Raw genomic sequence first — 57,671 nt, 5'->3', positions numbered from 1 at the left:
CTTATAGATTTAATCACGGCGCAAATAATTACAAACTGCTTCCTTACGCAGCTGGTTATTTACCATTTTTAAGTACCGATAAGTATTCTGCAGAAGATATAAGCAAAGCATTTTACAATATTGCTTGTACGTACAGCCTAAACGTTGGAACAGAAGTAACAACCATTAATATTAGTGGCTTGCAAGAAAATTTTGATAAGGCAGTAAGCTTGGTTGAACATATTTTTGCTAATGTTAAACCTAACGAAAAAGCATTAGCAGATTTAAAAACAACAATTTTAAAAAGCCGGGAAAACAATAAATTAAACAAAGGCCAAATCATGGTTGGTTTAACATCTTACGCACAATACGGAAGTGTTAATCCTTACAACAACGTGCTTACCAACGAAGAAGTTAAAAACATGAAGGCTGAGGATTTAATTTATCTTTTGAAAAACCTTAACAATTACGAACATGTAGTTACCTATTATGGTCCGAAGGATGTAAATGCCTTTACAACAGAATTGAAAAAAGAGCATTTGCTTCCTACCGAATTTACACCAGCAGCACCTGCAAAAGTATATGCTTACACCGTTCAAGATACTAACAAAGTGTATTTTGCTAATTACGATATGGTTCAATCAGAAATTCGCTGGTTGAGAAATACAGGTTTATACAATAAAGCTGACAGGGCTAATATTGAAGTTTTTAACAACTATTTTGGCGGCGGAATGGGCTCTATCGTTTTCCAAACCATCAGAGAATCGAAAGCTTTGGCTTATTCAACTTATGCCACATACCAAATGCCAGATAAGGCAGATAGACAATACAGCATGATTGCTTATGTTGGTAGCCAAGCTGATAAAATGACTGACGCAGTTAACGGTATGAATGAATTGCTAAATGTTCTGCCACAAAGTGATAAATCTTTTGATGGTGCAAAAGCTAATGTTTTAACTTATTTGGAATCGAATAGGGTTACTAAAGACGGTATCTTTCAATATTACTTTGCAGATAAAAAATTGGGTTATGACTATGATTCAAGGATTGATTTATACAGTGCATTAAAGCCAATCACTTTTGCCGATATCAAAAATTTCCACGACCAAAAAGTAGCCAATAAACCATATACCTATTTAATTGTAGCATCTGATAAGAAAGTTAAATTAGAGGATATGCAAAAATTTGGAAATGTAACTACTTTAACATTAGAGCAAATTTTTGGGTATTAAAAAATACAACGTAGAAGGTAAGAAAACCTAAAATATTTAACTTATAGAGCAGCTTTCTTTAATAGAAAGCTGCTTTTTTCTTAGTCGAAACTTAATAACGTGAGTTCGATTCTTAAACTTACTGGATTTACTGTTTTATCGTCGTATTGCTTATACGACACGTCTTGCTGAATTTATTTCAGCATCTTTCCTGCAAACAAGACTGAAATAAATTCAGGGTGACGGTAACTAAGAAAGCAGCTTTAATAATGCTGGTTTTTTCTTGCACATTGCTATTTGCACCATGTATCCCCCTCTTGAGGGGGCAAGGGGGAGGATTTTATATTAATATTATTCTCTTAATAATATCTTAAAGATTTTAGAATTTAAGCTAACAGTTTTTGGAAATGAACGTTCAGTATTTTATCGGGGTCTGCAGTCCTGCCATTCGCTGTAGCCCTCGTAGAAAAACTCGGGGCTGTCGCTCCTGTCAGGTTTAAAAACAAAGGTTGGTTAAAAGCCTAAACAATAACTATACATTGCAATGCTGATCTTTTCTTGCCCATTGCTGTCTGCACCATGTATCCCCCTCTGGAGGGGGCAAGGGGGAGGATTTACTAATATTATTCTCTTAATAACATCTCAAAGATTTTAGAATTTAAGCTTACAATATTTGGAAATGAACATTCAGTATTTTATCGGGGTCTGCAGTCCTGCCATTCGCTTTAGCCCTCGTAGAAAAAACTAGTGCTGTCGCTCCTGTCAGGTTTAAAAACAAAGGTTGGTTAAAAGCCTAAACAATAACTATACATTGCAATGCTGATCTTTTCTTGCACATTGCAATCTCACCATGTATCCCCTCTGGAGGGGGCAAAGGGGAGGATTTACTAATATTATTCTCTTAATAACATCTCAAAGATTTTAGAATTTAAGCTTACAATATTTGGAAATGAACATTCAGTATTTTATCGGGGTCTGCAGTCCTGCCATTCGCTTTAGCCCTCGTAGAAAAAACTAGTGCTGTCGCTCCTGTCAGGTTTAAAAACAAAGGTTGGTTAAAAGCCTAAACAATAACTATACATTGCAATGCTGATCTTTTCTTGCCCATTGCTTTCTGCACCATGTATCCCCCTCTGGAGGGGGCAAGGGGGAGGATCTTAAAATAACCAGATTCCATTCCTAAACTTAATATTTGCTATCTATCGCCCTATTGTTCATACAACACGTCTCGCCGAATTTATTTCAACATCTTTCCTCCAAAAAGACCCTGAAATAAATTCAGGGTGACGTTAACTAACCTGAAACTTAGTATTTATTTCCTTTGATAATCAACTACTATTCCGTTTGCCAACATATTTCTACCGACAATGGTTATTTTACTGCTTGATGGTGTTTCAACAATCAGCACAGAATTTCTGTTTCCAACCAATATTTTGGTTGTGGTAGAAACGTTTTTAACAATAAATTTTTGTGCAATCGCGTCGTATAAATCTACTTTTTTATTGCCTTTAATTTTATAGATGACGCTTTTGTTCTCCAGATATGGATTGTAAATTAAGTATGTTGGATAAGCTTTGCTTCGATAGAAATCAGTTGCAAGAACATCTAATTTTAAGATCCCATCTACATTAGTTTTTGCAACGATTGAGCCGAAAACACCTACATGTCCGCTTCCATAAACACTAAACTGTGATACTTCAGGGTTTTTCCCGGGCACCCATTTTGGCCCATCGCCCTGTGCAACTGGCCCAACCTTCGTTTGATAAAGCGTATCAAAAGTTGATGTTTTTGCAAAACCTTCGTAAGCTATTACACCTTTCGTAACCGCAGCAAATTGAGGAATTGTTTGTCTGTTCGCTGGCATGTACTGAGGATAAAAAAAACGAGAAGCATTTACAGCATTCAGCATCCATTTACCAATTGCATTGGCATAAGCAGGTTTGTAACGCACTATTGGTACCAAAGGCCATGCTGCATCAAAAGTATTCATTAAAAAACCATAACCTCCATGATCTACCGTACTGCCAACCACACCAGAAATATCATATCCATTCCATTTGCCGGTTAAAACGCCCCAACCCTCACGGCAAACCGCTGTGCCATCGAAAGTCCAGCCCAACAGTTTTTCTACATCAAAATTAGTTCCTTGTTCAACATTCATTCTTGCAGCCAGATAAGCTCCAAAAGGCATTAATAATTCGTAAGTTGGGTTTATTTTATTTGCCTCCAAAGCAGTCATAGCGCTAATTGCACCTTTAAGGTAACGCTTATCGCCGAATTTTTTATAAGCAGCATATAAAACCCAGGCATGCCCTGCAGCAGCATCTTGTTGAGCACAAATCTGATTGTTCATCGGTTTCATTTGTGCATAATCAAAGTACGAATAATTGTAATTGCCATTCAAAATAGAATCTGCTTTGTAGAACTTTTCGGCAATGCTTTTAGCAATCCAGTCGAAATCTTTTTCGTTAGGATATTTGTCGCAAATGGCATAAAACAAAACATTAGGATAAACATCATACCACCAATCTCTGCCATAACCTCCACCCAAAAGTGCAACTTCGGGTGCAGTATTATTCATCATAATATTCCATTTGGTATCGCTATTGAAATAATTTTTAAGCATGGCAACATAGTTCATATTGCCTTGTTTGCTTTTATCGATTCCGATTAAAGTTGCACCTAATACAGAACCCATATTAGCTAAAGCTTCATGAAACATGCCTTTGTTATTTTGTGGTCCTTGCCGAACATCACCAATTGCGGTGTAAATTCCCATTACTGGCTGACTAAAATTTTTGGTGGTGCTATCCATCCAAACCAGCGGCCAATAATTCCCTTTAGCATTAAAATCATAAACAGTTTTATCAAAATTCTGCGCCATTAATCTCCAATCACTAATTTGAAGTGGTTGCGGTACATCAGCCATTTCCTCCACCCTATTAAGCTTTAATTGCTTAACCTGAGCTTGAATAAAACTAGAAATAAACAGAAACAATACCGCAAGGATTAACTTTAAACCTTCTCTCATAATTATTGATATTTATTGGTTAGCAATTGGCAAAACAGATTAAGTAACTGGTATCAATCTAGATAATATTTCTTTAATGGAAAATTTTGCGCCACAAATAAACTCATCTGCAGCACCGTAATAAATGGTTAATTCATCACCATTTACTAGGTGCCCATTTGTAAAAACCACCTGTCCGAAAAAACCATGTAACTCATATTCTTCAAGCGGCAGCATTATTGGTTCATCAGTTTGCGCCAATATAATCGATGGATTGTTCAATTCCATTAAAAATGCGCCTAAACCATATTGATTTTCTTTGTTAGCACCATGGTAAATTTCAAGCCAACCTTTGTCGGTTTTAATTGGTGCTGCACCAGCCCCAACACGTTCACTATCCCATTTATTTTTTCGTGTTTTTATAATACATTTATGCTTTCCCCAGTAAATACCATCTAAAGATTCGGCTATCCAAATGTAGTTACCACCTAAGCTTACACTACTTGGTCGATGCAGGGCATAAAATTTACCATTAATTTTTTCATCAAAAATTGCACAATCTTTATTGTGTGGGGGTAATATCATTCCATGTTTCTGAAAGCTTTTCCAATTAGATGTGGTTCTCAATCCAACGCCAACCCCATGTTCTGATACAGCAGTATAAGTTAAATAAAAAATACCGTCAATTAAGGAAACCCTACAATCTTCAATTCCAAAAACTTCATCCAAACCTTCGCCTTGCAACAAAGGATAATTTTCTGGTTGATAAAAATTGAAATCATCATCACTACAAACCAACCGAAGATGTGAAAGCGTGGTTAAATAATCTGCACCTTTGTAATTAATTACCCTTGGATCTGTAGCATCTAAATCAGCATCATTTTCTTCAATCTTAAGAATCTCTATTCCATCTGTTGTTAAAATCGGGAATGAAATTATACCATTCTTTTGTTTAGGTCGTTCTGCTACACGGATAAGCAACCAGATTTTATTCTCAAATCTAAAAACTCCCGGATTCAAAAGACAGGCAATTTCCAAACCTTCGCGACTAGGAATTAAATCTTTTGGTGATAGAATTGGGTTTTGTGTAAATCGTTGGGCGATATCAGCCATAAAAAATTATTATTAAACAAAAACAGGCAACCGTATTTGATTGCCTGTTTTTATTACACTTTATAAATTCATTTATAATGAATTAATCCATTTCACTAATTCATCTCTTCCTTTACCCGTTTTTTGTTGCAATTTCCCTAATAACTCATCGTCCTGACCTTCCTCATGTTTCAAATCATCGTCAGTTAATTCAGCATAGGCTTGTTTTACCTTGCCTTTTATCTCATTCCATTTGCCTTTTAATTCTAACTTATCCATGTTGCTATCGTTTTATATTTTTTACTATTTGTTTTTGTTATTAATCAACAAATAATAATTACACATTGTTTCAAATACCATAAAATTCTTTCGAACGTCAAAAAACAATATCCATCATTATTTTTTAGCTATTATTTGTGTTACATTTAAGTTTCATTCCTATTTAAAGTAAACATCCATGAAAAAACTATTACTAAGTTTCTTTTTATCTTTCTGTGTAATTTCATTTGCTTTTGCACAAGAGAAAGTGATTACCGGGAAGGTAACCACCCCAAATGCTGAGCCAATTCCTGGCGCCAGTATATCCGTAAAAGGTTCGCCATCAATCGGCACACAAACAGATGCAGCAGGTATGTACCGATTATCGGTTCCTGCCAATACCAAAACATTAATTGTTAGCTTCATTGGCTATACTGGTAAAGAAGTTGCTGTTACAGGCGCTACGGTTAACGTTAGTTTAGCTGAAGAAAATACTACACTGACTGATGTTGTTGTGGTAGCTTATGGAACGCAATCAAAGCGTGATTTAACTGGCTCTCAAGCACGAGTTACATCTGCTGATATGAAAGATAGACCATTAGCTACTGTAGAAAGTGCTTTACAAGGAAAAGCACCAGGCGTTTTTATTAATTCTAGTAGTGGAAAACTCGGACAAGCATTACAAATCCGTGTAAGGGGTATTTCTTCCATATCAGCAAATAACCAACCCTTATTTGTTATCGATGGTACGCCTGTAATTACTGATGCTTTAGGAACCTATACAGAGCCTGACAATCCGTTGGCTGCAATTAACCCTGAAGATATTGAATCAATGGAAGTACTAAAAGATGCTGCAGCTGCAGCTATTTATGGAGCTAGGGCGTCTAATGGTGTCGTATTAATTACAACAAAAAAAGGTAAAGAAGGAAAGACTAATGTTGATTTTGGTTACTATGCTGGCTTTAGTGATCCGACTAAGAAAAATCAGTTTTTAAATGCGGCTCAATACAAACAATTGATGGAAGAGTCATTTAAGAATTCTGATTATGATGGTGGTAGTTATAGTAACTCTTCAGAACTTTGGGAAGATTATACAGGAACCACAGATTGGGATGGAAATGTAGATGCCGACTGGGCAAATGCTGCTTTTAGAAGAGGTCATACTCAACAATATAACCTCAATATCAACGGTGGTGATGCAAAGACTAAATTTATGCTATCAGGAAATTATAATGACAATAAAGGCATTATAATTGGTAACCGCTATGTCAGAACAGGAGGCAGATTAAGTTTAGATCACACGGTTTCAAATCTTCTAACTGTAGGCGGAAACATCAACATTTCAAAGGTAGATAATTATCGCGTCTCCAACGACAACGCTTTCTCTAACCCACTTCAATTGAATGCGTTACCTCCAATACAATCAATTTATGACGCTTCAGGAGAATTAAATAGTAATACTGTTTATTATAACGGTCTGATAGATTTAGCAAATGGAAGTAATCTTTCTACTACTTATAGAACCTTCGCAACTGCTTTCGCAAGCCTAAAGATAACGCCGAACTTAGTTTTCAGAAGTGAGTACGGTTTTGATTTTAATAGTCTTGAAGAAGAACTTTACTTAGGTTCAAAAACTCAAGATGGTGGGGGAACTTCAGGTTATGGTTCAGATTACAATGCTAAATCCATTAATTTTAACACCAATAATACCTTAACCTATACTAAGGTTTTCAATGAAAAGCATAGCTTAAATGTATTGGGTGGTTTTACTTTTCAAGAAGCAGAATTAAGATATGGAACAGTGACGGGTACGGGTTTTCCATCAGATAAATTCACAAAAATTGCTAGTGCTGCTACAATATCTGCAGGTAGTTCCTTTGAATCACGATATTCATTCGTATCTTATCTTGCCAGGGTAAATTATAAATATGCAGATAAGTACTTATTAAGTGCTTCAATTAGAACAGATGGTTCATCAAGATTTGGTTCAAACGAAAGATATGGAACATTTCCAGCCGCTTCAATTGGTTGGATTGCATCTGAAGAGGATTTCTTAAAATCAAGCACATGGTTGAGTAATTTGAAACTAAGAGCAAGTTATGGTTTAACAGGTAATGCGGAGATTGGAAACTTTGCCTCAAGAACCCTATATGGCGGCGTGAATTATGCAGGAACCGCGGGCACTCTACCAAATCAATTAGGAGATCCAAATTTAACTTGGGAAAACACATCTAATTTTAATATTGGCTTAGATTTTGGAATATTGGCAGATCGTATCAATGGAACTGTAGAGGTATATAAAAAGAAAACCAGAGATTTATTATTAAGTGTTCCCATTCCAGCAACAAATGGTTTTAGCTCTATTGTACAGAACATCGGAGATTTAGAAAACAAAGGCTTAGAACTTTCATTAAATACTAAAAACTTTGTAGGTGAGTTTAAATGGAGTACATCTTTTAATATTTCGTTTAATAGAAATAAAATTCTACGTTTAGCCGGTCAGCCAATTTATCCGGGTGGAAGATATATCGGGAGAATTGCGGAAGGTGAGCCTTATGGTTACTTTTATGGAAAGGCTTATGCTGGCGTGGATGCAAATAATGGTGATGCATTATATTACCTGGATGAAAGTCATACTGTAACAACGAATGTATATAGCAGTGCAAAAGATCAAAAAATTGGCGATCCTAACCCTAATTTTTATGGTGGTTTTGGCAATAGGTTCTCTTATAAAAATTTCGATTTAGACATTCAAACACAGTTCGTTTCCGGAAATGATATCTACAATGCAGCTGGTGGTTTCCAATCTGCAAATGGAGATTATTTCGACAATCAAACGATCGATCAAATGAACTATTGGACAACCTCTAACAGAATTACTTCTATACCTCAGCCTAGATTTGGTGCTTCAAATGGAACGCGACCTTCCTCAAGATATATTCAGGATGGTTCTTATTTGAGAGTAAAAAATGTAATCTTTGGCTACAACGTACCTAAATCATTTATCACAAAATACAAGTTGCAGAATTTACGCGTTTATGCATCTGCTCAGAATTTATTCACAATAACAGGCTATAATGGCTACGATCCTGAGGTAAATACTACATTCGCAGGAAGCGTTCAGTTGGGTCACGACTTTTACACACCTCCTCAAGCAAGAACAATCATTTTTGGTGTTAATGTTGGATTTTAATTGTTATTAAATACTAGAATTATGAAAAATTACTTAAAAAATATAATTGCTGGAGGCCTAATCATACTAAGCATATCTTCTTGTAAAAAACAATTAGAAATTGAGCCAAAACAATCTATCTCATCTGATGTAGCGCTATCAAGTCCATCTGATGTTCAAAATGCGCTAACCGGTGCTTTTACCGTTTTAGCTAGTGGTGATTTATACGGAACCAATTTGATTTTTTTGCCCGATATATACGCTAGCAATAGTTACTTAAACTGGACAGGTACGTTCAGTACTTATCGAGATATATCTAATAAATCTATAATATCTACAAATGCCGATGTGCTTAGAACATGGACATCTGCATACAAGGCAATCAATGTTGCTAATACGGTTATTTCGGCACTAAATGTAGTAACGGACCCTACTGCTAGAAGTACAATTGAAGGAAAAGCTTTATTTATTCGAGGAATAATGCATTTTGAATTAGTTAGACTTTATGCTCTTCCTTTCGATGCTACTGGTACAAATAATAATTTGGGTGTTCCCATTATAACAAAGGCAGTCCAAACTACTGATGATATTGTATATTCAACGCCTAGGAATACTGTGTCTGAAGTTTACACAGCAGTTGAAAATGACTTGAAAGCATCAATAACAAAATTGGCATCCGTAGATGACAAATATGCTTCTATGGCATTTTTGGCAAGAGTATATTTGCAAGAAGGTAAATATGCATTAGCTAGAGATATGGCCAATGATATCATAACTAATAGCCCATATAGCTTGATTACTTCTTCTCTTGAAGCACCATTTAGAACAAAAAAATCTTCAGAGGGAATTTTTGAAATTGCACAAAATGAGCAAAGTAATGCAGGTACATCTAACGATGGTTTAGCAACATTTTACGCTAGCTACCAAAATGCTACTGGCGGAGATGTTGGTAGGGGTGACGCAAGTGTAAACATTAATTTTTATAATTCTTTTGAGAACGGAGACAAAAGACAAACAGAATTAATATATGACGGTGATGGCGCAAAAGCAGGAAAATTCACTAAGAAATGGTATGACTATTTTGGAAACATTCCTGTTGCTCGTATTACTGAACAGTATTTGATTAGAGCCGAATGTAATTTTAGATTAGGCACAACTATTGGAGCAACACCGGCAAGTGATATTAACACATTAAGAACCCGAGCAGGTTTAGGTAATGTTGTACCAACTTTGGCAATTATTTTAAATGAGCGAGAAAAAGAATTGGATTATGAAGGATTTAGACTTCATGATTATAAAAGAACTAAACGTTCGATTGGAAGTTTTGCATACAATGATCCAAAATTGGTGTTTCCAATCCCAGATCGTGAACTAAGTGCAAATAAAGGCTTAGTACAAAACGCAGGTTACTAAAATTTAATTAGGAATAAAAAATGCCTTCCAGATTTTGGAAGGCATTTTTTGTTTAATCGGATTTAAAGATTATTGCTTTTTTACTGCCTCGATGATTTCATCAACAACTGCAGGATCTAACAAGGTTGATGTATCTCCTAAATTAGCCGTTTCACCTTCGGCAATTTTCCTTAAAATACGCCTCATAATTTTTCCTGACCGCGTTTTTGGCAAACCAGAAACGAATAAAATTTTATCAGGCTTGGCAATTGCACCAATTACCCTGGTAACGGTTTGTAAAATATCTTTCTTGGTTAATTCAGCTTCACCATGCATCTCCGGGTTGATAACAAAGGCATAAATCCCTTGTCCTTTTACGTCGTGCGGGTAACCTACAACAGCACTTTCTATAACACCGGCATGCATATTTATTGCGTTTTCAACTTCGGCAGTGCCAATTCTATGCCCCGAAACGTTTAACACATCATCTACCCTACCTGTAATTCTGTAGTAGCCATCTTCATCACGCAGGCAGCCGTCGCCTGTAAAATATAAGTTTTCGTATGTTGCAAAATAGGTTTGCCTGCATCGCTCATGGTCGCCATAGGTGGTGCGCAACATACCAGGCCAAGGGAATTTTAAACATAAATTTCCACTTACGCTATTTCCTTCAATTTCGTTCCCATTTTCATCAACTAAAATCGGTTGAATACCAGGAAGTGGTAAGGTTGCAAAGCTTGGTTTTGTTGGGGTAACAGTCGCAATTGGAGAAATCATTATTCCCCCGGTTTCAGTTTGCCACCAGGTATCAACTATGGGCGCTTTACCATGACCAATTTTTTCATCAAACCAATGCCATGCTTCTTCGTTAATTGGCTCTCCTACCGAGCCTAAAACACGAATAGAGCTTAAATCTTTTCCATTTAATGGTTCTTCACCAAAACTCATCAGCGAACGGATTGCCGTCGGAGCAGTGTATAATGTATTTACTTTGTGTTTTTCTATAATATCCCAGAAACGTGATGGATTTGGATAAGTTGGAATTCCTTCAAATAAAACTGAAGTTGCTCCTTGCGAGAGTGGACCGTAAACGATGTATGAATGGCCTGTAATCCAGCCAATATCAGCTGTACAAAAATATACCTCGCCTGGCTTGTAATTGAATACGTTGGTAAAAGTATAACCTGCATACACCATATAACCGCCACAAGTGTGCACAACTCCTTTTGGTTTTCCGGTAGAACCTGATGTATAAAGGATAAATAGCATATCTTCCGCATCCATTTCTTCGGCTTCGCAGATATGGTTAACATGCTTTACTTCATCTTCCCACCAAACATCTCTACCTTTAAGCATAGAAACAGGTGTACGAACATGAGTTAAAACGATACATTTCTCAACCGTTGGGCAACCTATTAATGCATCATCAATTACATCTTTCAAAGGTATTTGCTTGTTTCCGCGATAAGCGCCATCAGCAGTAATTACCAATTTACATTGTGAATCGTTAATTCTATCGGCAATTGATTTTGCTGAAAAGCCACCAAAAATAACCGAGTGAACGGCACCAATTCTTGCACATGCCAATACAGCGATAGCCAGTTCAGGTACCATTGGCATATAGATACAAATGCGATCTCCCTTTTTTGCACCATTGCGTTTTAAAACATTTGCAAAGCGGCAAACGCTTTCATGAAGCATTTTATAAGTTAGGGTAACGCTTTCTTCTTCAGGATTATTTGGTTCCCAAATGATTGCAGGTTTATCTCCGTCGGTAGCTAAATGCCTGTCTAAACAGTTCTCTGTTATATTTAGTTTTGCTCCTTCAAACCATTTAATGTTAGGTTCTTTAAAATCCCAAGAAAGTACTTTATACCAAGGTTTACGCCATTGAAAATTTTGTGCAACTTCGCCCCAAAACTGTTCAGGGTTTTCTACGCTTTTTTTATAATCTTCTTCGTACTGCTTAAAAGATGTGATTTGCATTTGCTCGATGATTTTATTATTTAGTATCGGCTAATTTAAATAAATATTGATGGAATTAAATATTCATATTATATAAAAAACAATAGAGAAACATTTTAAGAACATAATATAAAAAACTATTTTTGAGAATGATAAAAAAAATAAACTTCCTAATACTGGTTTTTTTTCTAGGAATCTCTTTGAATTCTTTTTCTTCGGAAAAACAATCTTTTACTAAAATTGACACACTAAAAAAAACGGATCAGTTCATTCTCTTTAATAAAACAGCCAATATTGGTGATATTTTTTTTAGTAAGAATAAAAAATCGACTGAGCCTATATTATATTTTAAGATAGGCTATACAGCAGATCAAACAAATTCTAACGCAATAAAAACAGCAGTTCAAGGCGGACAACAATACGGAGAAACAAACCAACCACGTATTACCGACGTAAAAATATTGATGGGAAAGTATAGTGAAATGAGAGCAGAAACAGCTTCAAAAACTGCTAGCTTATATACCCTAACTGAGATAGAATTTCCTTTGCATTTGCAAGTAAAAATTTTGAATGAAACCGTTGAGTTTGAACTTTTACAGCCCGGTAAATGGACCATTGATTTAAATTTAAAAAAATAAACCTTCCACTATTGCCGTTTACAATTATTATTCAGATATTTGCACACTCTTAAAAAAATTAAGCGGACGATATTAACAACTATATTTACAAGTCATGTCAAGAGTTTGTGATTTAACTGGAAAAAAAGCAATGGTAGGTAACAACGTTTCTCACTCAAACGTTAAAACCAAACGCAAATTTTACCCAAACCTACAACTTCAGAAATTTTATATTCCTGAAGAAAACCGTTGGATTACGTTGAAAGTTTCTACTTCAGCGATAAAAACCATCAATAAAGTTGGTATTAGCGAAGCGATTAATCGTTTTGTAAAAAAAGGATTTTTGTAAAAAACATTAACTGTTGAGATTAACAGTTTTCAATTTATATTAAAATGGCAAAAAAAGGTAACAGAGTTCAGGTTATTTTAGAATGTACTGAACATAAAGAAAGTGGCATGCCGGGTATGTCTAGATATATTTCTACCAAAAACCGTAAAAACACTACAGAAAGATTAGAATTGAAAAAATTCAATCCGGTATTGAGAAAAGTAACCGTACACAAAGAGATAAAATAATTGAATGATAGATTGATTGAATGATTGAATTTCACACTCACTCATTCTAACATCCATTTAATTCAATCATAAAAATTTTTAGAAAACATGGCAAAGAAAGTAGTTGCAACCCTTAAAACAGGTACAGGTAAAGAATATTCGAAAGTAATTACAATGGTAAAATCTCCAAAAACTGGTGCTTACTCATTCAAAGAACTTATCGTACATAACGACCACGTAAAAGATGCTATTGCATCTAAATAAGGTTAATATTTTTAATTAAAAATATTAAAGGCCGTTCCGTATTTATCGGGAGGGCTTTTTTTGTTATATAAAATTATGCCTTAGAATTATTTGGTTACCTTTGTGTCAATAGTACAAAACCTGCTCTATACCTACCCAATTCTTAGAAAAATATAAACACTAATGGGCTTATTCGATTTTTTCAAAAAAAAAGAAAATGCACCTGAAGCTCAGGAAGCTTTAGATAAAGGTTTGGAAAAAACCAAAGATGGTTTCTTTAACAAAATAACAAAAGCAGTTGCAGGAAAATCTTCTGTTGATGATGAAGTACTGGATAATTTAGAGGAAGTACTCGTAACATCTGATGTTGGCGTAAGTACAACATTAAAAATTATCAAACGTATTGAAGAACGGGTATCAAAAGATAAATACTTAAATACATCCGAACTAAATTTTCTTCTTCGTGATGAAATTCAACTGCTTTTATCAGAAAACAACAGCAACGATTTTCGTCAATTTGAATATGGCGAACATAAGCCTTACGTAATTATGGTTGTTGGCGTAAATGGCGTTGGTAAAACTACAACCATTGGTAAGCTAGCGCATAAATTAAAAGAAGCAAATCTTAAAGTTGTTTTGGGTGCTGCTGATACATTCAGAGCTGCAGCAGTTGACCAGTTAAAACTTTGGGGTGAACGTGTAGGCGTTCGCGTTGTTGCTCAACCGATGGGTTCTGACCCAGCTTCAGTGGCATTTGATACCTTACAATCTGCGGTGGCCAACGGCGAGGACGTGGTAATTATTGATACTGCTGGTCGTTTACACAATAAAGTTGGTTTGATGAACGAACTTGGTAAAATTAAACAGGTAATGCAAAAGGTAGTTCCAAATGCACCACACGAAATTTTATTGGTTTTGGATGCATCAACAGGTCAAAATGCATTTGAGCAGTGTAAACAATTTACAGAGGCAACTGATGTAAACGCTTTAGCCATTACAAAATTGGATGGCACAGCTAAAGGTGGGGTGGTTATAGGTATTTCAGATCAGTTTAAAATTCCTGTAAAGTACATTGGCGTTGGCGAAAAAATAGGCGATTTACAGCTTTTTGATAAGAAAGAATTTGTGAATAGTTTGTTTAAATAACCTGTTAAAAAAGTCAAATTCTCTCAGCCGTCATGCTGAATTTATTTCAGCATCTTTTATATATAAGACCCTGAAATAAATTCAGGGTGACGACCATTATAATAGGATAATCAACAGTAGATTAGTGTAAAAGATGAATACCAAAATAATAAAAAGTAAGCCATTAATTAAGCAACCTAAAATCAATGTGATTACGTTAGGTTGTTCAAAAAACATATACGATTCGGAAGTTTTGATGGGACAGTTGCGTGGCAACAACTTAAATGTTGTACACGAGTCGGATAAAATGGGGAAAGATGATATCGTTGTCATAAATACATGTGGTTTCATTGATAATGCCAAGCAAGAATCTATCGACACCATTCTGCAATTTAGCGACTTAAAAGCAGCTGGTAAAATTGGAAAAGTTGTAGTTACAGGTTGTTTATCTGAACGTTACAAACCAGAGCTAGAATCGGAAATTACCAATGTTGATGCATTTTTTGGCACCAACGATTTACAAAACATTTTGCATGAATTAGGTGCGAATTACAAGCACGAGCTTATTGGCGAGCGTTTGCTAACCACACCTTCTCACTTCGCTTATTTCAAAATAGCAGAAGGCTGCAACCGTCCTTGCTCCTTTTGTGCAATTCCCCTAATGCGTGGAAAACACCTTAGCAAGCCAATGGAAGAATTGGTAAACGAAGCTAAAATTCTCGCTAAAAACGGCACTAAAGAACTAATCTTAATTGCTCAGGATTTAACATATTATGGCTTAGATTTATACGGTGTTCGCAAATTAGATGAGTTGATGCGCCGTTTATCTGATGTGCCAGGAATTGAATGGATTCGTTTACAGTATGCTTATCCTTCGGGTTTCCCAATGGAAATTTTGGATGCCATGAACGAAAGAGACAATATCTGCAAGTATTTGGATATGCCATTGCAGCACATTACCGACAACATGTTAAAATCTATGCGACGCGGTACAACCAAGCAAAAAACGATTGATTTAGTGAATCAAATTAGAGATAAAGTTCCAACAATTGCTATGCGGACTACGTTGATATGTGGCTATCCTGGTGAAACGGAATACGATTTTCAGGAGATGAAAGATTGGGTTGCTGAAACAAAATTTGATAGATTAGGATGTTTCACATATTCTCATGAAGAAAAAACGCATGCACATACCTTAATTGATGATATTCCAGACGAAGTAAAACAGCAACGTGTGGATGACATTATGGAAATCCAGCAGGGTATTTCTTTTGATATCAATCAGGAAAAAGTTGGTAAAACCTTTAAAGTTTTGGTAGATAAAAAAGAAGGAGAATTTTTTATCGGCAGAACAGAATTTGATTCACCTGAAGTTGATAATGAAGTTCTTATCAATGCCTACACAGGTTATGCTGCTAACGGAAGTTTTGTTAATGTTAAAATAGATAGAGCTGAAGATTTCGATTTATACGGTCAAATTGTATAAATACAAAAAAAGCATGATTGAACGTTCAATCATGCTTTTCTATTAAAATTAACTTCTAATTACTTCTTTTCAACTCTGGTTTTGATTTGGCTAGGTTTTAACCAAATTTTTGCTCCTTTAGAGTTTACGTAATATTTTTCGTTTTTTGAGTTGATATAAACATCAGAACCATCTGGTGCCATTTTACCTTTCCAGGTTTTATCAGCTACTTTCGAACCACCTTTAACGGCAACTTCAGCAGTTTTATTACCAACAGATTTAGCACCTTTACCAATTGCTTTACCAGTTTTATCTAAAGTTTTACCAACCTCAGTTTTCTTTTCTTGTGCGTTTACATTAAGGGTTAAACCACCAATTAATGCGATTGATAACAATCCTATTGCAAATTTCTTTTTCATGACAGTTATATTTTATTTGAAGGATAACGTTTAGGATTAGATTTTGTTTCAGCATAAAACAGTTTTAAAGTTTACTAAAATTAAAAATGCAATAGCTTCTAATTTTATATAAATCTAATGGTGTTTTAGGTATTAATTTATCAAAGCGGTAAGAAATTATATGATTGGTGATTTAAAACTAATTTAGCTTCTCTGCAAGTAATTTCATTTCAATATGTGGCGACCTACCTTCATATAAAATGTTATGTACAGCTTTACAAATAGGCATTTCCACATTGTGCTCGTTATTTTTAATATGCATGCATTTTGCAGCATAATATCCTTCAGCTACCATATTCATTTCCAGCTGGGCAGACTTTACGGTATAACCCTTCCCTATCATATTACCAAAAGTTCGGTTTCTACTAAATTGAGAATAAGCAGTTACCAATAAATCGCCCAAATAGGCGGATTCCATAATATCACGGTTTATTGGATGTACGGCATCAACAAAACGTTTAATTTCTCTAATGGCATTGCTAATAAGTACCGCTTGAAAATTGTCTCCATAACCAATACCATGGCAAATTCCGCTGGCTACAGCATAAATATTTTTTAAAACGGCTGCATATTCTGTACCGAAAATATCATCAGAAACATTGGTTTTAATATATCTCGTATTCAAAAATGAAGCGAAGGTTGATGCCTTTTCCAAATCTGTACAGGCAATGGTTAAGTAAGATAGCTTCTCGAATGCAACCTCTTCGGCATGGCACGGACCACTAACTACTAAAATATCCTGATAAGGTATTTCATAAATTTTATGAAGAAATTCGCCAATAATTAAATTATCTTCTGGCACAATTCCTTTAATGGCTGAGACAATTTTTTTACCCTTTAAATCGTTTGGGGTGATGCTTGATAGTGTTTCTTTAATAAATGCAGCAGGGACATTTAAAATAACATAATCTGCCGATTTGATGATGCAATGTATATCTGTAGAAATATTATCTGGCGATAATTTAATTTCCACCGAAGATAAATAATGAGGATTATGTTTAAACTTTTTGATGTGGTCGATTGCTTCGGTATTGCGCATCCACCAATAAATTTCTTTTTCCGTTAAATTATCGGATAGCATTTTTACAATGGCAGTTGCCCAGCTTCCGCCACCAATCATTGCTATTTTAGGTATCATGATTAAAAAGGTTTTTAGGTAATAATTGTAAGCTAAATGGTAAAAGGTGTAAGGCTTATGGCTTAGACTATTTGCCTTAAACCTTAAATCTTACACCCCAAACCTTATATTATACCTTACACATCGCAAGATAGTATTTCTTGCGATTAATTATACCTTACTTTTTAGCGTCTTTGCTAAACAATTGGTCTTTAGTTGTTTTCTCTACTACCATTCCATCTTTCAACTTGTTTTGAATAGCAGAATATGGTCCTGTAACAATCTCCTGACCAGCCTTAATGCCTGATTTTACAATAATAAATTGATCGTTTTGAATGCCAGTTGTAACTTCTGTTTGTTTCACTTTTGTACCATTAAGTACATATACAAACTGTTTTACGGTTTTATCTGCAAGTTTTGATTTTTGCTTATCGCTATTTTCCTGATTTCCTGATTCGGCAGAAGCCTCAGCAGATTTATTTTTGTTATCAGTAAATATAGCTTGTATTGGCACCGACAAACCTTTTAATGATTCGCTTTCGATATCAACAGTCGCCGACATACCCGGACGGAAAATAGATTGTTGTTTACCAGAAAGTTCTTCTGTAATTCTAATTTTTACAGAGAAATTAGTCACCTGATCTACCGAGGTTGAAGTTGTAGTTCCAACAGCTGTTGAAGAACTTGCAATTTCAGTTACCACACCTCTAAATTTCTTATCAGAAAAAGCATCTACTTCTATTGATGATTTATCGCCAACTTTAACACGAGTAATATCGTTTTCGTTTACATCAACATTTACTTCCATTGATGAAAGATTAGAGATACGCATGATTTCTGTACCCGCCATTTGAGAAGTACCTAAAATACGATCTCCTAATTCTATTGATAACTTAGAAACAACACCATCGACCGGAGCGTAAATTGTTGTTTTTGCCAAGTTTGCCCCCGCCTCTTTAACGTTAGCGCCAGTTTGCTCTAACGTAAATTTCGCACCGGTAACATTTTCTTTAGCACTAGCCAAATTTGCTTTCGCAGTTAAATAAGCAGCTTTCGCGGCATCAAATTCTGATGCCGAGATTACTTTTTTATTAAATAATTCTACATTACGTTTGTAAGTTGCTTCAGAGTTGGCAAAGTTTGCCTGATTTTGAATTAACTGTTGTTGAGCTGCTGCAACACTTGCTTTTTGAGCATTGAAAGAAGCAACTGTTCTCTCATAGCCCGATTGCAATACATCTGGTCTAACTTTACAAAGTAACTGTCCGGCTTTAACAATATCACCTTCTTTTACTTTAAGTTCAACCACCTCACCAGATACCTCCGAACTTAACTTTACTTCGGTTTCTGGCTGTATTTTACCACTAGCTGTTACTGTTTCAACAACAGTTCTTTCTGATGCTTTTTCTGTCGTTACTTTTTCGGTTTTATCACCGCCAATAACACCGGCGAGTTTTAGTCCGACTAGAATAACCAGGATAACACCTATGGTAATTAAAATGTGCTTCAGTTTCATAATGTTTTATTGTATTTCGTTTATTTAGTATAGTTGTAGTATTGTTAAATTGTTTTAAGGTTTAGTAATTGGAAAAAAATCCTCTAATAAGTTATAATATTAAACCTTTTTGCTCTAAAACGTAATTTGCTTACCTAAGTAATAGTCAATTACTTTTGCTCTGAAAAGCAAATCATATTTAGCTTGTATAAAATCTATTTCAGCTTTGTTTCTATTGGTTTGTGCAGTGCTGTAATCTAGCGAATTTACCAAGCCTTGTTCGTATCTTAAATCTACAGCATAAAATGCATCTTTTTGCGCCATAAACGCATTCTCAGTAGAGCGATAACGACTTTCTGCAGCTTTTAAATCGGTAGTAGCTTGAAAAATAACCTTGTTTAAATTATTTTTAGCCAATTGCTCGCTATTTAACGAATTGTTATAAGTAATTTTTGCTCTGCGAACATTAGAGCGAGCAATAAACCCATTAAATATTGGTATTTGAAGGCTCATGCCAATGCTTTGACCCAAACGTTGATTTATCTGATCTGTAAAAGATGTTTGCGGAAATAAGCCAGCATAATTAAACTGATAAGAATATGAAGTATTGATACCGGCACCTAAACTTAATGACGGATAATATGAACCTTTTGCTACGTCAATTGCCTGTTTTGCAGCACGTGAACGTAAGTTAGCCAATTTTATATCCGGAAAAATACTTAAAGCATTATTATATATCTCTTCAGCACTTTCAGTTGTTGGTGCAGCTTTAATGTTATCAATCAACGGCGCCTGCACTACAAATTTTTGATTTGGCTGCATTTCCATTAGCTGACCTAATGTTAGGTAAGAAATAGACAATGCATTTTGAGCATTTGTTAAATTCAACTCGGCAGTTGCTACCTGCGATTTTGCCTGAGAAATATCTGCTATAGTTTTATTTCCTGCATCTAGCAAAGCATTTTCTCTTATTAAAGTTTTATTTGCAATATCTAATTGTTCTTTAGATGCCCGTTCTAAATCTGTATTGTATAAAACTTGTAAATATGCAGTTACCACATTTAAAATTAAATCGTTTTTAACCTTTTCTACGTTGGTTAAATCGGCTTGTAAAAGTGTCTTATTTTGTCTTATCTGATTGATTTTTGAAAAGCCCTGAAACAAATCCACGTTGGTACTTAAGTTACCGCTTGTAAATAGTGATGTTTGGTTGGTAACCTGAAATGTGGTTTGATCTAATCCCCTACCGAAAGTTAAATTTGGATTTACACTTGCATTTAAGTTAGGGTAAAGCGCAAACTTAGATTGTGTTAAGTTTTCATCGGTTATAGCAGCACTAAATTGTGCCTGCTTTATGGTTAGATTATTTTTTAAGGTATTATCTACCGCTTGTTGTATGGTTATTACCTGTTGGGCCTTAACCATTTGGCTTAAGCATAAGGCAACTAAAAATACAGAACCAGCAGTTAACTTTGTTTGGGTAAACATCTTCATAATTTGTTTCAAATCTATATAAACAACTTCAATAATTTCAATCTATGCAGGCATTTACTAACTTTGTTTGTAATGTACCTGGTAAAATCGCCGCTTCTGCTTAAATGGTATTATCCATCTTTATTATGGAATAAGCCTCGAACCGAAAAAGTTATTTATTTAACCTTTGACGATGGACCTATACCCAATGTTACAGAATTTGTTTTAAAAACTTTAAAAGCTTTTAATGCAGAGGCAACATTTTTTTGTATCGGTGATAATATTTCTAAATACCCCGAAGTATTTCAGCAAGTAAAAAATGATGGTCATGCCATCGGAAACCATACTTATAACCATTTAAAAGGTTGGGTAACTGATGATAAAACATACATTGAAAATACTTTAAAATGCCAGCAACTTACCCAAACCAACTTATTTAGACCACCTTATGGGAGGATTAAGAAAAGTCAGATTAAGAAGCTGGCTGCCAGTTACCAGTTACCTGTTACAGGTTTACAAGAGCAAACCGGTGATAAGCAACACACAACACATAAAACCTCGTCACAAATTGTAATGTGGGATGTTCTAAGCGGTGATTTTGACCAAAAGCTTTCTCCTGAAAAATGCTATCAAAATGTGATAAATAATACTAGAAATGGCTCGATTATAGTTTTTCACGATAGTTTAAAAGCATTTGACCGTTTAGTGTATGCATTGCCTAAAGTTTTAAAATATTTTTCTGATAAAGGTTTTACTTTTTCAACGCTTTAATACTTAGCTATTGTTGTGCCAACAACATAACAGTCTAAATAGCAACATTTTAATCAATTTCTCATTTCTAAAATGTTCGTTTCCGAACATTTGCGTTCGGTATTGAACACTGCTGACCAACCATTCCTATTAACAGTAACCCGAAGTTCTTAGCCCCGATTGAATGGAAAGCCCGCAGCGCAGCGAGGACTTGTAGAGAAAGCGGGAACAAACTTTAATTGAAAAACAGGCATTGCGCTTCAACATAATTTAATGATGATTATCATATTCTATTTAGAATTCTTCCAAATAATACAATGATCCTGCTATGACTGTAAGAGGTGCATTTTTTTTGTAAATTCGCAGCTATTAGAATAGAAGTATTACCTTTTAACCAATAAAATCGATGGCTTTTGATATAGACATGATTAAAAAGGTGTATGCAAACTTCGGTAGCCGCGTTGATGCAGCTCGTAAAGTAGTTGGCAGACCTTTAACATTATCTGAAAAAATATTGTATGCTCACCTTTGGGACGGAGATCCGAAAAAAGCATTTTCTCGCGGAACTGATTATGTAGATTTCGCACCAGACCGTGTAGCAATGCAAGATGCAACTGCTCAAATGGCGCTTTTGCAATTTATGCAAGCTGGTCGCCCACAAGTAGCAGTACCATCTACCGTTCATTGCGATCACTTAATTACGGCTAAAGAAGGTGCTGCAATAGATTTGCCTCATGCAAAAACAGAAAGTGCTGAAGTTTTCGACTTCTTATCATCTGTATCAAATAAATACGGTATTGGTTTCTGGAAACCGGGAGCTGGTATTATACACCAGGTTGTTTTAGAAAATTATGCATTCCCGGGTGGAATGATGATTGGAACTGACTCGCACACTGTTAACGCAGGTGGTTTGGGTATGGTTGCAATTGGTGTTGGTGGTGCTGATGCATGTGATGTTATGGCTGGTTTACCATGGGAATTAAAATTCCCTAAATTAATTGGCGTAAAATTAACAGGTAAGTTAAACGGCTGGACTTCTGCTAAAGATGTTATTTTAAAAGTTGCTGGTATTTTAACCGTAAAAGGTGGTACTGGTGCAATTGTAGAATATTTTGGCGATGGTGCGATTAACCTAAGCTGTACTGGTAAAGGAACCATTTGTAATATGGGTGCCGAAATTGGCGCAACTACCTCTACTTTCGGATACGATGAAAGTATGGAACGTTATTTACGTGCTACCGGTAGAGATGAAGTTGCAGATGAAGCAAATAAAATTGGAGCGTATTTGACAGGTGACGACGAAGTTTACGCAGATCCTGAAAATTATTTCGACCAGGTGATTGAAATTAATTTAGATGAATTAGAGCCATATTTAAATGGTCCGTTTACACCAGATTTAGCTACTCCGGTTTCGCAAATGAAAACTGAAGCAGAGAAAAACGGTTGGCCTTTAAAAGTAGAATGGGGTTTAATTGGTTCTTGTACCAATTCATCGTACGAAGATTTATCAAGAGCAGCTTCTATAGCAAACCAAGCTATTGAAAAAGGTTTGGTTACTAAATCTGCTTTCGGTATTAACCCAGGTTCTGAGCAAGTTCGTTACACAGCTAATCGCGATGGTTTCTTAAAAACTTTCGAAGATTTAGATGCAACAATATTTACAAACGCCTGCGGACCATGTATTGGTATGTGGGACAGAACAGGTGCAGAAAAAGCAGAGAAAAATACTATTGTACACTCATTCAATAGAAATTTTGCTAAACGTGCCGATGGAAATCCAAATACTTTTGCTTTCGTAGCTTCGCCAGAAATGGTTGCAGCAATTGCAATTGCAGGAGATTTAGGTTTCAATCCATTAACAGATACTTTAACAAACGATAAAGGCGAGCAGGTTAAATTAGATCCACCTACTGGTGATGAATTGCCAACCAGAGGTTTTGCTGTAGAAGATGCAGGTTTCCAAGCTCCTGCTGCTGATGGTTCATCGGTTGAGGTATTGGTTTCTCCAACTTCGCACCGTTTGCAATTGCTAGATCCTTTTACACCTTGGGAAGGAACGGACTTAAAAGATTTAAAACTTTTGATAAAAGCTAAAGGTAAATGTACAACTGACCATATTTCTATGGCTGGACCTTGGTTAAAGTTCCGTGGTCATTTAGATAACATTTCTAACAACATGCTTATCGGTGCAGTAAACTACTTCAATGATAAAACAGATAATGTTAAAAATGAATTAACTGGCGAATATGGTCCTGTTCCAGCAACGCAACGCGATTATAAAGCTGCTGGTATTGGTTCAATCGTTGTAGGTGACGAAAACTATGGTGAAGGTTCATCTCGTGAACACGCAGCTATGGAACCACGCCATTTAGGTGTTCGTGCTGTATTGGTAAAATCATTTGCCCGTATTCATGAAACAAACCTTAAAAAACAAGGTATGTTGGGCTTAACATTTGCCGATAAAGACGATTACGATAAAATTTTAGAAGGCGATACCGTTGATATTTTAGGTCTAACAGAATTTGCTCCAAACAAACCATTAACCTTGGTTTTACACCACTTAGATGGAACTGAAGAACAATTTTTAGTTAACCACAGTTACAATGCTCAACAAATTGAGTGGTTTGTTGCTGGTGGTGCTTTAAATATTATTAGAAGAGAAGCTGCTGCAAAAGCTGCACTTTAAGAACAGAGCTGCGCTTTAAGAATAAAGAATAAGGATAAAAGAGCAATGAGTTAGGGTTTAAATAAAAACTCTCACAAATATTATCTTTATTCCTTAATCCAAATAAAAAATCCCATTTTGAGTAAAATCAAAATGGGATTTTTTTATTTAAGAAGTAATTTTAAGCTTTGTTTTAGAATTAAGTATGATAATTTATTATTCTGTTGATTTTAAAGTTTTTATATCATCTATCAACTGTTGCATTTCTAAAGCCAATGTACCATTGTATATGCCGCGGATACGTTTATTTTTATCAACTAAAATAAAATGTTCGGTATGTAAAAATTCTGTACTGTCTTTACTAAATCCTATGTCTTCCTCTGCAAAATAAGATTTTCTAGCTAAATCATATATTTCTGCTTTACTTCCTGTAAGAAAATGCCAGTTGCCATTATCTATATGGTTTTGTTCTTTATAGCGTTTTAAAACATAGGGCTTATCTATCCATGGTGTAACTGAAAAAGAAAGAAATACAAGATTTTTATCATTTGCAAAACCATCACTTACAGTTTTCAAATTTTTAGTCATTGTTGGACAGATACTACCGCAAGAGGTAAAGATGAAATTGGCTACATGAATTTTTCCTTCTATCGTTTGTTCATTAACCATTACACTATCTTGATTTAGAAACGAAAAACTATTGATGGTGTGTGTTATTTTATTTTTTACTAACTCGTTGTTTTTCAAGAAAATTGGGGTAAAAGTAGGCTCATTATAATAAGGCAAAGGAATAATCTCTTTATCCTTTTGTTTACAACCTGAAAATATTAAAGCACTACTTAATATTAAAAATACTATCCGATACATTTCTACAATTTTTAGTGCCTAATAAACCATATCTTTTCCCGTTTATAATTACATAATTGGCTCTTATCTTTCCGTTATCATACCATAACTTTTGTGCTCCCTCTTCTTGGCCATTTTTATAATTAGCTAAATGAATTAACTTACCATCCATATTCCATTCTTTCAATTCTCCTTGGTAAGCATCGTCTTTAGCAAAAAATTCAAATTTTTTCTTGCCATTTTGCCAGAAAGCTGTTTGTTTGCCATTCTTTTTTCCATCATTATACCCTCTTATTTCCATGAGCTTTTTGTTTGAATACCATTTTATTTCAATTCCATTTTTTAAACCATCTGTGTAAGATTCTAATAACACTGTATCCTTGTTAGCGTGTAATTCATACAAAAAACCAGAGTATTTTAAATTGTTTAAATAAACGGTATCGTTTTTAATGAAGATATTTAATGAAGATTTTAAATTATAAGTGTTAGAAATAGCATTTACTTCTTTTGACTTGTTTTGCTTGCAAGAACAAATCAAAAGAAGTAAACAGAATAACTTATCTATTTTCATTATTGAGTAACGGTTCCTGCTATACCATAGTAACCATTCCCATTTAAATAGGGCGCATCTGCAGTAAAATGGTAATGATAACTACCGTTCGGAAAATCTACAGTTGCATGGTTATGTCCATGATAGACATCTAGGTTAGAACTGGTAACAACTGTACCGTTTTCTTCTTGCGGACCATAAACTGGGAATCCATCTAATAAAAAGCCTAACAAAGCCGATTTTGTAGCTTTTACAGTGGTTAAATATAATGGTTCAACATGGTAATGGTATTGGCTTGTTCCGGTTGGATGACCATAATATTTATCAAAACTTGCAATTTCGGTAGTAAGTGCTAAATTATTAGGACCAGCATATTGATTATATAATGCAACACCATTTAATGCAACACCAATTGCACCTAAAGGAGTTGCAGCGTGATTTGAAGCAACAGCAGGATTTAATGGTATTTTAAATGTGAAAGATTGTGAAGCTATTACATTCGGATTTTTGGCGAATGTGTTTCCACCAAATGTAGTTCCATTGTAGGCCTCATACAAAGTACTTGTAGCTGGATAATATGCACTTTTATGGTCTGGAGTGCCATTTGTTTTTATGGTAATAAAAGTACCATCGCTTGTTATACTTGTAGCGCCGTAAATTTTTGAATAAACAACAGGTACAGCAATATTTGCAGTTACTGGAGTTGAATCGTCATTTTTGCTACATGAAGAGAGAGAGATAAATGTAATAATTGTTAGGAGGGATTTGTAAATAGTTGTTTTTTTTATTTTCATTTATAAAATTTATTTTGATTGTTTTGAGTATTTTAAACAAGAAAGGTTTAAAATACTCAAAACAATTTAGATATTTCTTTTAAGCTGAACTAATTAAAACAAATTAATATATAGCAAAAGAGTATTAGACTTAATACACCAACTTCGGCTTACCATTTACGCATTCAATACGTTTGGGCGCTATTATCAATGCACAATCTGAATACAATTTCCATTTCTCATTAAAAGCCTTTTCTTTCTGCGTGTATTGTTCTACCTTTTGAAGAAATAATGCAGTATCAATTTTGGCCGAGTATGCAATAAAACTACTTGCCCCACCGCAGCCTTTGGCTCCAATTGGCACTATACGCCAATCAGCAGCATTATCACAACTGATCTGGTCAGACATTTTTAAAATATCACTCATCAGTAGCTTTAATTCCATTTCATCTTTTTCTTTTGATTTCAAAAGGACACTATCATCTTTACAAGATATAATTGTACAAATTATGAAAATGAATAATGCAGCTGAGCTAGTTTTGAGGATATGCATTTATGAAATTGTTTTTGAACATATAACGCACTGCTTTAACGAAACGCTACAGATTTTAAGACTTTAAAAATTGCTGCCACCAATATCCTGAGTTTTTAATTGTTCTTTCCAGAGTTTTAAAATCGGTATGTACCAATCCAAAACGAGCATCGAAACCTTCTGCCCATTCAAAATTATCCATTAGCGTCCAGGCCATGTAGCCAGAAATTGGCATGCCCTCATTTTTAGCTTTTAGCAAAGCCTCGAGGTACAATTCAAAATATGCTATGCGGGCGTCATCTTCAATTGTGCCATTAATAATTTTATCGTGATAAGCAGCTCCATTTTCTGTAATAATGATATTTTTTACATTTGGATAGGCCGAAAACTGCTTGATAATATTATAAAAACTATCTGCATTAATTTCCCATCCCATAGCAGTGTGAGGCTTCTTACGACTTTTCGCTTTAACTTCCCAGGCTTGAGTTACCGGAATAAAAGCATTGTACTTAACCGTTAATGGGAAATAATTTTGCAGACCAATAAAATCAAAATCAAATGTATAACGTTTTGTGTGGCGCCAAGTTCCATATTCTATTTGAAATTTCTCTAGTACATCCCAATTTGAAGTTGGAAAACCCATACCTAAAGCAGGCTCTATAAATAGTCTATTCATCAGACAATCTACTCTTTTAGCGGCCAGTATATCATTATCACTTTGTGTGTAAGGAATAATCTCTGAACAGGAAAAGGTTGTTCCAATATTGGCATGAGGTACTTCTGCACGTAAAATTTTTGCACCATCAGCCTGTGCTAAGGCCGTATGATGAACGGATGAAAAGAAGTTACCCAAACCTGTTTTGCCGGGTGCATGTATCCCGAGCATATACCCTAAAGATGTAAAACCAAATGGTTCGTTAACTACAATCCAGTCTTTAACTTTATCACCATATTCCTTAGCACACAAACTTACAAACTCATTAAAAGCCGTATTGATACTAAAGCTTGTCCACCCGCCCTCGTTCTCTAAAGCCTGAGGCAAATCCCAATGATACAAAGTTACAAATGGAGTAATTCCAATCGCCAAACACTCATCAATTACATTGTGATAAAACCTAATTCCTTCCTGATTAACTGTTCCTCGACCTAAAGGTAAAACCCGCGACCAGGCAATTGAGAATCTAAAAACCTTAAAACCTAATGTTTTTACCAAAGCAATATCTTCTCGATAGCGATGGTAAAAATCGCAGGCTACGTTTGGTTTGTGTCCCTTTTTTATCTTTCCTGTTTTAGAAGAAAACGTATCCCAAATGGATGGACCTTTGCCATAATAATCTGATGTACCTTCTATTTGGGCGGCAGCAGTTGCAACTCCCCACAAAAAGTCTTCGCCAAAATCAGCTGATTTAATCATTTAAATGCTTCATCCTATAAATATGAGAAGTTAATATTAAATTGATGTTAAAGTTTATATTTACATCTTTAAATTTTTGAGGTGAAAATTACTTTAATCGCTATTGGCAAAACAGAAGATAAATATTTAATTGAAGGCATTGACAAATACATCAACCGCCTTAAACACTATATTAACTTTAGTTTTTTATCCATTCCTGATGTTAAAAACGTAAAAAACTTATCCGAAGCACAACAGAAAGCAAAAGAGGCAGAACTGATACACAAACAAATTAGTAGTGGCGATGTTGTTATTTTACTTGATGAGGGTGGAAAAAAATATAGTTCGGTTCAGTTTTCTTCATATTTAAACAAACAAATGGTTGGAAGCGTTCAGCATTTAATTTTCATTATTGGCGGACCTTATGGCTTCGATGAAAGTGTTTATAAGCGGGCGAATGGATTGATTTCTTTATCAGATATGACTTTTTCTCATCAAATGATTCGTTTGTTTTTTGTAGAACAATTGTACCGTGGCTTCAGTATTTTAAAAGGGGAACCATACCATCATGCTTAGCTTAAACGTTTCTTATGGAAACCTGAATTTTAAATCATCATTAAAATAAAATATTATGTTATTAGATAAATATAAAAGGCAATATAAATTTAGAAGTAACCAAAGCGGCAATGACAAATATTTGTGGATAAGCTTAATTATCTCATTTATTGTTGTAGCTATAATTTGGTATTTCTTTTAAAATTTTGGTCACAAAAAAAGCACCGATAAATCGATGCTTTTTTATATTTCATAAAGCGATTACACTCCTTTTTTACTCGTCATGCTTGCTTTTTTTGCTGGTGCTGATGTTTTAGTAGAAACTTTGCTGTTCGAGGCCTTAGCTCCTGTAGCTTTTTGCTTCTTATCTGCAGCTGCTTTTTCTTCTGATAATTTAACTTCAGCCGGTGTACCTTGAGTATCTGGAGTTTCTTCAGTAAACAAAGGCAAATCTTTAATGATGTTATACCATCCAATAATTTTCTTCATGTCCGAAGCATAAACCTTATCTTCATCATGTCCTGGCGCAACTTCGTTAAAATAAGCACGAAGTGTAGCTGAATCTGCCTTAGTATCTGGAGTAGATCCTTTAACCGAGATTTTTGTAAAAACATCTACTAATTTAATCTCTTCATCCTCACCGTAAACAGTAATATCTTCTAACGATGCAAGTTTGGTATTTGTGATGTTCGCCACAACTTTAAGTTTTTGAGCGTCTAAACCCTCTAAAATATACCCAACTTTATTTTGTCCTACCAGTTTAAACAAACCTGGTCTGCCTGAAACGGCAACTATTCCTCTTAAATTCATAATATTTTGAGATATGAGATGTGAGATATAAGATGCAAGAAACTAACCTTCACATCAAATACTTCAAATCAAGTTCTAACAATTTTAAAGAGAAAGAGCAAAAGTTAAAGACTATGTCTCAATCTAATGTCTCAAATCTCAAATCTATTTTTTAATCTTCTACTATTTCAACGCCTAAAATTTTGTCTCCCTGACGGATATCATCAACAAGATCAACATTTTCAATCGCTTTACCAAATACGGTATGTACACCATCTAAGTGTGCTGTATTGGTTCTGCTATGGCAAATAAAGAATTGTGAACCACCGGTATTGCGACCTGCATGCGCCATTGATAACACACCACGATCGTGATATTGATTTTCTCCATCCAATTCACAATCAATTTTGTAACCCGGACCACCAGTACCTGGCATTCCAGTTGCTCCATCTTTCGAATTAGGGCAACCTGTTTGAACCATAAAATTCGGAATTACACGGTGAAATGTAACACCATCATAAAATCCTTCGCTTGCTAATTTTTTAAAATTTGCTACTGCCTTTGGAGCATCTTTTTCAAAGAACTCTACAGTTATATTGCCTTTTTCGGTTTTTATTATTGCTTTACTCATATCGATTTTTATTATTAAAATTACCTTAATGGCTATTAAACTTTTTAAGGAACAGCAAAAATAACAAAATTGTATAAATAGAACATCTTTAAAGATTTAAATTGCAAATAATACTTCAAATTTTCTGAAAACTAGAATATTGTGTAAATGAGCGGTAAAGTAATTCTTGGAATCTTCAGCCCCGCCATACGCTGTAGCCCTCGTAAAAAACTCGGGGCTGCCGCTTCTGTCTGGTTTAAAAACAGAGGTAATATTTTCTTCGGTTAGTTTTTAGGGGCAAGCTTATATGTTCTTAAATGTCTTATATGGTAAACAATTATCTACCTAACTTTGTGCCCTCTGTGCATTCCTTTGCGAACTCTGTGGTAAATTAGGAAGATTGAACTATTTTAATTTTTTGGAAAGCAGGGTAAAGAAGCCATTCGGGAACTGTAGTCCCGCTAATCGCTGTAGCCCTCATAGAAAAATTCGGGGCTGCCGCTTTTATCGGGTTTAAAAACAGTGTTAAGATTTTCTTCGGTTAGTTTCTAGGAGCAAGCTTATATGTTCTTAAATGTCTTATATGGTAAAGAATTATCTGCCTAGCTTTGTATTCTCTGATAATTCCTTTGCAAACTCTGCGGTAAAATACATTTAATGCTAACTATTTAATTTTTAGAAAACAAGGCTTATGTGTCCTTAAATGTCTTATATGGTAAAGAATTATCTGCCTAGCTTTGTGTTCTCTGTGAATTCCTTTGCGACCTCTGCGGTAAAATACATTTAGGTAGATTGAACTATTTTAATTTTAGAAAACAACGCTAATAAGCTTTTCGGAAACCTCAGCCCCGCCATACGCTGTAGCCCTCGTAAAAAACTCGGGGCTGCCGCTTCTGTCAGGTTTAAGAACAGAGGTAAGATTTCTTCGGTTAGTTTTTAGGGGGCAAGCTTATATGTTCTTAAATATCTTATATGGTAAAGAATTATCTGCCTAGCTTTGTGTTCTTTGTGAATTCCTTTGCAAACTCTGCGGTAAAATACATTTATGGAAATAGAACTATTGTAATTTTTGGAAAATAAGTTTATAAACTTTCGGAAACTGCAGTTCTGCACCAAACGCATCAATCATTTCTTTCTGCTTTATAAAAGCAATTAATTGTTAAGCATCTTTAAATTAACCTGAAACCAATCCAAGAATAAAGGCAAGCATATAAATCATTAAAATTTTAATAAACAGACTAAATCAGGTATTTTAGTGTTTTATGTAAATATGTTGATTAAGAAAAAGTATTTCATTTTAGTTTTCTGCTTGCTGTTAGGGTTGTGGGCAAAAGCATCATCTTTATTAATTTATATGGATGAAGACCAAAAAAACCACCTTAAGGCTTATGGAATTGCATACTGGACAGTTAGCAAACAAGCTGAAGTAGATTGGCTTCTGAATTATAGAGGAGGGAGCTTTTTAATCAAATACAATAAGACGGTAGAAGATGAATGCAAAATTAGAGGTGTTTCTTATGAAGTTTTAGCTGATGGTAAAGTTGTTAATCTATTGAACGAAATTAGTGACCCATCGGTGAATATGGAAATGGTTAAGTTAGAGAAAACACCTAAAATCGCTGTTTATTCACCCAAAAGCAAACTTCCTTGGGATGATGCTGTAACACTTGTGCTCACCTATGCCGAAATTCCTTATGATGTGATTTATGATGATGATATTTTACAGGATAAGTTGAGCAAATACGATTGGTTACATCTACACCATGAGGATTTTACTGGTCAATATGGACGTTTTTGGTCATCATTCAGGTATGCAACCTGGTATCAGGAAGACGTTAAAAGCCAGGAAGCATTGGCTAAGAGACTGGGTTACAAAAAGGTTTCGGAAATGAAATTGGCAGTTGCAAAGCATATTAAAGAATATTGTGCGGGTGGAGGTTTTATGTTTGCAATGTGTTCTGGAACAGATAGTTTTGACATCGCTCTAGCAGCAGAAGGTATAGATATTTGCGCAGCTATGTTTGATGGTGATGGTGCAGATCCGAATGCTCAGGCGAAGCTAGATTTTAATAAAACACTGGCTTTTCAAAATTTTAAGTTAGACAACAATCCAATGAATTATGAATTTTCGGATATTGATGTAACAAATAACCGAGGTTTAAATGAATCGAACGATTATTTCACTTTATTTGATTTCTCCGCCAAATGGGATTTGGTTCCAACGATGCTCACCCAAAATCATGATAAAGTTATCAAAGGTTTTATGGGGCAAACCACAGCTTTCAGAAAGAATTTAATTAAAACAAGTGTTACCGTTTTGGGTGAAAATAAAGGTGCCGCAGAAGTTAGGTATTTACATGGTGAAATTGGTAAAGGCCAGTTTACGTTTTATGGCGGGCATGATCCAGAAGATTATCAGCACGCTGTTGGTGATCCTCCTACTGATTTAAATTTACACCCCAATTCTGCAGGTTACAGATTGATCTTGAATAATGTTTTGTTTCCCGCTGCAAAGAAGAAACCTCAAAAGACTTAATCACGAATTTAGCGATTTAGTTATTATTTCTGTTTAGAAATTATATATGTATTTCCGTGCCTTCTGTGTTTCTGTGGCTATTATTTTTTCCTATTTGTTTGCCGCAGAAACGCAGAGTTACACATAAGTATTGATCTCCCGAAAAAATTGTGCTCAGAAAACTAATTTCAATGAATATAAAACACTTCGCTTTTTCAACTATTCCTGATTTCTATACAGCTTTTTTAAGGTGGCATTTGGTACAAGAAATAGCACATTATAAATAAAATGATTAAAAAAATACGCTGTAAACCAACATTTTAACAGCTAAATTTGTAACAGGCATGATACTTTGGCATAGCTTTTGGAAATGGGGCTGTTAATTAACAAGGTTTCGACCTATAAAATTTAAAAACAAGATTCTTTACCTAAAAGAAAAAATATTATGAAAAAGTTATTATTAAGTGCGTCGGTTATTTTATTAGCAACAGGTGCTTTTGCACAAAACACAATGTCAGGTTCTGATGCAAGATTTGGATTAAAAGCTGGTGTTAACTTAGCAAGATTTCACTCAAGCGGTACCACTGGTTCTGATTCTTTTAACGATAATGTTAAAGATAATGTAGGTTTCAATGTTACAGCTTTTGCAGATTTTGGTGTTGGAAACAATTTCTTTATCCAACCAGGAATTTCATTGCAAAACAAAGGTGCCAAATTCGAATCAACAATTGCTAACACTGTTGGTAATACTACAGTAACTAACGTTTCTACTAACAAAACAAGCTTAATGGCTATTGAAGTGCCAATCAATGCAGTATTCAGAATCCCTACAGGTGATGCTGGTGCAGTTCAAATTAGTGCTGGTCCATATGTTGGTTTCAACATTTCTGGTAAAAACAAAATAGAAAGTACTACTACTACATTAAACAACACTACAAATACTAGTACTGTTGTAAATGGTTCAAATGAGAATGATTTATCGTTTGGTAGCACAACAGACAAGAACTATGGCAGTACCGATTTTGGTGCTAACTTCGGTTTAGCTTACCGTACAACGTCAGGTTTCTTAGTTGGTGCTAACTATGGTTTAGGTCTTTCTAATTTAATTGCTAAAGATTCTAGAGTTGGTGATAGCAAATTAACTAACCGTGTATTAGGTTTTACAGTAGGTTATTCATTCTAAACAACCTGCTTACAAAGGAAAGCGTCCCGATTCAAAATCGGGACGCTTTTTTTATGCCAATGAAATTAATCGTAAAAATTCCAGGTTACACCAAATTTTAACAATGCATCTGGCATTGGATAGCGATTTACAGTAAAATATCCAGGCGATATTAAACCTTGGTTCAGATAATCGTATTTCACAAAAATATTAGCACGCTTTAAGTTTGCCTTTAAAAAAACATCAATTACCGGTGTGGATTTTAAAACATCAGCATCGTTAACATAGAATTGCGACAGCGCCGGAGAGTATGCGTAATTTGCATAGGCAGTGTTGTATCTAACATCGAAACCTATGTTTGTTTTCAATACTTTGAAGAAGGTCTGGTCGAAATACACGCTATTACAGGTGTAAAATTCTGGTGTTCTTAAAACACTTTCGTTATCTGTTTTTTGATACGCTAAATAATTTTCCAAAACAAATTTTCCAAAACGCCATTTTTTCGATACATCAAGTCTTATCAAACTGATATCTTCTGTTTCCTGTAACGGTTTAATATTAAAATTGTTTATACCTGTTATTGATGAACCAAAATATAAGTAATTACTGTTTAAGAAATACTTTGCTCCGGCTTCGAGCATTAACTTATCATTGATGTAGTTGAATGATAGATTTGCGACTTTAGTGTTTTTTAAATCAGAATTTATCCACACAAAATGGTTTCCATTATAGTAATTAAAAAGTTCTGATGGCGATTGATTTTGAAGATAAGCTCCAACTTCTATTCTTCCGATGGTTTTACTTAAAGCAATTCTGCTTTTAGCTTCGTACAAATAATCGCCTGCATTTCTACCCTGAAAAATCTGCTGAACATCCAGATTTAAATCAATATTATTGGTAAGGCGATAACCCAAAACACCCAATACAGTTATATTTTGAAAACCAAAAGAGCGGGTATCATAGGTTGCACCAGTGCTTCTTAAGCCCAATGAATTGTATTGATAATAATCATGACGAATACCTGCATCAATCTTTAATTCATTTTTTATTACGGATGAATTTTTCGGACGTAAAAAGAAACTATAAATAAATTCATTTTTTACATGCTGCACATGTGTAGAATCGTTCGTGAATGTAGCATCTACAAGTCCATCACTTTTGGTTAAAGCTCGTGGAATTACTGTATTATCGTCGGATTCATTCTTAGAAAAATCGTAGCTATCGTTATTGTATTCTACAGTATAACTTATTTTATTTGTTGGCTGAACAGAGCCATTTATCGTAGTTGAACTATCAATGCGACCAACGTAATACGTTTGTTTTAAGAATATGGTGTTTTTACGATAAAGATTTCTGGCTGTTGATAAACGTGTTGCTTCAGCATCTCTGCTAATTTTATCATAACCTGATTCAAAAATACTACTATCACTTCTAACACCGCCGTTTTCGAATGCTCGCATAGTATTAAAAATAGCCGAGGCCCACATATTATACCTTTTACTTGGCGATTGGTACCAGCTGAACAAAGCGATATTTAAATTATCTCCTCTCTGTCTGCTATAAAAGCCACGAGAATCCATTCGGTTAAAATTAAAACCTGCATTCCAGTTTTTCTTAATGTTCTGACTGTGCGTTCCTTTAAACATCTGTTCCTTTTGACCAGCACTTATTAAATACAAACTGGTAAATGGCGACCTAGCCTGGTAATATATTATATCTTCGGGTGTTAATGCGTAATAATCTAAAGAATGAAAACCAACATCAAAACCGATTCTTTTAGACGGCTCATACAGTAAAGGCCTTGCAACCTGACCCATGCTACCTGTTGTAATGGTAGGATGTTTAGGCTGCATTACAGGGCTGTAATTCTGAATATTAGTTGTTGAAGTATCAAGAGGCAAAAGCACAATGCTATCTTTACTTAAGGATAGTTTTGTAAAACGAATATATTTGGCGTTATACACGATAGAATCTTTGGCGCCTTCTTCTTTTTTACGTAAAGAATCGAGTTCTTTATTATTCCCAACATTCGTTTTCAAATCTTGCGCCAATACATCATTTGCACCGATAAACAGGAGAACTACAAAACAGAATAATACAACTTTACGCATTTTATAATCCGGCAATTAGTTTGATTAAAATTTCTGTCATTTTAGGTTCTGCCTTTGCAGCGGCTTCCAAGATTTCATCTAAGTTGAAAGGTTGCAAATCTTCCGGAAAACCTTCATCAGTTAATACGGAAATTGCGAATACAGGCAAACCTGCATGGTTGGCAACTATCACTTCGGGAACTGTACTCATTCCAACCGCATCGGCACCAATTAAGCGAAGGTATTTATATTCTGCTTTGGTTTCCAAATTTGGGCCCGAAACGGCTACATAAACGCCTTTATGGCATTTTACATTAATATTTTTTGCAATTTCTAGGGCTTTAGCTATGATAGTTTTTTTATAGGGCTGGCTCATATCAGGAAAGCGAGGTCCTAACTCGCTTTCAATTAATCCCCGAAGTGGGTTATCGGGCTGGAGGTTGATATGATCTTCAATAATCATCAAATCGCCCTTTTTAAATTCTGGATTTATAGAACCCGCAGCATTTGATACAATTAGGTTTTCGATACCCAAGCCTTTCATTACCCTTACCGGAAAAGTAATTTGTTGCATGCTATAGCCTTCGTAATAATGCAAACGACCTTGCATGGCTATAATTTTTTTCCCGTTTAAAGTTCCAAAAATTAATTTACCGCTATGAAACTCTAAGGTAGAAATTGGGAAATTAGGAATATTGGAGTACATTAATTGAAATTGTACTTCAATCTCTTTAACTAAACCACCCAAACCGGTACCTAAAATTATCCCGATTTCTGGTTTAAAATTTTCAGTTTTACGTTTTATATATTCAACTGTTTCTTCTATTGCTCTTAACATAGTTTAAAATAAGTTCATCAAAGGTAATCTTATCTTCTTCAAATAATTCAACCTCAATGGGCAAAAAGTATATTGGTAAATTTGCAGGCAAATTATCTAATGCAATAGCTCTTAAACGCTGACTATCCTTTTCTGTTGTTATGATAATTTTTTCAGCATTGGTAGATTTATCAAAAGCCGTTCTAAATTTTAGTATTTCAGCAGATGAAAATGTATGATGATCGGGAAATTCTTCGTGATGAATGTTATCAGAATATTTTTGTAATTCTTCAATTAAGGGTTCTGGATTTGCAATGCCTGTTAAAAGAAAAATCTCAAAATTTTTGATTGAATCTAATGGCAACACGGTATCATTATGTAAGTGCTGTAAGTCACCATATTTAAGATACGAATGCAATACAGGTTGATTGCTGTTTGGCTGCAACTCGTTTATTGATGCTTGTTGAGCCACATGCAATAAGGGTACAGGAGATTTTGTAACCAATAAAACATCAGCCCTTTTTCGCGAAGAAAAAACATCTCTCAAATTTCCGGCGGGTAATAAAAACTGTAACGTCCCTAATTTTCTAAATTCGAACAACAAAATATTAAAACCAGCACGAACGGCACGATGTTGAAAAGCATCATCAAGAATAATTAAATCGTGTGTTTCTTTTAATTGATTTATGCCCTCTACCCTATCTTCGCAAACAGCAACAGTTACATCTTTTAGTTTATTAAAATATTGTAAAGGTTCGTCGCCAATGGTTTCGGCAGTTGCATTGGCATCAGCCAAAATGTATCCTTTTGTTTTTCGTCCGTAACCTCTACTTAAAATGGCAATTTTATAATCAGCTAAAAGTTTAACCAAATATTCGGTTGTAGGCGTTTTTCCTGAACCGCCAACGGCCAAATTGCCAACGCAAATTACCGGCAAATCAAATTTAACCGAACGCATAATACCCCAATCATAAAGTTTTTTACGAAGCGTTATGGCCAAGCCATAAATTAGCGAAAAAGGAAGCAGAAGAAGTCGTAAGTAGTTAAGTAGCATAACAAATGGTTTTCAAAAATACTGATTAAATAAAATATTGAGGCATCGCTTTTTGCGATACACATTAATGCAACTACTACCTTAAAAAAATGTTTGCTTGTTTTTAACAAAATATTTATTTTAATTTGTTTGCTTACAAAGTTTAGCTATTGCAGTATCCTTGTATAATCCCTATTTGTTATCTATCCCACTAAATATTAACATAAAAGTATTGATTCATTTAGCATAAATTGAATGAATATTTGTGATTAACAGTTTAAGAAAAATTTAATTAATGCCTTCAAATAAGCGTTTAGTAATTGGTCAAGGTCAAATAAGTGGTTATCTCTCTATATTTTTAGCTGTGTTAGCATTGCTAGGAATTCTTTGCTTTCATTATCCTGAAAAACTTACCACCCCAGAATTTAGAGAGATTTACACCAAAGATAGCATGGAGGCTCTGATGCTTGGTGGCATAATTGCTTCATTCTTTTTTGCAGCCTTGAGCGTAATCTTAAGTAAAAAATTTAAGTGGGGCTGGCCTGGATTTGCTTTATCATCACTGGCCATAATTTTAGGCGCTTTAAGCGTTGAAGGTAGAGATGTGGCGAAATCGAGGTGGCATTTTGGCTTAGATTGGATGATATTGGATCTACTCTTAATGGTGGCTATTTTTGTACCGCTCGAACTATTTTTCCCAAAAAACAAAAACCAAACTAAATTCCACGAAGAATGGCGAACTGATTTAACCTACTTTGTAATTAGTCATTTATTTATACAATTTTTTGGCATTGTAACCCAAAAACCAGCCATAATTTTCTTTGGTTGGATTGGATTAGATAAACTTCATATTTGGGTGCAAAGTTTGCCATTTGCACTGGCTCTGTTTTTAGCATTCTTTACAACAGATTTGTTTCAATACTGGGCGCATCGTTTTTTTCATACTCGTGTTTCATTATGGCGTTTCCATTCCATACATCATTCTACACAAAATATGGATTGGTTAGCCGGGAGTCGGACACATTTTATTGATATTTTCTTTACCAGAGCTATGACATTTATACCATTATATATTTTGGGATTTTCGTCTGCGGTATTTAATACATATATCATTTTTATAGCCATTCATGCGGTATTAATTCATGCTAATACCAGAATTAACTTTGGTCCGTTAAAATACATTTTCACTACGCCACAGTACCATCATTGGCATCACTGTGAAGATCCAAAATATTATGGGCATAACTTTGCATCCATATTTCCTTTTATTGATATGATTTTTGGCACCTATTATTTACCCGGGAAAAAATGGCCAGCAGGCACTGGGGTTCATGAGGCTGCTTACCCGAAAGGATTTGTTAAACAATCCATTTATCCATTTACTAAAAGTCCTTTTGATACAGATTTAAATATGACAGAGACGAGTAATAGGTAAGCGTACACGTTTGATAAATCTGATATTGGCTATTAATCGTCAAAATTCCCTAACAAAGGTTAATTTAAAGTGTTACCTTGTATTATCCTTTCGATTATATGCCCCTAGAAACAGAAATTTTAATTATTGGTGGTGGATTAGCTGGCTTAACTGCTGCAATTCATCTTCAACATTTCGGTTTAGCGGTAACTTTAATAGAAAAACAAACTTACCCTCATCATAAAGTTTGCGGTGAATACATCTCAAACGAGATTTTACCATATTTCGATTGGTTAAATATTGATTTAGATGAACTATTTCCTGCCAAAATTACCACTTTACAATTCACTTCAAATTCTGGTAAATCGGTTAATACAAAACTGCCACTAGGTGGCATTGGGTTAAGCCGCTATGCTATTGATGAGTTTCTATACCATAAAGCAATTAAAAATGGCGTTAACATTATAACTGATGCGGTATTAACTATAAAATTTGTAGACAACATATTTAATGTTGAAACCTCAAATGGCAAACACTTTAAGGCAAACCATGTTATTGGCGCCTATGGTAAAAGGGCAACTATAGATGTTAAGTTGGAACGTAGATTCATTACTAAAAAATCCCCTTTCCTAGCCGTTAAAGCACATTACAATTCTAATTTTGATGATAACCTGGTTAGCCTGAACAATTTTGCAGGTGGTTATTGCGGTGTTTCAAAAGTAGAAAATAATAATTTAAACATCTGTTATTTAGCAGATTACAATAGCTTTAAAAAACATAAAAGCATTGAAGCATATCAAGAAAATGTGCTTTACAAAAATAAAAACCTCAAAGCTATTTTTGAAAATGCTACGATGATTTTTGATGTGCCATTAACCATAAGTCAGATTTCTTTCGAAGCTAAAGAACCCGTTTTCAATCATATTTTAATGATTGGCGATACTGCAGGATTGATACATCCGCTTTGCGGAAACGGTATGGCTATGGCTATTCACAGTGCAAAAATAGTTTCAGAACTATTAATTCAATACCATAATGGCGAAATTGCTTCAAGAATAGAATTGGAGAAGGTTTATGAATTTAGCTGGAAAAAATTATTTAGCAACAGATTACAAATGGGGCGAATACTCAGTTCTATTTTAAGTAACAAAACGTTTGAAAATTTTGCCATGAAGGCCATTACCAGTATGCCATTTGTATTAAATAAAATCATTAGAAACACTCATGGGAAACCAATTACAATACCAAATTAATGGCGATAGATACAAGCTATAGAAGCAATGCGCCCGAATTGATGGATGATTTCCAAATGGAGGGAGAAATTTTGAGAGATGCTTTGGATAAAATTGCAAGCATTAATCAATTATTAGGAGGCAATAAGGTTACGCTTGACGGAGTTAAAACTTTATTAAAAGGCAAACCGCAGACTGAAGTTATACGTATTACAGATATAGGTTGTGGCAATGGCGATATGCTTAGGGCTTTAGCAGATTATGCAAGTGCAAATGGGTTAAATTTCATTTTAAAAGGTATCGATGCCAATAAATTTACCATCGAACATGCTGAAAGTCTATCTAAAAATTATGCAAACATATCTTACCAATGCAGTGATATTTTCGATGGGACATTGAGAGATGAAACAAACGACATTTTGCTTTGCACACTAACCTTACATCATTTTAAAGATGATGAAATTATTAAATTATTAACAGACTTTATTGCATCAGCAAGGCTAGGAATTGTAATAAACGATTTAGAAAGAAGTGCATTAGCATATCGACTATTCAAGGCATTATGCTTTGTTTTTAGGTTAAATGATATGTCTAGAGAAGATGGATTGGTATCTATTTTACGTGGATTTAAGAAAGCAGATTTACAGAAATACACTAAAATACTAAATTTAAAACATAGCTCCATTAAATGGAAATGGGCTTTTCGATACCAATGGATAATTAAAACGATATGAGTGTAATTGTAAAAGCAATTGGTAAAGCATTACCCGAATTTTGGAGAGCTACAGAAGATATAATACCTTTTTTAGATGTTTGGCTAAAAGACCAGGATGAGCGTTTTATTAGAAAAGTTAAAAAAATTTTTGAAGGTGCAGCAGTTGATAAACGCTACTCATTCATGTCGCCCGAAGAAGTATTTAGCGATCTAAGCTTTGAAAAACGAAATGACATTTACATAAGAGAAGGCATAAAACTTGGCACAAAATGCTTAGAAACTGCACTAGAAAAAGCAGGATGGCAACCAAAGGATTTAGATTATATCATTACGGTTAGCTGTACCGGAATAATGATTCCTTCTTTGGATGCCTATTTGATTAACGCACTTAAACTGCGCCAGGATATTGTTCGTTTGCCTGTTACAGAAATGGGTTGTGCGGCAGGCGTTTCGGGAATGATTTATGCAAAAAACTTCTTACAGGCAAATCCAGGCAAAAGGGCTGCAGTTATAGCAGTAGAATCGCCAACGGCAACTTTTCAGCTTAACGATTTTTCGATGGCGAATATCGTTAGTGCTGCTATTTTTGGAGATGGTGCCGCTTGCGTTTTACTAAGTTCGAATGACGAAGACAAAGGACCAGAAATATTAGCCGAAGAGATGTACCATTTCTATGATGCAGAAGAAATGATGGGTTTTAAATTAACCAACACCGGCTTACAAATGGTATTGGATGTTGAAGTACCTGAAACAATTGCCTCTCATTTCCCAGAAATTATTCATCCATTTTTGAAAAAAAGTAATTTGGAGATTAAGGACATTGACCATCTGATATTTCATCCCGGAGGAAAAAAAATTATTCAGGTTGTTGAAGAACTTTTTGGAAAATTAGGCAAAGACATAAACGAAACAAAAGAGATTTTACGCCTTTATGGCAACATGAGTAGTGCCACCGTTTTATATGTTTTAGAAAGTTATATGGATAAAAATCCAAAAGCAGGAGAAAAAGGTTTAATGCTAAGCTTCGGACCAGGATTTTCTGCCCAAAGAATTCTTTTACAGTGGTAATATGAATCATCAGGAGATACTTAAAAAACTACCTTACGGAAAAGACTTTTTGTTTGTTGATGAGTTGTTAGATGTTAATGAAAATGGAGTTGTGGGAAGATATACCTACAAGGAAAATTTATACTTTTACGATAGCCATTTCAAAAATTCACCTGTAACTCCGGCGGTAATTTTAACCGAAACTTTGGCCCAAATTGGCTTGGTATGTTTAGGTTTGTATTTGCTTAAAGATGATTTAGATATGCAGAAAGCATCACTAGCGATGACATCAAGCTCAATAGATTTTTTAAAGCCAGTTTACCCAGGAGATAAGGTTAAAGTAATAAGCGAAAAGATATATTTTCGCTTTAATAAATTAAGCTGTAGGGTAAAAATGGAAGATGAAACTGGAAATATTATTTGCAAAGGAACCATTTCGGGAATGTTAATTTCTAATCTTAATGAACAATAGAGTAGTAATTACCGGTTTAGGCATTTGTGCTCCGAATGGGACAACTATTTCTGATTTTACCGATTCGATAAAAAATGGAATTTCAGGAATTACACATCAGCCTGACCTTGAAGCACTTGGTTTTTCATGTCAAATTGCGGGGAAACCTCCGATTAGCGAGGAAAGAATTGCACAATACTTTACACCCTTAGAACTCCGAAATTTAAATAGTACGGGTATTATTTATGGTGTTATAGCAGGTTTGGATGCATGGAAAGATGCAGGTTTGGAAAGGAGTAGCGATGATAGTCCGGATTGGGATAGTGGAACAATTTTCGGTACCGGAACCTCCGGAATTGATAAATTTAGGTGGGCGATTAATAAAATCGATGACATGGAAATCCGCAAGCTTGGAAGTTCTGTTGTTATACAAACCATGGCGAGTGGCGTAAGTGCTTTTATAAGTGGCAAATTAGGTTTTGGTAATCAGGTTAGCACAAACTCTTCAGCGTGTGCTACCGGCGCAGAAAGCCTTTTGCTAGCCTACGAAAGGATAAAATCAGGACAAGCAAAACGAATGCTTGCAGGTAGTACCAGCGATAGTGGCCCATACATTTGGGGTGGCTTTGACGCCATGAAAGTTTGTACATTTAAGCATAACAATGAGCCTGAAAAAGGCAGCAGACCAATGAGCTTAACGGCTAGTGGCTTTGTACCAGGAAGTGGCGCCGGAGCATTCGTTTTAGAATCACTTGATTCGGCTTTAGCAAGAAATGCAAAAATTTATGCTGAAGTTTTAGGTGGACATTTAAATTCTGGCGGCCAACGAGGTTTAGGTACAATGACAGCGCCGAATCCTGTAAGTGTACAACGATGTATTCAGCAAGCCTTAGAAAATGCAAACATTAAAGCAAGTGAAATAGATGTGATTAACGGACATCTCACCGCCACAACAAAAGACGCACTAGAAATTGAAAACTGGAAAATTGCCCTAGGTTCTACTGCTGAAAACTTTCCATACATAAACTCCTTAAAAGGAATGATAGGTCATTGTATCAGCGCTGCCGGAAGTATCGAATGTGTTGCTTCAGTATTGGAATTGGAACATGGTTTTATTTTCCCAAACATCAACTGCGAAGATTTAAATCCCGAGATAACTGCATTAATTAATGAAAATCGAATTCCACAAACATTAATCGAAAAGAAAATTGATATTTTGGCTAAAGCCAGTTTTGGTTTTGGCGATATAAATGTTTGCGTGATTTTAAAAAAAATATAACCATGAGTAAAGAAGAGATAATTGCAGAGTTAAAAACCATTATTAAGCCTTACAGCGAAGAAACTTTGGCTTTAGAAAACATTGATGAAAACACCGATTTTATTACCGACTTAAAAATCAACTCTGCTAATTTGGTAGATATTGTGCTTGATATTGAGGAAAAATTTAAGATAGAAATTGACAATGATTCTATGGCAAAAATGCTAACGGTAAAAGCTACGGTAGAAGTAATAGAAAGCAAACTCCAAACAAATGTTGGGGAATGACATCGTAGATCTTACCCTCGCCAAAGTGCAAAGCAATTGGAAACGCAAAGGTTTTTTAGAAAAAATTTTTACGTATGATGAGCAGCTATGTATTCTGAAATCTAAAAATCCCTATTTAAAAGTTTGGTTATTGTGGAGCATGAAAGAAGCCGCGTATAAAATTCATAATCGTAAAACTGGCATCCGAAATTTTGCGCCAAAAAGTTTAAGCTGTACAATTCATTCCAATGCTTATGGCGAAGTAAATATTGAAGGAAGCACCTATTATACTAAAAGCGATTTACAAACAACATTTATACATTCCATTGCCTCGCCAAATTGTAGTATGCTGGAAGAAATTAAGATTTCTATTTACGAAGCACCGGATAACCTTTTCGATTATAAAAGCACCAAACCAGGCTGTGTAAGTCACCATGGAAGGTATTTGGCTTTGGTGTATCTGTTATAGTATTAGTTTCTTTTTCTAATTTATAAAACACATAATTTAATTATCAATAAAAAACAGCAATTTATTATTCACTTAAGTTTGCGATCAATGATAATCTTCATTAATTGTTTTTTAGAAATTTAATTTCCTCTTTGGTATTGCTAGACCAAAGATTTACACTTACTAAAATTTCATTAATTTATAATAAAATACATCATTTGAATTGAAGATTACTTACTGAAAGAATTAGTTTAGAAGGGTATAAAGTTGCGCACCCAAGAAGTATGATAATTTATAAATTAAATAAATTAAAATCATGCCTTTTATGCAAAAGCCTTTGTACTTCGAATAAAATTTAAATAAATAATCCAATATCATTAATGGGCAAATAAAACAAAAGCTAAAATTAGAATTATTTTAAAGACTTATAAACTTCAAGATTTCCATTTGAATTTTATTTATTCACCAATCTAATTAACCAAGGTAAATTCTCCATTATCCACATAGTGGAAATCATTATTATTACAAACAACAAGCATTTTACTATAGATTTATATATTTTTTGCATACAATAAATATTTATCGGCTGTCTCTTATTTCTTCACCTTTTCTGGCATCTATGATGTATATGTAGTTATCCAGTAAACAAATATTTAATCTTGCAGCTGTATTTCAAAAAGAAAGCCCGAAACTGACGCGTTCATTTCTTATTTAAATTTGAATAAAAATTCCTTTTGAAACAACATTCTTGTTGAACTAGAAATATTTCTGATCAGCGATTTTATTAAATTCTTTATATTTTTTTACATCATCACAATCGCTTGTTTCTTTATATAAATGCAAACCACATTTATTAGCATTAAAATTTATTGGATAATCGAACGTACTTAATTTTTGCCTTAAAAAGAATTCGTCATTTGTAGAATAAAAAACACCTTGGCGAAATTGCTTAGCGCTGGAATGAATAGAAATAACTTCATTATTTAGATATTCAAAATTCATGAAGAAATAGTCTCCTCTTTGATCTTCTTCATAAGATTGAATTTGCTTTAATGAGTTAGAATCTTTAGTAATAGTATAAATATAATTTGCAACTATGCTAAATTTCGGCAAATTGCTCCTTATATTAATAATGATAAAGTTTCCATCATCATGAATACTTTCAGTTAGAATATGTTCTGTTAACTGGTGATAATAATAGTCTGGGGTGATCCCTCTACGCAATTTGACCTGAGGATTGCTATTTAAAATTATCTTTTTATCAGCTAACTGAACTGGTGTACAGGAAGATTTAATATTTATTTTTACTGCTTTATATCCTTTCTCCTCAACGGTTAGTTCGTCAATCTTAGGTATAAAAAAATTTAATACTCCTTCATTCAGTAAAACAATTTTTGAATTATTTTCAGTTATTGATTGCCTGAGAAATCCTTGTTTAGAATATGCGTTTTTATCAAGTTTTGAAAATGCCAATAGCAATAAAGAGTCTATAGTTTTTCTTTTATTGAAGGTAATTTTAACTTCACCTAAATCAAGCTCCTTCGAATTTAACAAGAATGTTTGAGGTAAAGAATCGTTTAGAACTTTTGTAAAGTCATTATAGAATGGGCTTTTAATTTTTAAAGTGTCCCCTATTTTCGCCGTGATCTTAAAATTACCTAAGTTGTTGGAATTGCTAACATTCCTGTTATTAAGAATAATAATAGCTCCTGCTATAACATCTCTACCGGTTTGTAATTTTCCCTCCAACGTAAATGTTTGAGCTCTACAAATAAAAGTTATAAAACATAGCTTTAATAAAAAAATCAATCTTAATATCAATATCCTAAAATTAAAACGCATCATTTTATTAGAAGTTAAAGTTGAGAGTAGGCAATGCCTACTACTCAAACGATTTAATTGGATTGTTTCCCTGCACCTAATTTAACATTATGACTTAGCGCCCAGTCATAAACATCTTCAAGAGCATCTACAACGGTATCAAAAGCTCTACTTAACCAACTACCACCATTTAATTCTTTCATTTCCTTCATCTCCATCTTCTGAACACCCAAATTTTCTAATTTTAAATTTTTCATAATTAATTTTTATTTAAATCTTCTTACTCGTTAAAGGCTTTTCAGATTCCGCCGATGCATACCTAACATGAACAAGTACCAATTTAAAAATTCAATATAAAAAAAATACACTAAAGGCCTTTTTTATAGGGTATAGAAATTGACTTTATCGAGGGCATGAAAAATTATATTGCTTTGCACCATAATGGCATTATAACTCTTGCACTATTAACCATGAAGGATGTAGAGGAAAGATTGCCTAAAACACATTTTATCCGGGTTCAAAAGTCATTTATCATCGCAGTTAATAAAATCATCTCCATAGATGGAAACAGGATTATCTTAAGAGGTATTTCATCTGAGATTTTGATAGGCGAAACCTATCGAAAAGACTTTATGGAAATGATGAAAAAAAAGCTACTAATATAGATAGCTATAGTTAATAATGAAATCTAAATATATTTTGATAGCTTTTTAAAAAAACTGATAGCTCCTCCCTCCATCCCATCCCCTATTTTCTTTACAGAAGAATAGAATTGCCTACTCCAAAAAGCCTTATATTTGCCTAAATCATAAAAAATTAAATATGCTTAAAGGATTTTTTAACGTACCAACTCCGGTAAACGAACCTATATTAAACTATGCTCCGGGTAGCAAAGAACGCACTCTTTTAAAAGATGCACTTGCCGATGCCCGTTCATATCAACAAGATATCCCAATGTATATTGGCGGTAAAGCAATTCATACCGATAAAAAAGGTAAAGTTGTTGCTCCACATGATCATCAGCATATTTTAGCGCAATTTAGTATTGGCGATAAAACTCATATTACTCAAGCTATTGATGCTGCACTAGCTGCAAAAGAAGATTGGGAAAACCTTGCCTGGGAACATAGAGCAGCAATCTTTTTAAAAGCTGCCGATTTAATCGCTGGCAAATACCGTTATAAATTAAATGCGGCAACCATGCTTGGCCAAAGCAAAAATGCTTATCAGGCAGAAATTGATGCCGCTTGCGAATTGATTGATTTCTTACGTTTTAACGTAAGTTACATGGCTGATATTTATAAACAACAGCCTCCTGTTTCACCTCGTGGTAATTGGAATCGTGTAGAGCAACGCCCTTTAGAAGGTTTTGTATTTGCCCTTACGCCTTTTAACTTTACTGCGATTGCTGCAAATTTACCTGCATCTGCAGCTATGATGGGTAATGTTGTAGTTTGGAAACCTGCTGATACTCAAATTTATGCAGCCAACCTTTTAATGGAAATTTTCCGTGAAGCTGGCGTACCTGATGGCGTAATCAATCTGATATATGCTGATGGACCAGAAACTGGTGATGTAGTATTTAATCATCCGGATTTTGCAGGTATCCATTTTACTGGTTCTACAAAAGTTTTCCAAGAAATCTGGAAAACAATTGGTGCAAATATTCATAAATACAAATCATATCCTCGCATTGTTGGCGAAACAGGTGGTAAAGATTTTATTCTGGTTCATCCATCTGCTCAAACGAATGTAGCAAGTACCGCAATTGTTCGTGGTGCTTTTGAATACCAGGGACAAAAATGCTCTGCGGCTAGTCGCGTTTATATTGCTGAGAGCCTTTGGCCTGAAATTAAAGAACTTATGCTACGTGATTTGGCAACCTTTAAAATGGGCGGAACGGAAGATTTTGCTAATTTTATTAATGCCGTTATAGATGAGCGCTCATTTGATAAATTGGCGAAATACATTGATCAGGCTAAAAAGGATAAGGGTGTAGAAATTATTGCTGGTGGCAATTATGATAAAACTAAAGGTTATTTCATTGAGCCAACGGTTTTAGTGGTTGATGACCCGAAATACACCACCATGTGCGAAGAATTATTCGGTCCGGTTTTAACGGTTTATGTTTATGCAGACAAGGATTTTGATTCAATTTTAGAAGTTATCGACACGACATCACCTTATGCTTTAACTGGTGCTTTCATTGCTCAAGATAGGTACGCAATAGAAAAAGCATCTCATGCTTTACGCAACTCAGCTGGTAATTTTTATATTAACGATAAATGTACTGGCGCAGTTGTTGGTCAGCAGCCATTTGGTGGCGCAAGAGGTTCGGGTACAAATGACAAGGCCGGCTCGATGATTAATTTGTTGCGTTGGGTTTCTCCTCGTACCATTAAAGAAGTTTTCGAATCGCCAACTGACTATCGCTATCCGTTTTTGGCGGAGGATTAAGGTTAAGGGCTGAGGTTGAGATTAAGGCTAAGGCTAAACTTGGATTGAAACTTAGGTTAAGATCATAACCAAAAATAATTGAGTTGACAAATTTGATAATCTCCATATTATAAATTTGTCAACTCTTTAAACTTTCATCTTTGTGTACAAACCTTTGTTTTTAAACCCGACAGCAGCGAGCATACCGATTCTTCATCGGTATAAAGCGAATGGCGGGACTGATGTTCCCTAAGAACTACAGAACCATTCATTTCCAAATCCTTTTGGTATTCAAAACATTTATATCAATCTAGATTAGGGTTAAGGCTGAGGCTGAGGTTAAGATTGAGGATGAGGCTAAGGCTAAAGTTGGATTGAGACTAAGGTTGAGGTCATGAAAAAATAATTGAGTTGACAAATTTGATAATCTCCTTATTATAAATTTGTCAACTCTTAAAACTTTCATCTTTGTGTACAAACCTTTGTTTTTAAACCCGACAGCAGCGAGCATACCGATTTTTCATCGGTATAAAGCGAATGGCGGGACTGATGTTTCCCAAAAACTACAGAACCATTCATTTCCAAATTCTTTTGGTATTCAAAACATTTATAACAGTTTAATTTATAACAGGCAAAATCCATATTACTTAAAATATTCATTTCCAAATCCTTTAAAACTATCGCCACTTCCAAATGTTCTATAGGCAAAGAAAACATCATGGACAATCAAAAAGATAATAACGAAAATTTGAAAGATAAAAATGCTGACAATGCCGCAGATGCAACCAATATGCCTGATGGATTAGTGCCTCGCCACCACAGCGACGAAAATAACGAAAAGAACAAGGTAAAATCTGACGCTGGAAACTTGGGTAGAAATTTCGGAAAGGGAGATTTTGGTTCTGAAGAGGCCCGTGAAGATGCTGACAAAGGTAACAAAGGGCATGCAGGCAATATGCCAAACTCAGAAGAAAAATAGATTTTTAATAAGGCGAAAGTAATTGATAAAACTTTCGCCTTATTTTTTCAAATATGTTCTTCTAGCTATTTATCTCCTCAACAACTTTATTGGTTAATTTAGGCACAGTGTAATGTTTTTGAACATGCTCTAAAGTAACAATAATTCCTTTCGTGTAAGCGTTGTGCTTATAATTGAAGATGGTTTCCAGCACATCAGGATCAATAAATCTGGCATTGGAACCATCAATAATTACATTTGTTTCTTTAGGAATATTGGTTAATAGCACCTGGATTGCTGCTTTGTTTAAGAACGACACTTCTTCTGCAAGCTTTATTCTGATATTCTTTTTATCGCCTTCATTTGTAATTCTGTAGAAGAAAGGATTACGCATGTTAGTTCTTAGTAAATAGAAGATAGAAACCAACATACCAACTGCAACGCCTTTTAATAAATCGGTAAACAATACCGCTACAATTGTAACTACAAAAGGTACAAACTGATCCCAGCCTTTATGATACATGTGTTTAAAAAGGCTGATTCTGGTCAATTTATAACCGGTTACCAATAAAATTGCTGCAAGACAAGAAAGTGGAATCATGTTAATGACCTGCGGGATAAACAATAGCGATAACAATAACCAGGTACCATGAAAAATAGCCGACATTTTCGTTCTGCCACCAGCATTAACGTTTGCCGAACTACGAACAATAACCGACGTCATTGGTAAACCACCCACCATACCACTTGCCATATTTCCAATACCTTGGGCAATTAATTCTCTGTTGGTTGGCGAAACGCGTTTAATTGGATCTATTTTATCGATGGCTTCGATACTTAATAAAGTTTCCAAACTTGCTACAACGGCAATGGTTGCCGCCACGATATATACATTTTTATTGGCTAGTTGAGAAAAATCGGGCATTGTGAACAAACCCATAAATTCGCCAAATCCACCAACAACAGGTATTTTAACAATCTGGTCGGCTCTAAGTGCGTAGTCGGTTCCTGCAAAAACAAAACTGCCTATAACACCCAATAAAACGACTAAAAGTGGCGCCGGAACGATTGCCAGCTTTGGGAATTTAGGCCAAATAATTAATATTGCAATCGACAAAAGGCTAATTACAACCGCAGCTAAACTGAAATGCCCAAGTGCTGCTGATATTGCAGAAAATGTATTTTCATGATCTTGTTGAAAGAAACCCTCATCGCCACTAAAATCGGTATCTACACCTAAAGCATGCGGAAGCTGTTTTAAAATAAGTATTAAACCAATTGCCGCTAGCATGCCTTCTATAACACTCGATGGAAAGTAATTACCAATTGTACCGGCTTTTACTAAACCTAAAATTAATTGGAAAACTCCTGCCAAAACTACCGCCAGTAAAAAGGTTGGGTAGCTACCTAATGATGTGATGGCACCCAACACAATAACTGTTAAACCCGCAGCCGGGCCACTAACACTTAATTGCGAACCACTGAATGAAGCAACTACTATACCACCAATAATACCAGTAACCAATCCGGCAAATAAAGGCGCACCCGATGCTAATGCAATACCTAAACACAGCGGTAAGGCCACTAAAAAAACTACAATACTTGCAGGTAAATCTTTTTTTAAATTCTTCTTAAGAAAATATTTCTTGACATCCGAGCCTGAAAAGGCTGGGTTAAACTTTTGCATAACGATATAATTATCTTGTAAATTTTAAGAATAAATCGTGATGTTAGAATTGTATCTTTTAAAAGAACAATAGATTAAAGGGCCAAGCCCTAAAATTTATAAAGTAAAATACTCTTATAACACCTTATTACTAGATAAAGTTGGGCGGCGGTGTTGGTACAATAGCGTGATATGGATCTACATATCTTTTAAAATGTTCTATAAAACTGCTCTTCAAAAAGAAATGGCTTGAAGAAAACTCATAAGAAAAAATCGGGTGACTTAATTCAACGTATTTAAAATCCGAATATTTGATAGGTTCCTTTCCAGAATCCTTACCGCCATCATGCTCCAATTCAATTTGCATAATAACGGCATTCATGATTTCTTTATCAATACTAGCACAAAAAACAGGCGCACCAGATATTACCATCTTCGCACTGAAGATTAGCATAAATGCCGCGACGATTAAATATTTGTACTTTCTTAAAAACATTTTGTTTTCTAATGCTATTCTAATGTGCTTTACAAAATTAGTCGGATAATTGGTTTTTCAATGCAATAGCCCGAAATATATTTGTAAAAATATAGCAAACCGTATTGTAATTGTTGTTTAATGAGTTAGATATTTTTTAATCGAAAAGGATTTTTTATAGAGCAAAAACCAGATTGTAAAATCTTTTTCATACACCTAAATCTTCTCTCGCTAAACTTGCAATACCAATTGTTATTTCTAATTTTAAAATCTCGTTTCATAAATATGGATAAGAAAATAGCATTACTTCAAGATAAAATAAATCAGGCCAACCTTGGCGGCGGACAAGCACGAATTGATAGTCAGCATAAGAAGGGGAAATTAACAGCCAGAGAACGCATACACTTCTTAATGGATGAAGGAAGTTTTGAAGAAATTGGGATGATGGTTACCCACCGCAGTACCGATTTTGGTATGGAACGAGAAAAGTATTTGGGTGATGGCGTTATTACCGGATATGGAACCATTAATGGTCGCTTAACTTACGTTTTTTCTCAAGATTTTACCGTTTTTGGCGGTTCATTATCAGAAACGCATGCCGAAAAAATATGTAAGCTGATGGATATGGCGATGAAGAATGGCGCTCCTTTAATCGGCCTAAACGATAGTGGTGGTGCCAGAATTCAGGAAGGTGTTGTTTCATTAGGTGGCTATGCCGATATATTTTACAAAAATGTTCAGGCTTCTGGTGTTATCCCACAGCTATCGGCAATTATGGGTCCATGTGCTGGCGGCGCAGTATATTCGCCGGCCATTACCGATTTTATTTTGATGGTTGAAAATACTTCCTATATGTTTGTAACCGGACCAAATGTTGTAAAAACGGTAACACATGAAGAAGTAACTTCAGAAGAATTAGGTGGTGCAAATACGCATGCTACAAAATCTGGCGTTACGCATTTTGCTTGTGCCAATGAAATTGATGCCATTACACATGTTAAAAAACTGTTGAGTTATATGCCTCAAAATTGTGAGGAAATGGCAGAACAATTGCCATACGAATCAACAGATGAAAGCAGGCCTGAGTTAAATACTTTTATGCCTCAAAATGCTTCTCAACCTTATGATATTAGAGAAATAATTTCTGTAGTAGTTGATACGGAAAGCTTTTTAGAGGTTCATGAAGCATTTGCAGAAAATATTGTGGTAGGTTTTGCCCGCTTAGCGGGTAGAAGTATTGGCATTGTGGCCAATCAACCTGCTTATTTGGCTGGCGTTTTAGATAGCAATTCATCAACAAAGGCGGCTCGTTTTGTGCGTTTTTGCGATTGCTTTAATATCCCCCTATTGGTTTTTGAAGATGTTCCTGGTTTTCTTCCGGGTACCGACCAAGAATGGAATGGAATTATTACAAATGGTGCAAAATTGCTTTATGCTTTCAGCGAAGCTACCGTTCCAAGAATTACGGTAATTACCAGAAAAGCTTATGGCGGTGCTTATGATGTTATGAACAGTAAACATATTGGTGCAGATATGAATTATGCATGGCCAAGTGCCGAAATTGCTGTAATGGGTGCTAAAGGAGCAGCAGAAATTATCTTTAAAAGGGAAATCACTACAGCAGAAAACCCCCAAGAAAAATGGCTGGAAAAAGAAAAACTATATTCAGATATTTTCGCAAACCCATACCGGGCAGCCGAACGTGGTTTTGTTGATGAAGTTATCGAACCTGCCCAAACAAGGATTAAATTGATTAAAGCTTTCAAAATGCTTGAAAATAAAGTTGTAAATAATCCAAGAAAAAAACACGGAAATATACCTTTGTAGGGATGGGAGATGGAAGATGGGAAAGGGAAAATGGATGATGGGTAAGGGATGATGGAAGATGGAAAAGGGAAGATGGCCAATGTAGTAAACAACCATCATCCATTTTAACATTTTAAATCCTTTATATATCCCTAATTTGCTATGTTTAATCTAACATGAGTAACTCCGAAGCTCCATCATCCATTTATAACATTTTACATTTTTTATGTATCCTAAATTTGCTATGATTATTCTAATAAGAGTGAGGCGGAAGTTCTATCATCCATTTTACATCTCTACATTTTACATAAGATAATGTAAGTGGAGGACACAACCATCATCCATTTTACATTATACATATTAATCCATTTTACATCCTTTACATATGTTAAAACGAGCTGATGTTATTTTAATGGCCTTTTGCACGGGTTTAATCGTTGCGAATATTTACTATTGCCAGCCGCTGGTAATTTTAGTGGCAAAAGATTTCAATCTTTCAGAAAGTGTTGCTGGTAGAATTACCTATTTAACTCAAATTGGTTATGCTTTGGGCTTATTCCTTCTTGTGCCCCTGGGCGATATGTTTGAGCGGAAAAAGCAGATTTTAATTATCTCAGCTTTAGCTATACTCGCACTTTTGGTTGCTGCATTCTCCAAAACATTTTTCTTGCTCGAAATTGCTTCACTATTAATTGGAGCATGTTCTATAGTGCCTCAACTGATATTGCCTCTTGCAGCCAACTTGAGTTCAGATGAAAATCGTGGTGCTAATATTGGTGTAATAATGAGTGGTTTACTGGTAGGAATTCTGGCATCAAGAGCCGTAAGCGGAACCATCGGTTTTTGGTTAGGCTGGAGAGCGGTTTATTTTATGGCCGCAGGAATCTGCTTATTGCTAATTGCCTTAATGGCGAAACGTTTTCCGGAGAGTTATCCTTCTTTTAAAGGTAGGTACAAAGAACTAATGAGTTCGATGTTTAGTTACATCAAAACCCAACCTGTTTTACGCGAAACATCTATAATTAACTTCCTAGCATTTGCGATAATTAGTGCATTTTGGACAACCATGGTTTTATTTCTGGCCAATCCTCCATTTAATTTTCAAACCTTACAAATTGGTTTATTCGGAATTGCAGGCGCCGCAGGTGCATTAGCAGCACCTTTAGTTGGTAAACTAAGCGATGGGAACAATCCTCGCAAAAACCTTATGATTGGTTTTATCCTTCAAATTATCAGCATTGCTTTATTTTATTTCACCAAAAATCATTTGTATCTATTCGTTATTGGCATTGTATTAATTGATGTTGGTCAGCAGGCTATTCATGTTACCAATCAAACCCGAATTTACACCCTGATACCTGAAGCAAGAAATCGATTAAACACTATATTTATGTCCGTAAGTTTTATTGGCGCAAGTTGTGGTTCGGCATTAGGATTATTTTTATGGGATAAAGGCGGATGGAATTTATTTTGCTATGGCATGACAGGCATTATTGCTTTAAATACCTTAATTTACAAGTTCTACGGAAACAAAAATTTAAACATTGGAAACGCTAGTACAAATTGAGCAAATTTTTCCATCACTTACCTGGCGCATCAGGCATGAAGCGATGTATCCTGACATGCCATTAGATTCGGTAAAACTTAAGGATGACTTTGATGGTGTCCATTTTGGTTTATACGCCAACCACAAACTTACCGGAGTAGTTTCTTTATTTTCGCAGGGCGATGTATATCAATTTAGAAAACTTGCTGTTTTGCCCGAGGCACAAAAACTGGGTTATGGCACAAAATTGATGGAATATATCTTAGATTATTGTAAAATTCAGAACGCAACCGAGCTTTGGTGTAACGCCCGTGTTAATGCAAAGGAATTTTATTTTAAATTTGGCTTCAGCGAAACAGAAGATACTTTTTATAAAGATGGCTTCGATTTCGTTGTGATGGAACTGGCATTTTAGATTGTAGAATTACGATTTAAATTACTCAGATTTAAAAATTAGAATTCAAATAAATAAAAACTAGATTTCGATTTGTATTGCTCCATACCAATCTAAATTCGTAAATCTAAAATCGTAAACCAAAATCATGGCTAAAAAGAAAGAAGACGACAAAAAAAAGCATGTAGCTGTTGTAACCAAAAAATCATTACAATTTCTTGAAGAATATATAAATAATCCTGCTCCAACTGGTTATGAGTGGGAAGGACAAAAAATTTGGTTGAATTACCTTAAACCATATATCGACGAACATTTTATTGATAATTATGGAACAGCGGTTGGCGTAATTAACCCAAAAGCAGCTTACAAAGTGGTTATAGAGGCACATGCCGATGAAATTTCATGGTATGTAAACTACATTACCGCTGATGGATTAATCTATGTTATACGCAACGGTGGTTCCGACCATCAAATTGCGCCATCTAAAAGGGTAAATATCCACACTGAAAAAGGTTTAGTTAAAGCCGTATTTGGTTGGCCGGCCATTCATACTCGTCATGGCGAAAAAGAGCAAGCCCCAGAATTGAAAAACATCTTTTTAGATTGTGGTTGCACAACCAAAGAAGAAGTAGAAAAATTAGGAATCCACGTGGGCTGCGTAATTACCTACGAAGATGAATTTATGGTATTGAACGATCGTTATTATGTTGGTCGTGCTTTAGATAATCGTGTTGGTGGTTTTATGATTGCTGAAGTTGCCCGCTTATTAAAAGAAAACAAGAAAAAGCTTCCATTCGCTTTGTACATTGTAAATTCTGTACAAGAGGAAATTGGCTTACGTGGTGCTGAAATGATAGCACAACGCATAAGACCCGATGTTGCTATTATTACTGATGTAACCCACGATACCACAACTCCAATGATTAATAAAAATATTCAGGGAGATTTATCAGCCGGCAAAGGACCAGTGGTTTCTTATGCTCCAGCGGTTCAAACCAATTTAAATAAGCTTTTGATTAAAACAGCAGAAAAGAACGAAATCCCTTTTCAACGCCAGGCTTCATCTCGCTCCACAGGAACAGATACTGATGCTTTCGCTTATTCAAATGGTGGTGTTCCTTCTGCTTTAATTTCTTTACCGTTGCGCTACATGCACACAACCGTAGAAATGGTTCATAAAGAAGATGTTGATAATGTTATCAGTTTGATTTATGAAAGTTTGCTAAACATAAAAGATGGACAAGATTTCAGGGAGTTTAAATAACTGCTAACAAAACATGAAAAAGGCTTGAGTTAAACTTCAAGCCTTTTTTTTGATCTTAGCAATTGCGATCAAATGATTTTTTCCATTTCATTTTAACATAAAAACCCTCACAAATTACCTTGAGCTAAAACAATTTCTTAAATTTATTTAAAGTAGAATCTGAAATGACGCAAAATAAAACAACTGAAAATAATAATGATGTAGCTGCATTTTTAAATTCCATTACTGATGAAAGTAAGCGAAAAGACAGCTTCGAATTGGTTAAGATATTTGAAGAGGCATCAACTCATGAAGCTAAAATGTGGGGTACCGCTATTGTTGGTTTTGGAAGTTATCATTATAAATATGCAAGCGGACATGAAGGAGATGCACCACTCGCCGGCTTTTCGCCCAGGAAAGATGCGTTCGCCTTATACTTTTCATTAAATGATGCTGATAGAGAAAGGCTACTTAAAACCTTTGGCAAACACAAAAGCGGGAAAGCTTGCGTGTACATTAAAAAATTGAGCGACATCAATCCTTCCATTTTGAGAGAAATGATTATTACTTCGATTGCGGAAATTAAGAAACTGTATTCTCAATAGGCGAATGGTTGTCTCGTCCTGAAATAGGTTTACAGATTAGGTTAGTTCGTTTCGTTAAACATATCTACAACTTTACACTTTTTATTGTAATAATTCTTCCAAAGCCTTTTGGTATTTAGATTTTTTTCATGTACCTGGTTTGGCGTTTTCATTCCAAGACTCAAGTGGGGCCTTTGACCATTA

General features: G+C 34.9%; 52 protein-coding genes (1 of these 52 running past the window's edge). 30 read left to right on the top strand and 22 right to left on the bottom strand.

The annotated features are described in order from the left end of the window. Nucleotides 1–1,211, top strand: the 3' portion of a protein-coding gene (locus tag D7004_RS04255) for a M16 family metallopeptidase (protein ID WP_123204634.1). Its footprint begins 1,720 nt before the window's first position; 1,211 of the gene's 2,931 nt are visible here — the last part of the coding sequence; its start codon lies beyond the left edge, outside the window; the stop codon is at nucleotides 1,209–1,211. A gap of 1,291 nt (nucleotides 1,212–2,502) precedes the next feature. Here D7004_RS04255 and D7004_RS04250 read toward each other — a convergent pair. The 3 genes from D7004_RS04250 to D7004_RS04240 all read right to left on the bottom strand — a co-directional run bounded on the left by D7004_RS04250 (nucleotide 2,503) and on the right by D7004_RS04240 (nucleotide 5,571). Continuing rightward, nucleotides 2,503–4,221, bottom strand: coding sequence for a hypothetical protein (locus tag D7004_RS04250; protein ID WP_123204633.1), 1,719 nt, complete (start codon nucleotides 4,219–4,221; stop codon nucleotides 2,503–2,505). A gap of 39 nt (nucleotides 4,222–4,260) precedes the next feature. Continuing rightward, complete coding sequence (locus tag D7004_RS04245; RefSeq protein WP_123204632.1) at nucleotides 4,261–5,313, bottom strand: glycoside hydrolase family 130 protein; 1,053 nt, start codon at nucleotides 5,311–5,313, stop codon at nucleotides 4,261–4,263. 72 nt (nucleotides 5,314–5,385) lie between these two features. Further along, nucleotides 5,386–5,571 carry a CsbD family protein gene (locus D7004_RS04240; RefSeq protein ID WP_109926271.1) on the bottom strand — a complete coding sequence of 62 codons (186 nt, stop codon included), beginning with the start codon at nucleotides 5,569–5,571 and terminating at the stop codon, nucleotides 5,386–5,388. A gap of 178 nt (nucleotides 5,572–5,749) precedes the next feature. Here D7004_RS04240 and D7004_RS04235 point away from each other — a divergent pair, with 178 nt between their 5' ends. Together D7004_RS04235 and D7004_RS04230 are read left to right on the top strand one after the other, a co-directional pair. Further along, nucleotides 5,750–8,743: a SusC/RagA family TonB-linked outer membrane protein gene (locus D7004_RS04235; RefSeq protein WP_123204631.1), complete on the top strand. Its 2,994-nt coding sequence runs from the start codon at nucleotides 5,750–5,752 to the stop codon at nucleotides 8,741–8,743. A 21-nt stretch (nucleotides 8,744–8,764) separates the two neighbouring features. Continuing rightward, nucleotides 8,765–10,135: a RagB/SusD family nutrient uptake outer membrane protein gene (locus D7004_RS04230; RefSeq protein WP_123204630.1), complete on the top strand. Its 1,371-nt coding sequence runs from the start codon at nucleotides 8,765–8,767 to the stop codon at nucleotides 10,133–10,135. Nucleotides 10,136–10,204: 69 nt separating this feature from the next. Here D7004_RS04230 and acs read toward each other — a convergent pair whose 3' ends face one another. Continuing rightward, nucleotides 10,205–12,112 (bottom strand): acetate--CoA ligase, encoded by a 1,908-nt coding sequence (gene acs, locus D7004_RS04225; RefSeq protein ID WP_407946530.1) that lies wholly within the window; start codon nucleotides 12,110–12,112, stop codon nucleotides 10,205–10,207. A 116-nt stretch (nucleotides 12,113–12,228) separates the two neighbouring features. On the opposite strand from acs, the gene D7004_RS04220 reads away from it, so the two are divergent. The 6 genes from D7004_RS04220 to rimO all read left to right on the top strand — a co-directional run bounded on the left by D7004_RS04220 (nucleotide 12,229) and on the right by rimO (nucleotide 16,105). Then, nucleotides 12,229–12,717 (top strand): hypothetical protein, encoded by a 489-nt coding sequence (locus D7004_RS04220; RefSeq protein WP_123204628.1) that lies wholly within the window; start codon nucleotides 12,229–12,231, stop codon nucleotides 12,715–12,717. 94 nt (nucleotides 12,718–12,811) lie between these two features. After that, nucleotides 12,812–13,045, top strand: coding sequence for a 50S ribosomal protein L28 (gene rpmB, locus D7004_RS04215; RefSeq protein WP_025145121.1), 234 nt, complete (start codon nucleotides 12,812–12,814; stop codon nucleotides 13,043–13,045). Between the two features lie 44 nt (nucleotides 13,046–13,089). Beyond that, nucleotides 13,090–13,272 carry a 50S ribosomal protein L33 gene (gene rpmG / locus D7004_RS04210; protein WP_010599807.1) on the top strand — a complete coding sequence of 61 codons (183 nt, stop codon included), beginning with the start codon at nucleotides 13,090–13,092 and terminating at the stop codon, nucleotides 13,270–13,272. A gap of 87 nt (nucleotides 13,273–13,359) precedes the next feature. After that, nucleotides 13,360–13,515: a DUF4295 domain-containing protein gene (locus D7004_RS04205; protein WP_010599808.1), complete on the top strand. Its 156-nt coding sequence runs from the start codon at nucleotides 13,360–13,362 to the stop codon at nucleotides 13,513–13,515. A 162-nt stretch (nucleotides 13,516–13,677) separates the two neighbouring features. Then, entirely contained in the window at nucleotides 13,678–14,640 is a 963-nt protein-coding gene (ftsY, locus tag D7004_RS04200; protein WP_123204627.1) for a signal recognition particle-docking protein FtsY, read from the top strand. 133 nt (nucleotides 14,641–14,773) lie between these two features. Beyond that, nucleotides 14,774–16,105, top strand: a complete 1,332-nt coding sequence (gene rimO, locus D7004_RS04195; RefSeq protein WP_123204626.1) for a 30S ribosomal protein S12 methylthiotransferase RimO — start codon at nucleotides 14,774–14,776, stop codon at nucleotides 16,103–16,105. A 59-nt stretch (nucleotides 16,106–16,164) separates the two neighbouring features. Here the strand turns inward: rimO and D7004_RS04190 are convergent, their stop codons facing one another. The 4 genes from D7004_RS04190 to D7004_RS04175 all read right to left on the bottom strand — a co-directional run bounded on the left by D7004_RS04190 (nucleotide 16,165) and on the right by D7004_RS04175 (nucleotide 20,648). Continuing rightward, on the bottom strand, nucleotides 16,165–16,503 hold the full coding sequence (locus D7004_RS04190) for a hypothetical protein (RefSeq protein WP_123204625.1): 339 nt from the start codon (nucleotides 16,501–16,503) through the stop codon (nucleotides 16,165–16,167). A 178-nt stretch (nucleotides 16,504–16,681) separates the two neighbouring features. Further along, on the bottom strand, nucleotides 16,682–17,680 hold the full coding sequence (locus D7004_RS04185) for an NAD(P)H-dependent glycerol-3-phosphate dehydrogenase (protein WP_244214241.1): 999 nt from the start codon (nucleotides 17,678–17,680) through the stop codon (nucleotides 16,682–16,684). Nucleotides 17,681–17,837: 157 nt separating this feature from the next. Further along, complete coding sequence (locus tag D7004_RS04180; protein WP_123204624.1) at nucleotides 17,838–19,175, bottom strand: efflux RND transporter periplasmic adaptor subunit; 1,338 nt, start codon at nucleotides 19,173–19,175, stop codon at nucleotides 17,838–17,840. A gap of 114 nt (nucleotides 19,176–19,289) precedes the next feature. After that, nucleotides 19,290–20,648, bottom strand: a complete 1,359-nt coding sequence (locus tag D7004_RS04175) for a TolC family protein (RefSeq protein WP_123204623.1) — start codon at nucleotides 20,646–20,648, stop codon at nucleotides 19,290–19,292. Between the two features lie 72 nt (nucleotides 20,649–20,720). On the opposite strand from D7004_RS04175, the gene D7004_RS04170 reads away from it, so the two are divergent. Then, nucleotides 20,721–21,398, top strand: a complete 678-nt coding sequence (locus tag D7004_RS04170; protein WP_123204622.1) for a polysaccharide deacetylase family protein — start codon at nucleotides 20,721–20,723, stop codon at nucleotides 21,396–21,398. A 385-nt stretch (nucleotides 21,399–21,783) separates the two neighbouring features. Beyond that, a complete protein-coding gene (locus D7004_RS04165) occupies nucleotides 21,784–24,063 on the top strand; it encodes an aconitate hydratase (protein ID WP_123204621.1) in 2,280 nt (759 codons plus the stop codon). Nucleotides 24,064–24,258: 195 nt separating this feature from the next. Here D7004_RS04165 and D7004_RS04160 read toward each other — a convergent pair whose 3' ends face one another. The 5 genes from D7004_RS04160 to D7004_RS04140 form a co-directional block, all read right to left on the bottom strand. Beyond that, nucleotides 24,259–24,909: an SCO family protein gene (locus D7004_RS04160; protein WP_123204620.1), complete on the bottom strand. Its 651-nt coding sequence runs from the start codon at nucleotides 24,907–24,909 to the stop codon at nucleotides 24,259–24,261. Beyond that, nucleotides 24,878–25,459 carry a toxin-antitoxin system YwqK family antitoxin gene (locus D7004_RS04155; protein ID WP_123204619.1) on the bottom strand — a complete coding sequence of 194 codons (582 nt, stop codon included), beginning with the start codon at nucleotides 25,457–25,459 and terminating at the stop codon, nucleotides 24,878–24,880. Before D7004_RS04155 ends, D7004_RS04160 begins: the two co-directional genes overlap by 32 nt. Then, entirely contained in the window at nucleotides 25,459–26,232 is a 774-nt protein-coding gene (locus D7004_RS04150; protein WP_123204618.1) for a YHYH protein, read from the bottom strand. The genes D7004_RS04155 and D7004_RS04150 overlap by 1 nt, the downstream gene beginning before the upstream one ends. 130 nt (nucleotides 26,233–26,362) lie before the next feature. Then, a complete protein-coding gene (locus D7004_RS04145; protein WP_148042753.1) occupies nucleotides 26,363–26,656 on the bottom strand; it encodes a hypothetical protein in 294 nt (97 codons plus the stop codon). Between the two features lie 163 nt (nucleotides 26,657–26,819). Then, entirely contained in the window at nucleotides 26,820–28,157 is a 1,338-nt protein-coding gene (locus tag D7004_RS04140) for a GH1 family beta-glucosidase (protein ID WP_123204616.1), read from the bottom strand. 81 nt (nucleotides 28,158–28,238) lie between these two features. Between D7004_RS04140 and rlmH the strand changes: the two genes are divergently transcribed. Next, entirely contained in the window at nucleotides 28,239–28,712 is a 474-nt protein-coding gene (rlmH, locus tag D7004_RS04135; RefSeq protein ID WP_123204615.1) for a 23S rRNA (pseudouridine(1915)-N(3))-methyltransferase RlmH, read from the top strand. 240 nt (nucleotides 28,713–28,952) lie between these two features. Here the strand turns inward: rlmH and D7004_RS04130 are convergent, their stop codons facing one another. Continuing rightward, nucleotides 28,953–29,501, bottom strand: a complete 549-nt coding sequence (locus tag D7004_RS04130; RefSeq protein WP_123204614.1) for a DUF5606 family protein — start codon at nucleotides 29,499–29,501, stop codon at nucleotides 28,953–28,955. Between the two features lie 151 nt (nucleotides 29,502–29,652). After that, nucleotides 29,653–30,111 (bottom strand): peptidylprolyl isomerase, encoded by a 459-nt coding sequence (locus D7004_RS04125; protein ID WP_123204613.1) that lies wholly within the window; start codon nucleotides 30,109–30,111, stop codon nucleotides 29,653–29,655. 1,333 nt (nucleotides 30,112–31,444) lie between these two features. Here D7004_RS04125 and D7004_RS04120 point away from each other — a divergent pair. Then, nucleotides 31,445–32,626: an asparagine synthetase B gene (locus D7004_RS04120; protein ID WP_123204701.1), complete on the top strand. Its 1,182-nt coding sequence runs from the start codon at nucleotides 31,445–31,447 to the stop codon at nucleotides 32,624–32,626. A gap of 424 nt (nucleotides 32,627–33,050) precedes the next feature. Further along, entirely contained in the window at nucleotides 33,051–33,788 is a 738-nt protein-coding gene (locus D7004_RS04115; protein WP_123204612.1) for a porin family protein, read from the top strand. Nucleotides 33,789–33,853: 65 nt separating this feature from the next. Here D7004_RS04115 and D7004_RS04110 read toward each other — a convergent pair whose 3' ends face one another. The 3 genes from D7004_RS04110 to lpxK are packed head-to-tail and all read right to left on the bottom strand — an operon-like array spanning nucleotide 33,854 to nucleotide 37,728. Beyond that, on the bottom strand, nucleotides 33,854–35,878 hold the full coding sequence (locus D7004_RS04110) for a putative porin (RefSeq protein WP_123204611.1): 2,025 nt from the start codon (nucleotides 35,876–35,878) through the stop codon (nucleotides 33,854–33,856). A gap of 1 nt (nucleotide 35,879) precedes the next feature. Next, on the bottom strand, nucleotides 35,880–36,695 hold the full coding sequence (locus D7004_RS04105; protein ID WP_123204610.1) for a purine-nucleoside phosphorylase: 816 nt from the start codon (nucleotides 36,693–36,695) through the stop codon (nucleotides 35,880–35,882). Then, the gene (gene lpxK / locus D7004_RS04100; RefSeq protein ID WP_123204609.1) at nucleotides 36,667–37,728 is read right to left on the bottom strand and encodes a tetraacyldisaccharide 4'-kinase; all 1,062 of its coding nucleotides are present in this window, start codon (nucleotides 37,726–37,728) and stop codon (nucleotides 36,667–36,669) included. The genes D7004_RS04105 and lpxK overlap by 29 nt, the downstream gene beginning before the upstream one ends. 274 nt (nucleotides 37,729–38,002) lie before the next feature. Between lpxK and D7004_RS04095 the strand changes: the two genes are divergently transcribed. The 8 genes from D7004_RS04095 (at nucleotide 38,003) to D7004_RS04060 (ending at nucleotide 44,559) form a co-directional block, all read left to right on the top strand. Continuing rightward, complete coding sequence (locus D7004_RS04095; RefSeq protein WP_123204608.1) at nucleotides 38,003–39,142, top strand: sterol desaturase family protein; 1,140 nt, start codon at nucleotides 38,003–38,005, stop codon at nucleotides 39,140–39,142. 98 nt (nucleotides 39,143–39,240) lie between these two features. Further along, on the top strand, nucleotides 39,241–40,374 hold the full coding sequence (locus D7004_RS04090; RefSeq protein ID WP_123204607.1) for an NAD(P)/FAD-dependent oxidoreductase: 1,134 nt from the start codon (nucleotides 39,241–39,243) through the stop codon (nucleotides 40,372–40,374). Continuing rightward, nucleotides 40,374–41,087, top strand: coding sequence for a methyltransferase domain-containing protein (locus tag D7004_RS04085; RefSeq protein ID WP_123204606.1), 714 nt, complete (start codon nucleotides 40,374–40,376; stop codon nucleotides 41,085–41,087). The genes D7004_RS04090 and D7004_RS04085 overlap by 1 nt, the downstream gene beginning before the upstream one ends. Next, nucleotides 41,084–42,136, top strand: coding sequence for a type III polyketide synthase (locus D7004_RS04080; RefSeq protein WP_123204605.1), 1,053 nt, complete (start codon nucleotides 41,084–41,086; stop codon nucleotides 42,134–42,136). Before D7004_RS04085 ends, D7004_RS04080 begins: the two co-directional genes overlap by 4 nt. Before the next feature lies 1 nt (nucleotide 42,137). Next, nucleotides 42,138–42,587: a 3-hydroxyacyl-ACP dehydratase FabZ family protein gene (locus D7004_RS04075; RefSeq protein ID WP_123204604.1), complete on the top strand. Its 450-nt coding sequence runs from the start codon at nucleotides 42,138–42,140 to the stop codon at nucleotides 42,585–42,587. Beyond that, complete coding sequence (locus tag D7004_RS04070) at nucleotides 42,577–43,845, top strand: beta-ketoacyl-[acyl-carrier-protein] synthase family protein (protein WP_123204603.1); 1,269 nt, start codon at nucleotides 42,577–42,579, stop codon at nucleotides 43,843–43,845. Before D7004_RS04075 ends, D7004_RS04070 begins: the two co-directional genes overlap by 11 nt. A gap of 2 nt (nucleotides 43,846–43,847) precedes the next feature. Further along, nucleotides 43,848–44,111, top strand: coding sequence for an acyl carrier protein (locus tag D7004_RS04065; RefSeq protein WP_123204700.1), 264 nt, complete (start codon nucleotides 43,848–43,850; stop codon nucleotides 44,109–44,111). Further along, a complete protein-coding gene (locus tag D7004_RS04060; protein WP_123204602.1) occupies nucleotides 44,098–44,559 on the top strand; it encodes a 4'-phosphopantetheinyl transferase family protein in 462 nt (153 codons plus the stop codon). Before D7004_RS04065 ends, D7004_RS04060 begins: the two co-directional genes overlap by 14 nt. 735 nt (nucleotides 44,560–45,294) lie before the next feature. Here D7004_RS04060 and D7004_RS04055 read toward each other — a convergent pair. After that, entirely contained in the window at nucleotides 45,295–46,383 is a 1,089-nt protein-coding gene (locus tag D7004_RS04055) for a hypothetical protein (protein ID WP_167459405.1), read from the bottom strand. Between the two features lie 50 nt (nucleotides 46,384–46,433). After that, nucleotides 46,434–46,616: a hypothetical protein gene (locus tag D7004_RS04050; RefSeq protein WP_123204600.1), complete on the bottom strand. Its 183-nt coding sequence runs from the start codon at nucleotides 46,614–46,616 to the stop codon at nucleotides 46,434–46,436. Between the two features lie 132 nt (nucleotides 46,617–46,748). Here D7004_RS04050 and D7004_RS04045 point away from each other — a divergent pair, with 132 nt between their 5' ends. The 3 genes from D7004_RS04045 (at nucleotide 46,749) to D7004_RS04030 (ending at nucleotide 49,774) form a co-directional block, all read left to right on the top strand. Continuing rightward, complete coding sequence (locus tag D7004_RS04045; RefSeq protein WP_341867663.1) at nucleotides 46,749–47,024, top strand: LytR/AlgR family response regulator transcription factor; 276 nt, start codon at nucleotides 46,749–46,751, stop codon at nucleotides 47,022–47,024. Nucleotides 47,025–47,181: 157 nt separating this feature from the next. Beyond that, nucleotides 47,182–48,816 carry an L-glutamate gamma-semialdehyde dehydrogenase gene (pruA, locus tag D7004_RS04040; protein ID WP_123204598.1) on the top strand — a complete coding sequence of 545 codons (1,635 nt, stop codon included), beginning with the start codon at nucleotides 47,182–47,184 and terminating at the stop codon, nucleotides 48,814–48,816. A 697-nt stretch (nucleotides 48,817–49,513) separates the two neighbouring features. Next, nucleotides 49,514–49,774: a hypothetical protein gene (locus tag D7004_RS04030; RefSeq protein ID WP_123204596.1), complete on the top strand. Its 261-nt coding sequence runs from the start codon at nucleotides 49,514–49,516 to the stop codon at nucleotides 49,772–49,774. Nucleotides 49,775–49,835: 61 nt separating this feature from the next. On the opposite strand, the gene D7004_RS04025 is transcribed toward D7004_RS04030, so the two are convergent. Next, on the bottom strand, nucleotides 49,836–51,440 hold the full coding sequence (locus D7004_RS04025; RefSeq protein ID WP_123204595.1) for a SulP family inorganic anion transporter: 1,605 nt from the start codon (nucleotides 51,438–51,440) through the stop codon (nucleotides 49,836–49,838). 130 nt (nucleotides 51,441–51,570) lie between these two features. Next, nucleotides 51,571–51,915, bottom strand: a complete 345-nt coding sequence (locus D7004_RS04020) for a hypothetical protein (RefSeq protein WP_123204594.1) — start codon at nucleotides 51,913–51,915, stop codon at nucleotides 51,571–51,573. 264 nt (nucleotides 51,916–52,179) lie between these two features. On the opposite strand from D7004_RS04020, the gene D7004_RS04015 reads away from it, so the two are divergent. The 5 genes from D7004_RS04015 to D7004_RS03995 all read left to right on the top strand — a co-directional run bounded on the left by D7004_RS04015 (nucleotide 52,180) and on the right by D7004_RS03995 (nucleotide 57,488). Then, entirely contained in the window at nucleotides 52,180–53,721 is a 1,542-nt protein-coding gene (locus D7004_RS04015) for an acyl-CoA carboxylase subunit beta (protein WP_123204593.1), read from the top strand. 364 nt (nucleotides 53,722–54,085) lie between these two features. Beyond that, nucleotides 54,086–55,267: an MFS transporter gene (locus D7004_RS04010; RefSeq protein WP_244214240.1), complete on the top strand. Its 1,182-nt coding sequence runs from the start codon at nucleotides 54,086–54,088 to the stop codon at nucleotides 55,265–55,267. Next, nucleotides 55,245–55,661 carry a GNAT family N-acetyltransferase gene (locus tag D7004_RS04005; protein ID WP_244214239.1) on the top strand — a complete coding sequence of 139 codons (417 nt, stop codon included), beginning with the start codon at nucleotides 55,245–55,247 and terminating at the stop codon, nucleotides 55,659–55,661. Before D7004_RS04010 ends, D7004_RS04005 begins: the two co-directional genes overlap by 23 nt. Nucleotides 55,662–55,788: 127 nt before the next feature. Continuing rightward, complete coding sequence (locus D7004_RS04000) at nucleotides 55,789–56,904, top strand: M42 family metallopeptidase (RefSeq protein ID WP_123204592.1); 1,116 nt, start codon at nucleotides 55,789–55,791, stop codon at nucleotides 56,902–56,904. A gap of 164 nt (nucleotides 56,905–57,068) precedes the next feature. Beyond that, on the top strand, nucleotides 57,069–57,488 hold the full coding sequence (locus D7004_RS03995) for a DUF1801 domain-containing protein (RefSeq protein WP_123204591.1): 420 nt from the start codon (nucleotides 57,069–57,071) through the stop codon (nucleotides 57,486–57,488). Nucleotides 57,489–57,671: the final 183 nt, after the last annotated feature.

This window comes from Pedobacter jejuensis (assembly GCF_003725795.1).
GTDB classification, from domain to species: Bacteria; Bacteroidota; Bacteroidia; order Sphingobacteriales; family Sphingobacteriaceae; genus Pedobacter; species Pedobacter jejuensis.
The sequence above is the reverse complement of the archived record's forward strand: the minus strand, read 5'-3'. Positions and strand labels throughout refer to the sequence as shown.

Coding starts and splice junctions, on each gene's coding strand:
- D7004_RS04250 (WP_123204633.1), bottom strand. CDS start 4,221: ATGAGAGAAGGTTTAAAGTTAATCCTTGCGGTATTGTTTCTGTTTATT.
- D7004_RS04245 (WP_123204632.1), bottom strand. CDS start 5,313: ATGGCTGATATCGCCCAACGATTTACACAAAACCCAATTCTATCACCA.
- D7004_RS04240 (WP_109926271.1), bottom strand. CDS start 5,571: ATGGATAAGTTAGAATTAAAAGGCAAATGGAATGAGATAAAAGGCAAG.
- D7004_RS04235 (WP_123204631.1), top strand. CDS start 5,750: ATGAAAAAACTATTACTAAGTTTCTTTTTATCTTTCTGTGTAATTTCA.
- D7004_RS04230 (WP_123204630.1), top strand. CDS start 8,765: ATGAAAAATTACTTAAAAAATATAATTGCTGGAGGCCTAATCATACTA.
- D7004_RS04220 (WP_123204628.1), top strand. CDS start 12,229: ATGATAAAAAAAATAAACTTCCTAATACTGGTTTTTTTTCTAGGAATC.
- rpmB (WP_025145121.1), top strand. CDS start 12,812: ATGTCAAGAGTTTGTGATTTAACTGGAAAAAAAGCAATGGTAGGTAAC.
- rpmG (WP_010599807.1), top strand. CDS start 13,090: ATGGCAAAAAAAGGTAACAGAGTTCAGGTTATTTTAGAATGTACTGAA.
- D7004_RS04205 (WP_010599808.1), top strand. CDS start 13,360: ATGGCAAAGAAAGTAGTTGCAACCCTTAAAACAGGTACAGGTAAAGAA.
- ftsY (WP_123204627.1), top strand. CDS start 13,678: ATGGGCTTATTCGATTTTTTCAAAAAAAAAGAAAATGCACCTGAAGCT.
- rimO (WP_123204626.1), top strand. CDS start 14,774: ATGAATACCAAAATAATAAAAAGTAAGCCATTAATTAAGCAACCTAAA.
- D7004_RS04190 (WP_123204625.1), bottom strand. CDS start 16,503: ATGAAAAAGAAATTTGCAATAGGATTGTTATCAATCGCATTAATTGGT.
- D7004_RS04185 (WP_244214241.1), bottom strand. CDS start 17,680: ATGATACCTAAAATAGCAATGATTGGTGGCGGAAGCTGGGCAACTGCC.
- D7004_RS04180 (WP_123204624.1), bottom strand. CDS start 19,175: ATGAAACTGAAGCACATTTTAATTACCATAGGTGTTATCCTGGTTATT.
- D7004_RS04175 (WP_123204623.1), bottom strand. CDS start 20,648: ATGAAGATGTTTACCCAAACAAAGTTAACTGCTGGTTCTGTATTTTTA.
- D7004_RS04170 (WP_123204622.1), top strand. CDS start 20,721: ATGTACCTGGTAAAATCGCCGCTTCTGCTTAAATGGTATTATCCATCT.
- D7004_RS04165 (WP_123204621.1), top strand. CDS start 21,784: ATGGCTTTTGATATAGACATGATTAAAAAGGTGTATGCAAACTTCGGT.
- D7004_RS04160 (WP_123204620.1), bottom strand. CDS start 24,909: ATGTATCGGATAGTATTTTTAATATTAAGTAGTGCTTTAATATTTTCA.
- D7004_RS04155 (WP_123204619.1), bottom strand. CDS start 25,459: ATGAAAATAGATAAGTTATTCTGTTTACTTCTTTTGATTTGTTCTTGC.
- D7004_RS04150 (WP_123204618.1), bottom strand. CDS start 26,232: ATGAAAATAAAAAAAACAACTATTTACAAATCCCTCCTAACAATTATT.
- D7004_RS04145 (WP_148042753.1), bottom strand. CDS start 26,656: ATGGAATTAAAGCTACTGATGAGTGATATTTTAAAAATGTCTGACCAG.
- D7004_RS04140 (WP_123204616.1), bottom strand. CDS start 28,157: ATGATTAAATCAGCTGATTTTGGCGAAGACTTTTTGTGGGGAGTTGCA.
- D7004_RS04130 (WP_123204614.1), bottom strand. CDS start 29,501: ATGAATTTAAGAGGAATAGTTGCCGTTTCAGGCAGACCAGGTTTGTTT.
- D7004_RS04125 (WP_123204613.1), bottom strand. CDS start 30,111: ATGAGTAAAGCAATAATAAAAACCGAAAAAGGCAATATAACTGTAGAG.
- D7004_RS04120 (WP_123204701.1), top strand. CDS start 31,445: ATGGATGAAGACCAAAAAAACCACCTTAAGGCTTATGGAATTGCATAC.
- D7004_RS04115 (WP_123204612.1), top strand. CDS start 33,051: ATGAAAAAGTTATTATTAAGTGCGTCGGTTATTTTATTAGCAACAGGT.
- D7004_RS04110 (WP_123204611.1), bottom strand. CDS start 35,878: ATGCGTAAAGTTGTATTATTCTGTTTTGTAGTTCTCCTGTTTATCGGT.
- D7004_RS04105 (WP_123204610.1), bottom strand. CDS start 36,695: ATGTTAAGAGCAATAGAAGAAACAGTTGAATATATAAAACGTAAAACT.
- lpxK (WP_123204609.1), bottom strand. CDS start 37,728: ATGCTACTTAACTACTTACGACTTCTTCTGCTTCCTTTTTCGCTAATT.
- D7004_RS04095 (WP_123204608.1), top strand. CDS start 38,003: ATGCCTTCAAATAAGCGTTTAGTAATTGGTCAAGGTCAAATAAGTGGT.
- D7004_RS04090 (WP_123204607.1), top strand. CDS start 39,241: ATGCCCCTAGAAACAGAAATTTTAATTATTGGTGGTGGATTAGCTGGC.
- D7004_RS04085 (WP_123204606.1), top strand. CDS start 40,374: ATGGCGATAGATACAAGCTATAGAAGCAATGCGCCCGAATTGATGGAT.
- D7004_RS04080 (WP_123204605.1), top strand. CDS start 41,084: ATGAGTGTAATTGTAAAAGCAATTGGTAAAGCATTACCCGAATTTTGG.
- D7004_RS04075 (WP_123204604.1), top strand. CDS start 42,138: ATGAATCATCAGGAGATACTTAAAAAACTACCTTACGGAAAAGACTTT.
- D7004_RS04070 (WP_123204603.1), top strand. CDS start 42,577: ATGAACAATAGAGTAGTAATTACCGGTTTAGGCATTTGTGCTCCGAAT.
- D7004_RS04065 (WP_123204700.1), top strand. CDS start 43,848: ATGAGTAAAGAAGAGATAATTGCAGAGTTAAAAACCATTATTAAGCCT.
- D7004_RS04060 (WP_123204602.1), top strand. CDS start 44,098: ATGTTGGGGAATGACATCGTAGATCTTACCCTCGCCAAAGTGCAAAGC.
- D7004_RS04055 (WP_167459405.1), bottom strand. CDS start 46,383: ATGATGCGTTTTAATTTTAGGATATTGATATTAAGATTGATTTTTTTA.
- D7004_RS04050 (WP_123204600.1), bottom strand. CDS start 46,616: ATGAAAAATTTAAAATTAGAAAATTTGGGTGTTCAGAAGATGGAGATG.
- pruA (WP_123204598.1), top strand. CDS start 47,182: ATGCTTAAAGGATTTTTTAACGTACCAACTCCGGTAAACGAACCTATA.
- D7004_RS04030 (WP_123204596.1), top strand. CDS start 49,514: ATGGACAATCAAAAAGATAATAACGAAAATTTGAAAGATAAAAATGCT.
- D7004_RS04025 (WP_123204595.1), bottom strand. CDS start 51,440: ATGCAAAAGTTTAACCCAGCCTTTTCAGGCTCGGATGTCAAGAAATAT.
- D7004_RS04020 (WP_123204594.1), bottom strand. CDS start 51,915: ATGTTTTTAAGAAAGTACAAATATTTAATCGTCGCGGCATTTATGCTA.
- D7004_RS04015 (WP_123204593.1), top strand. CDS start 52,180: ATGGATAAGAAAATAGCATTACTTCAAGATAAAATAAATCAGGCCAAC.
- D7004_RS04010 (WP_244214240.1), top strand. CDS start 54,086: ATGTTAAAACGAGCTGATGTTATTTTAATGGCCTTTTGCACGGGTTTA.
- D7004_RS04000 (WP_123204592.1), top strand. CDS start 55,789: ATGGCTAAAAAGAAAGAAGACGACAAAAAAAAGCATGTAGCTGTTGTA.
- D7004_RS03995 (WP_123204591.1), top strand. CDS start 57,069: ATGACGCAAAATAAAACAACTGAAAATAATAATGATGTAGCTGCATTT.